Annotated in this window: 50 protein-coding genes and 4 pseudogenes (2 of these 54 cut by a window edge); 25 read left to right on the forward strand and 29 right to left on the reverse strand. The window is 73.0% G+C overall.

What is annotated here, in order from left to right; genetic code table 11:
• A protein-coding gene (gene ppk2, locus ACFWVV_RS07005) for a polyphosphate kinase 2 (RefSeq protein WP_384349095.1) crosses the window boundary here: on the forward strand, nt 1-361 show its 3' end. It extends 686 nt beyond the left edge of the window; 361 of the gene's 1,047 nt are visible here — the last part of the coding sequence; the start codon falls outside the window, past its left edge; it ends in the stop codon at nt 359-361.
• Nucleotides 362-412: 51 nt separating this feature from the next.
• Here ppk2 and ACFWVV_RS07010 read toward each other — a convergent pair whose 3' ends face one another.
• On the reverse strand, nt 413-1,261 hold the full coding sequence (locus ACFWVV_RS07010; RefSeq protein ID WP_384349092.1) for a SigB/SigF/SigG family RNA polymerase sigma factor: 849 nt from the start codon (nt 1,259-1,261) through the stop codon (nt 413-415).
• Between the two features lie 321 nt (nt 1,262-1,582).
• Between ACFWVV_RS07010 and dhaK the strand changes: the two genes are divergently transcribed.
• The 3 genes and pseudogenes from dhaK (at nt 1,583) to ACFWVV_RS07025 (ending at nt 3,908) form a co-directional block, all read left to right on the forward strand.
• Nucleotides 1,583-2,575: a dihydroxyacetone kinase subunit DhaK gene (gene dhaK, locus ACFWVV_RS07015; protein ID WP_384348962.1), complete on the forward strand. Its 993-nt coding sequence runs from the start codon at nt 1,583-1,585 to the stop codon at nt 2,573-2,575.
• Between the two features lie 32 nt (nt 2,576-2,607).
• Nucleotides 2,608-3,225 (forward strand): annotated as a pseudogene (dhaL, locus tag ACFWVV_RS07020) (dihydroxyacetone kinase subunit DhaL); the annotation flags it as partial.
• A 233-nt stretch (nt 3,226-3,458) separates the two neighbouring features.
• Complete coding sequence (locus ACFWVV_RS07025) at nt 3,459-3,908, forward strand: PTS-dependent dihydroxyacetone kinase phosphotransferase subunit DhaM (RefSeq protein WP_384348959.1); 450 nt, start codon at nt 3,459-3,461, stop codon at nt 3,906-3,908.
• 117 nt (nt 3,909-4,025) lie between these two features.
• Here the strand turns inward: ACFWVV_RS07025 and ACFWVV_RS07030 are convergent, their stop codons facing one another.
• From ACFWVV_RS07030 to ACFWVV_RS07045, 4 genes are all read right to left on the reverse strand, one after another.
• A complete protein-coding gene (locus ACFWVV_RS07030) occupies nt 4,026-4,547 on the reverse strand; it encodes an NUDIX domain-containing protein (protein WP_384348956.1) in 522 nt (173 codons plus the stop codon).
• A 9-nt stretch (nt 4,548-4,556) separates the two neighbouring features.
• Nucleotides 4,557-6,179 carry an apolipoprotein N-acyltransferase gene (lnt, locus tag ACFWVV_RS07035; protein ID WP_384348953.1) on the reverse strand — a complete coding sequence of 541 codons (1,623 nt, stop codon included), beginning with the start codon at nt 6,177-6,179 and terminating at the stop codon, nt 4,557-4,559.
• 257 nt (nt 6,180-6,436) lie between these two features.
• On the reverse strand, nt 6,437-6,997 hold the full coding sequence (locus tag ACFWVV_RS07040; RefSeq protein WP_384348950.1) for a hypothetical protein: 561 nt from the start codon (nt 6,995-6,997) through the stop codon (nt 6,437-6,439).
• Complete coding sequence (locus ACFWVV_RS07045) at nt 6,975-7,802, reverse strand: glutamate racemase (RefSeq protein ID WP_384348948.1); 828 nt, start codon at nt 7,800-7,802, stop codon at nt 6,975-6,977. Before ACFWVV_RS07045 ends, ACFWVV_RS07040 begins: the two co-directional genes overlap by 23 nt.
• A gap of 87 nt (nt 7,803-7,889) precedes the next feature.
• Between ACFWVV_RS07045 and ACFWVV_RS07050 the strand changes: the two genes are divergently transcribed.
• Nucleotides 7,890-9,068: a glycosyltransferase gene (locus ACFWVV_RS07050; protein ID WP_384348945.1), complete on the forward strand. Its 1,179-nt coding sequence runs from the start codon at nt 7,890-7,892 to the stop codon at nt 9,066-9,068.
• Between the two features lie 9 nt (nt 9,069-9,077).
• Here ACFWVV_RS07050 and ACFWVV_RS07055 read toward each other — a convergent pair whose 3' ends face one another.
• Nucleotides 9,078-10,436, reverse strand: coding sequence for a TerD family protein (locus tag ACFWVV_RS07055; protein WP_384348942.1), 1,359 nt, complete (start codon nt 10,434-10,436; stop codon nt 9,078-9,080).
• A gap of 173 nt (nt 10,437-10,609) precedes the next feature.
• On the opposite strand from ACFWVV_RS07055, the gene ACFWVV_RS07060 reads away from it, so the two are divergent.
• The 3 genes from ACFWVV_RS07060 to ACFWVV_RS07070 all read left to right on the forward strand — a co-directional run bounded on the left by ACFWVV_RS07060 (nt 10,610) and on the right by ACFWVV_RS07070 (nt 14,685).
• Nucleotides 10,610-11,176: a DUF6643 family protein gene (locus ACFWVV_RS07060; RefSeq protein WP_384348939.1), complete on the forward strand. Its 567-nt coding sequence runs from the start codon at nt 10,610-10,612 to the stop codon at nt 11,174-11,176.
• 100 nt (nt 11,177-11,276) lie between these two features.
• Nucleotides 11,277-12,113, forward strand: a complete 837-nt coding sequence (locus tag ACFWVV_RS07065; RefSeq protein ID WP_384348936.1) for an MOSC domain-containing protein — start codon at nt 11,277-11,279, stop codon at nt 12,111-12,113.
• Nucleotides 12,114-12,276: 163 nt separating this feature from the next.
• Nucleotides 12,277-14,685: a right-handed parallel beta-helix repeat-containing protein gene (locus tag ACFWVV_RS07070; RefSeq protein WP_384348933.1), complete on the forward strand. Its 2,409-nt coding sequence runs from the start codon at nt 12,277-12,279 to the stop codon at nt 14,683-14,685.
• Here ACFWVV_RS07070 and ACFWVV_RS07075 read toward each other — a convergent pair.
• Entirely contained in the window at nt 14,655-17,021 is a 2,367-nt protein-coding gene (locus tag ACFWVV_RS07075) for a hypothetical protein (RefSeq protein WP_384348930.1), read from the reverse strand. The genes ACFWVV_RS07070 and ACFWVV_RS07075 overlap by 31 nt on opposite strands.
• A 275-nt stretch (nt 17,022-17,296) precedes the next feature.
• Here ACFWVV_RS07075 and ACFWVV_RS07080 point away from each other — a divergent pair, with 275 nt between their 5' ends.
• Together ACFWVV_RS07080 and ACFWVV_RS07085 are read left to right on the forward strand one after the other, a co-directional pair.
• Complete coding sequence (locus tag ACFWVV_RS07080) at nt 17,297-18,136, forward strand: DeoR/GlpR family DNA-binding transcription regulator (protein ID WP_384348928.1); 840 nt, start codon at nt 17,297-17,299, stop codon at nt 18,134-18,136.
• Nucleotides 18,137-18,292: 156 nt separating this feature from the next.
• A complete protein-coding gene (locus ACFWVV_RS07085; protein ID WP_384348925.1) occupies nt 18,293-18,817 on the forward strand; it encodes an SRPBCC family protein in 525 nt (174 codons plus the stop codon).
• 17 nt (nt 18,818-18,834) lie between these two features.
• Here the strand turns inward: ACFWVV_RS07085 and ACFWVV_RS07090 are convergent, their stop codons facing one another.
• A complete protein-coding gene (locus ACFWVV_RS07090) occupies nt 18,835-19,989 on the reverse strand; it encodes a PLP-dependent cysteine synthase family protein (RefSeq protein WP_384348922.1) in 1,155 nt (384 codons plus the stop codon).
• 323 nt (nt 19,990-20,312) lie between these two features.
• On the opposite strand from ACFWVV_RS07090, the gene ACFWVV_RS07095 reads away from it, so the two are divergent.
• Together ACFWVV_RS07095 and ACFWVV_RS07100 are read left to right on the forward strand one after the other, a co-directional pair.
• A complete protein-coding gene (locus ACFWVV_RS07095) occupies nt 20,313-20,597 on the forward strand; it encodes a hypothetical protein (RefSeq protein WP_384348919.1) in 285 nt (94 codons plus the stop codon).
• A gap of 161 nt (nt 20,598-20,758) precedes the next feature.
• Nucleotides 20,759-21,235 (forward strand): annotated as a pseudogene (locus ACFWVV_RS07100) (ATP-binding protein); the annotation flags it as partial.
• 257 nt (nt 21,236-21,492) lie between these two features.
• Here the strand turns inward: ACFWVV_RS07100 and ACFWVV_RS07105 are convergent.
• The 3 genes from ACFWVV_RS07105 to ACFWVV_RS07115 form a co-directional block, all read right to left on the reverse strand.
• Nucleotides 21,493-21,816: an SHOCT domain-containing protein gene (locus tag ACFWVV_RS07105; RefSeq protein ID WP_384348916.1), complete on the reverse strand. Its 324-nt coding sequence runs from the start codon at nt 21,814-21,816 to the stop codon at nt 21,493-21,495.
• Between the two features lie 172 nt (nt 21,817-21,988).
• Nucleotides 21,989-22,609 (reverse strand): hypothetical protein, encoded by a 621-nt coding sequence (locus ACFWVV_RS07110; protein WP_384348914.1) that lies wholly within the window; start codon nt 22,607-22,609, stop codon nt 21,989-21,991.
• A gap of 97 nt (nt 22,610-22,706) precedes the next feature.
• On the reverse strand, nt 22,707-23,942 hold the full coding sequence (locus tag ACFWVV_RS07115; protein ID WP_384348911.1) for an ROK family protein: 1,236 nt from the start codon (nt 23,940-23,942) through the stop codon (nt 22,707-22,709).
• Between the two features lie 67 nt (nt 23,943-24,009).
• On the opposite strand from ACFWVV_RS07115, the gene ACFWVV_RS07120 reads away from it, so the two are divergent.
• Nucleotides 24,010-25,371: an MFS transporter gene (locus ACFWVV_RS07120; protein WP_384348909.1), complete on the forward strand. Its 1,362-nt coding sequence runs from the start codon at nt 24,010-24,012 to the stop codon at nt 25,369-25,371.
• 12 nt (nt 25,372-25,383) lie between these two features.
• On the opposite strand, the gene ACFWVV_RS07125 is transcribed toward ACFWVV_RS07120, so the two are convergent.
• From ACFWVV_RS07125 to ACFWVV_RS07135, 3 genes are all read right to left on the reverse strand, one after another.
• The gene (locus ACFWVV_RS07125) at nt 25,384-26,049 is read right to left on the reverse strand and encodes a response regulator (RefSeq protein ID WP_384348906.1); all 666 of its coding nucleotides are present in this window, start codon (nt 26,047-26,049) and stop codon (nt 25,384-25,386) included.
• Complete coding sequence (locus ACFWVV_RS07130) at nt 26,046-27,260, reverse strand: sensor histidine kinase (protein ID WP_384348903.1); 1,215 nt, start codon at nt 27,258-27,260, stop codon at nt 26,046-26,048. Before ACFWVV_RS07130 ends, ACFWVV_RS07125 begins: the two co-directional genes overlap by 4 nt.
• A 406-nt stretch (nt 27,261-27,666) precedes the next feature.
• Complete coding sequence (locus ACFWVV_RS07135; protein ID WP_384348900.1) at nt 27,667-28,911, reverse strand: geranylgeranyl reductase family protein; 1,245 nt, start codon at nt 28,909-28,911, stop codon at nt 27,667-27,669.
• A 201-nt stretch (nt 28,912-29,112) separates the two neighbouring features.
• On the opposite strand from ACFWVV_RS07135, the gene ACFWVV_RS07140 reads away from it, so the two are divergent.
• Both ACFWVV_RS07140 and ACFWVV_RS07145 read left to right on the forward strand, forming a co-directional pair.
• The gene (locus tag ACFWVV_RS07140) at nt 29,113-30,480 is read left to right on the forward strand and encodes a dipeptidase (RefSeq protein WP_384348897.1); all 1,368 of its coding nucleotides are present in this window, start codon (nt 29,113-29,115) and stop codon (nt 30,478-30,480) included.
• A 93-nt stretch (nt 30,481-30,573) separates the two neighbouring features.
• Nucleotides 30,574-31,287, forward strand: a complete 714-nt coding sequence (locus tag ACFWVV_RS07145) for an MBL fold metallo-hydrolase (protein ID WP_384348895.1) — start codon at nt 30,574-30,576, stop codon at nt 31,285-31,287.
• A gap of 127 nt (nt 31,288-31,414) precedes the next feature.
• Here ACFWVV_RS07145 and ACFWVV_RS07150 read toward each other — a convergent pair whose 3' ends face one another.
• Nucleotides 31,415-32,455 carry an NUDIX domain-containing protein gene (locus tag ACFWVV_RS07150; RefSeq protein ID WP_384348894.1) on the reverse strand — a complete coding sequence of 347 codons (1,041 nt, stop codon included), beginning with the start codon at nt 32,453-32,455 and terminating at the stop codon, nt 31,415-31,417.
• Between the two features lie 262 nt (nt 32,456-32,717).
• On the opposite strand from ACFWVV_RS07150, the gene ACFWVV_RS07155 reads away from it, so the two are divergent.
• Entirely contained in the window at nt 32,718-32,894 is a 177-nt protein-coding gene (locus ACFWVV_RS07155; RefSeq protein WP_384348891.1) for a hypothetical protein, read from the forward strand.
• Here the strand turns inward: ACFWVV_RS07155 and ACFWVV_RS07160 are convergent.
• Together ACFWVV_RS07160 and ACFWVV_RS07165 are read right to left on the reverse strand one after the other, a co-directional pair.
• A pseudogene (locus ACFWVV_RS07160) lies at nt 32,872-33,644 on the reverse strand (SDR family NAD(P)-dependent oxidoreductase). The gene ACFWVV_RS07155 and the pseudogene ACFWVV_RS07160 overlap by 23 nt on opposite strands.
• Nucleotides 33,637-34,176 carry a cupin domain-containing protein gene (locus ACFWVV_RS07165; RefSeq protein ID WP_384348887.1) on the reverse strand — a complete coding sequence of 180 codons (540 nt, stop codon included), beginning with the start codon at nt 34,174-34,176 and terminating at the stop codon, nt 33,637-33,639. Before ACFWVV_RS07165 ends, ACFWVV_RS07160 begins: the two are co-directional and overlap by 8 nt.
• 244 nt (nt 34,177-34,420) lie before the next feature.
• Here ACFWVV_RS07165 and ACFWVV_RS07170 point away from each other — a divergent pair.
• Nucleotides 34,421-35,818 (forward strand): annotated as a pseudogene (locus ACFWVV_RS07170) (glycoside hydrolase family 27 protein); the annotation flags it as partial.
• Between the two features lie 221 nt (nt 35,819-36,039).
• On the opposite strand, the gene ACFWVV_RS07175 reads toward ACFWVV_RS07170, so the two are convergent.
• A complete protein-coding gene (locus tag ACFWVV_RS07175; protein WP_384348884.1) occupies nt 36,040-37,068 on the reverse strand; it encodes an ROK family protein in 1,029 nt (342 codons plus the stop codon).
• A gap of 236 nt (nt 37,069-37,304) precedes the next feature.
• Between ACFWVV_RS07175 and ACFWVV_RS07180 the strand changes: the two genes are divergently transcribed.
• A complete protein-coding gene (locus ACFWVV_RS07180) occupies nt 37,305-38,291 on the forward strand; it encodes a LacI family DNA-binding transcriptional regulator (protein ID WP_384349089.1) in 987 nt (328 codons plus the stop codon).
• Between the two features lie 32 nt (nt 38,292-38,323).
• On the opposite strand, the gene ACFWVV_RS07185 is transcribed toward ACFWVV_RS07180, so the two are convergent.
• The 6 genes from ACFWVV_RS07185 to ACFWVV_RS07210 all read right to left on the reverse strand — a co-directional run bounded on the left by ACFWVV_RS07185 (nt 38,324) and on the right by ACFWVV_RS07210 (nt 44,953).
• On the reverse strand, nt 38,324-40,258 hold the full coding sequence (locus ACFWVV_RS07185) for a serine/threonine-protein kinase (protein ID WP_384348881.1): 1,935 nt from the start codon (nt 40,256-40,258) through the stop codon (nt 38,324-38,326).
• A 109-nt stretch (nt 40,259-40,367) separates the two neighbouring features.
• Nucleotides 40,368-41,663 (reverse strand): DUF6986 family protein, encoded by a 1,296-nt coding sequence (locus ACFWVV_RS07190; protein ID WP_384348878.1) that lies wholly within the window; start codon nt 41,661-41,663, stop codon nt 40,368-40,370.
• Nucleotides 41,664-41,826: 163 nt separating this feature from the next.
• A complete protein-coding gene (locus tag ACFWVV_RS07195) occupies nt 41,827-42,789 on the reverse strand; it encodes an electron transfer flavoprotein subunit alpha/FixB family protein (RefSeq protein WP_384348875.1) in 963 nt (320 codons plus the stop codon).
• A gap of 100 nt (nt 42,790-42,889) precedes the next feature.
• Complete coding sequence (locus tag ACFWVV_RS07200) at nt 42,890-43,675, reverse strand: electron transfer flavoprotein subunit beta/FixA family protein (protein WP_384348872.1); 786 nt, start codon at nt 43,673-43,675, stop codon at nt 42,890-42,892.
• A 211-nt stretch (nt 43,676-43,886) separates the two neighbouring features.
• Entirely contained in the window at nt 43,887-44,411 is a 525-nt protein-coding gene (locus ACFWVV_RS07205; protein WP_384348869.1) for a flavin reductase family protein, read from the reverse strand.
• Nucleotides 44,412-44,623: 212 nt separating this feature from the next.
• Nucleotides 44,624-44,953, reverse strand: a complete 330-nt coding sequence (locus ACFWVV_RS07210; protein WP_384348867.1) for a thioredoxin family protein — start codon at nt 44,951-44,953, stop codon at nt 44,624-44,626.
• 266 nt (nt 44,954-45,219) lie between these two features.
• Between ACFWVV_RS07210 and ACFWVV_RS07215 the strand changes: the two genes are divergently transcribed.
• Nucleotides 45,220-45,942, forward strand: a complete 723-nt coding sequence (locus ACFWVV_RS07215) for a lysophospholipid acyltransferase family protein (protein ID WP_384348865.1) — start codon at nt 45,220-45,222, stop codon at nt 45,940-45,942.
• Nucleotides 45,943-45,975: 33 nt separating this feature from the next.
• On the opposite strand, the gene ACFWVV_RS07220 is transcribed toward ACFWVV_RS07215, so the two are convergent.
• From ACFWVV_RS07220 to ACFWVV_RS07235, 4 genes are all read right to left on the reverse strand, one after another.
• Nucleotides 45,976-46,569: a transglutaminase family protein gene (locus tag ACFWVV_RS07220; RefSeq protein ID WP_384348862.1), complete on the reverse strand. Its 594-nt coding sequence runs from the start codon at nt 46,567-46,569 to the stop codon at nt 45,976-45,978.
• Between the two features lie 84 nt (nt 46,570-46,653).
• Nucleotides 46,654-47,748, reverse strand: coding sequence for a threonine aldolase family protein (locus ACFWVV_RS07225; protein ID WP_384349087.1), 1,095 nt, complete (start codon nt 47,746-47,748; stop codon nt 46,654-46,656).
• Between the two features lie 38 nt (nt 47,749-47,786).
• Entirely contained in the window at nt 47,787-48,548 is a 762-nt protein-coding gene (locus ACFWVV_RS07230) for an SDR family NAD(P)-dependent oxidoreductase (protein ID WP_384348859.1), read from the reverse strand.
• 26 nt (nt 48,549-48,574) lie between these two features.
• Nucleotides 48,575-49,972, reverse strand: coding sequence for a DUF6421 family protein (locus ACFWVV_RS07235; protein ID WP_384348856.1), 1,398 nt, complete (start codon nt 49,970-49,972; stop codon nt 48,575-48,577).
• Between the two features lie 536 nt (nt 49,973-50,508).
• Between ACFWVV_RS07235 and ACFWVV_RS07240 the strand changes: the two genes are divergently transcribed.
• On the forward strand, nt 50,509-50,634 hold the full coding sequence (locus ACFWVV_RS07240) for a hypothetical protein (RefSeq protein WP_384348853.1): 126 nt from the start codon (nt 50,509-50,511) through the stop codon (nt 50,632-50,634).
• A gap of 68 nt (nt 50,635-50,702) precedes the next feature.
• Nucleotides 50,703-51,386, forward strand: a complete 684-nt coding sequence (locus tag ACFWVV_RS07245) for a glycerophosphodiester phosphodiesterase (protein WP_384348850.1) — start codon at nt 50,703-50,705, stop codon at nt 51,384-51,386.
• 68 nt (nt 51,387-51,454) lie between these two features.
• Here ACFWVV_RS07245 and ACFWVV_RS07250 read toward each other — a convergent pair whose 3' ends face one another.
• Complete coding sequence (locus tag ACFWVV_RS07250; protein ID WP_384348847.1) at nt 51,455-52,003, reverse strand: GNAT family N-acetyltransferase; 549 nt, start codon at nt 52,001-52,003, stop codon at nt 51,455-51,457.
• A gap of 167 nt (nt 52,004-52,170) precedes the next feature.
• Between ACFWVV_RS07250 and ACFWVV_RS07255 the strand changes: the two genes are divergently transcribed.
• From ACFWVV_RS07255 to ACFWVV_RS07270, 4 genes are all read left to right on the forward strand, one after another.
• Entirely contained in the window at nt 52,171-52,794 is a 624-nt protein-coding gene (locus ACFWVV_RS07255) for a DUF5134 domain-containing protein (RefSeq protein ID WP_384348844.1), read from the forward strand.
• A gap of 146 nt (nt 52,795-52,940) precedes the next feature.
• Nucleotides 52,941-53,876, forward strand: coding sequence for a M56 family metallopeptidase (locus tag ACFWVV_RS07260; RefSeq protein WP_384348841.1), 936 nt, complete (start codon nt 52,941-52,943; stop codon nt 53,874-53,876).
• A 33-nt stretch (nt 53,877-53,909) separates the two neighbouring features.
• Nucleotides 53,910-54,575, forward strand: coding sequence for a phosphatase PAP2 family protein (locus ACFWVV_RS07265; RefSeq protein WP_384348838.1), 666 nt, complete (start codon nt 53,910-53,912; stop codon nt 54,573-54,575).
• 207 nt (nt 54,576-54,782) lie between these two features.
• On the forward strand, nt 54,783-54,962 hold the 5' end (the start) of the coding sequence (locus ACFWVV_RS07270) for a TetR/AcrR family transcriptional regulator (RefSeq protein WP_384348835.1). Its footprint extends 462 nt past the window's final position; the window shows 180 of its 642 coding nt (coding positions 1-180); it begins with the start codon at nt 54,783-54,785; its stop codon lies beyond the right edge, outside the window.

Genomic DNA, 54,962 nt, shown 5'->3' on the forward strand with positions numbered 1-54,962 from the left:
GATGTTCCGCGCGACGGACACCGGGCACGCCCCCTGGACGGTCGTGAAGAGCAACGACAAGCGCCGGGGGCGGATCGAAGCCATGCGCCACCTGCTCCTGCGCTGCGACTACGCCGCCAAGGACCCGGAGGCGATCGGCTCCGCCGACCCTCTCATCATCGGCGCGGCCGACACCTTGCTGGAACCCGGCGAGGAACCCACCGACCTCTCCCCCACGCCCCTGCTCTCCCAGGGAGAAGGCCCCGGGCGGCACCCGCAGGCTCCGGAGACGGCAAAGGCTCCGCAGATATCCGACACCCCGCAGGCCTCGGAGGGACCGCAGACCTCGAAGGCACCGAAGGCCTCGGAGACCGACGGCTAGGGCGCCGGACGGCCCCGCAGGCTCGCCTGCGGGGCCGTGTGCTCCGTCTGCTCAGCTCTGGGTGAGCATTCCGGTGCGCAGCTGGGTGAGGATCCGGGTCAGCAGACGCGACACCTGCATCTGGGAGATGCCGAGCAGCTCGCCGATCCGGGCCTGGGTGAGCTCCTGGCCGAAGCGCATGGAGAGGATCCGGCGGTCCCGGTCGGAGAGGCCGGAGAGCAACGGGGCCAGGGTGTGCAGGTCCTCGACCAGTTCCAGGCCCGGGTCGCAGGCGCCGATGAAGTCGGCGTAGCTGACGGGCGACTTGGCGTTGTTGTCGTGACCGGTCTCGGCGGGAAGGTCGAGGGACCCGGCGGTGTAGCCGTTGGAGGCGACCAAGCCGTCGGTGACCTCGGCCTCCGTCAGCTCCAGCAGCTCGGCGAGCTCGGGGACTGTGGGGTCGCGGTCGAGGACCGCGGCGAGCTGTTCCTTGGCCCGCGCCAGTTCGCCGCGCAGTTCCTGCAGCCGCCGCGGCACGTGCACGGACCAGGTCGTGTCGCGGAAGAAGCGCTTGATCTCGCCGGAGATGTACGGGATGGCGAACGAGGTGAACTCCACCTCTCGGCTCAGGTCGAACCGGTCGATGGCCTTGATCAGCCCGATCGTGCCGACCTGGATGATGTCCTCCAGGTCACCGCTGCCCCGGTTGCGGTACCGGCGGGCGGCGAACTTCACGAGGGAGAGGTTCATCTCGATGAGGGTGTTGCGCGCGTAGCTGTGCTCGTGCGTGCCCTCCTCCAGTTCCTGGAGCCGGTCGAGGAAGAGCCGGGAGAGCTGGCGCGCGTCCTTCGGGGCGACCGCGGTGGGGTCGACGATCCGGGGCAGGGGGACCTCCCGGGCCTCTGTGCTCGTCCCGACCATGGAGGTCGCCTGCTGCCCTGCGAGTGCTGTCGTCACCGTGAAGTCTCCGCTCTTCTCGCCCCCGAATAGTGTGTGTCCTTCCGGGATGCCTGCCCCCGGAAGGACACACCATCCTCGAAAAGAGCGGGCAATTCGCTCGGACGTGCGATCCCGTGGCGCGGGCCGCTCGGATCGCGGCGCGAAAGGGCCGGCCGTAGGCGCCCGGCCTGCCGGAATACCCGGCGTTCCGGGCCCGTCGGCGGCCGGGGACTACCCTCCACCCACTCGACCTGCAAAAGTGCAGGCCGGTAGCCCGCCCGCGCACCTTTGCCGGAGGTTCACATGAGGATGCTCATCAACGTGCCCGAGACCGTCGTCGACGACGCGCTGCGGGGAATGGCGGCCGCACATCCCGAACTCACCGTCGACGTGGAGAACCGGATCGTCGTGCGGCGCGACGCGCCCGTCGCAGGCAGGGTCGCCCTCGTCTCGGGCGGCGGCAGCGGCCACGAGCCCCTGCATGCCGGGTTCGTCGGGCCGGGGATGCTGTCCGCTGCCTGTCCGGGCGAGGTGTTCACCTCGCCCGTGCCCGATCAAATGGTGCGGGCCGCGGCCGCCGTCGACGCCGGAGAGGGGGTGCTGTTCGTGGTGAAGAACTACACCGGGGACGTACTCAACTTCGACATGGCGGCCGAGCTCGCCGAGGAGGAGGGCATCCGGGTCGACAAGGTACTGGTCGACGACGATGTCGCGGTGACGGACAGTCTGTACACCGCGGGGCGGCGGGGCACCGGGGCGACTCTCTTCGTGGAGAAGATCGCCGGAGCGGCGGCCGAGGCGGGCGCCCCGCTGGAACGGGTCGCCGAGGCCGCCCGGCAGGTGAACGGGTCCGCACGCAGCTTCGGGGTGGCACTGAGCCCGTGCTCCACCCCGGCGAAGGGCAGCCCGACCTTTGAACTTCCCCCCGGACAGCTGGAGTTGGGCATCGGCATTCACGGGGAGCCGGGGCGTGAGCGGCGGGCCATGATGACCTCGCGGGAGATCGCGGACTACGCCGTGGATGTCGTGCTGGAAGACCTCCGGCCGACCGGCCCCGTACTGGCGCTCGTGAACGGCATGGGCGCCACTCCCCTGCTGGAGCTGTACGGGTTCAACGCCGAGGTGCAGCGGGTGCTCACCGAGCGCGGTGTGCCGGTGGCCCGTACCCTCGTCGGCAACTACGTCACGTCCCTCGACATGGCGGGCGCTTCGGTGACGCTGTGCCAGGTCGACGAGGAGCTGCTGCGGTGGTGGGACGCGCCGGTGCAGACCGCCGCGCTGCGGTGGGGACGGTGACCGGCCGGGCGGGCGAGGGAGAAGGGGTGCTCATGCTGGACGCCGGGTTCTTTCAGCGGTGGATGACTGCCGCGGCCGCCGCTGTGGACGGGGCGGCGGACCGGTTGACGGAGCTGGATTCCGCCATCGGAGACGCCGATCACGGAAGCAACCTGCGGCGCGGCTTCGCGGCCGTCGCCGCCACGCTGGAGAAGGACCCGCCCGGCACGCCGGGTGGCGTACTGACCCTGGCGGGACGGCAGTTGATCTCCACTGTGGGCGGGGCTTCGGGGCCGCTGTACGGGACGCTGCTGCGCCGTACCGGCAAGGCGCTCGGGGACGGTGCCCAGGTGTCGGCGGCGGAGTTCGCGCAGGCCCTGCGGGCCGGGGTCGAGGCCGTGGCGAAACTGGGCGGGGCCGCTGCCGGGGACAAGACCACGTTGGACGCGCTGCTGCCCGCGGTGGACGCGCTGGAGGCCGCGGCCGGGGACGGCACGGCCGCCGCTTTCGGTGCGGCACGCGAGGCCGCGGACAGCGGTGCCGCGGCCACCGTGCCGCTCCGGGCCCGCAAGGGCCGGGCCAGTTACCTGGGCGAGCGCAGCATCGGACACCAGGACCCGGGCGCCACCTCCGCCGCACTGCTCCTTCGGACGCTCGCGGAGACCGCGGAGACCGCGGAGACCGGGACCGGTGAGGCCGGGACGCCTGGAACCGGGACCCCTGAGGCCGGGACCCCTGAGGCCGGGACCCCTGAGGCCGGGACCAGTGAGGCCGGGACCACTGGAACCGGGACCCCTGAGGCCGGGACCCCTGAGGCCGGGACCAGTGAGGCCGGGACGCCTGGAACCGGGGCCCCTGGAACCGGGACCCCTGAGGCCGGGACCGCTGAGGCCGGGGCGGCGGAATGAGCGCGGCCGGTACGCCGGACGCGGAGTCCGTCGGGATCGTTCTCGTCTCGCACAGTGCGGCGGTGGCCGCCGCCGTCGCCGAGCTCGCGCTGGGGCTGGCGGGCGGCGGTCCGGCCGCGCCCGTCGCCGCCGCGGGCGGGGACCCGGACGGCGGCCTCGGCACGGACGCCGGGCTGATCGTGCGGGCCGCCCGCTCGGTGGACCGGGGCGCGGGCGTGGCGGTGCTGGCCGACCTCGGCAGCGCCGTACTGACGGTGAAGGCGCTGCTGAGTGAGGCGGAGGAGGACGGCTACGGCGACGAGGACGGACTGCCCCGCGGCACCCGGCTGCTGGACGCACCCTTCGTCGAAGGTGCGGTCGCGGCCGTCGTCACCGCGTCGGCGGGCGCCCCGCTCGACGCGGTGGGGGCCGCCGCCTCGGAGGCGTACACCTACCGCAAGGTCTGACCGCCGCATCGGAGGCCTGCACCTGCCGCGAGGTCCGACCGCCGCGGGGAGCAGCGGCCCTGCGGGGCGCACCCGCAGACGGGGCGTACCGGGGGACATGCCCCCCGGTACGCCCCGTCAGTGCCCCTCGGGGGTGACGCCCACGCCCGCCGCGCCGGGTACGGAGTCCTCGGCGGGGGCGAACCAGGTCGGCTCGTTCGCCAGTGCCTGCTTGATCCGGAAGGTGGCGAACTCCCGCATCTCGGGCAGCGCGTCCACCGGGAACCAGCCGACCTCCAGCGACTCCTCGTCGTTGACACGGGCCTCGCCGCCGATGGCCCGGCAGGCCACCGTGATGTCCATGAACTGGCAGATGTCGCCGTTGCCGTACTGCACCGGCCGGAGCGTCTGGACCAGGACGATCCGCTCGACCTCGATCTCCACGGCCGTCTCCTCGAACACCTCGCGCACCGCCGCCTGCGCGGGCTGCTCCCCCGGCTCGGGGATGCCGCCGACGACCGACCACTCGCCGTTGTCGGAGCGGCGGCCGAGCAGTACCCGGCCCTCGTCGTCGAAGACGACGGCCGTCACGCCGGGGAGAAAAAGCAACTGGTGACCTGCGGTGGAGCGGAGTTTCGTGAGGAATTCGGGGGTAGCCATGACTCGACCCTAAAGGACGCCGGGGGCGCCTCTGCCGGCCCGCCTGGACCGCACGGACCTGGCCGCGGCCCAGCCGAGCGCGCCCATTCCGAGCAGGGCGAAGGCGATCTCCGGGGTGATGCCGGCCCGGGTCGCCGGGGTCAGCGACGACCGCAGCGGGATCTTCGCGACGAGGGCGTCGGGGACGAACATCCCGCTCTGCTGGACGACCTGCCCGTCCGGCTGGATGATCGCGCTGACACCGCTGGTGACGGGCACCAGGACCGCCCTGCCGTGCTCGGCGGCACGCACCCGGCTCATGGCGAGCTGCTGGTAGGTCATCTCGCTGCGGCCGAAGGTGGCGTTGTTGCTGGGTACGGCGATGACCTGCCCGCCGTGCACCACGGTGTCGCGCACGGCGTCGTCGAAGGCGGCCTCGTAACAGGTGACCAGACCGACCTTGGTGCCGGCCATGTCGAAGACGCCGACCTTCTTCCCCGGGCCGAAGTCGCGGCGCACCCGGTCCACGTCCGAGCTGAAGATCCGGGCGAAGTCACGCATCGGCATGTACTCACCGAACGGCTGGATGTGGCGCTTGTCGTACGTGTCGACGGGGCCGCGCTCGGGGTCCCACTGGATGAGGGTGTTGCGCAGCGGACCGGTCTCGGGGGTCAGGACGGCGCCGATGGCCACCGGGACGCCGATGGCCCGGACCGCGTGGCCGATGACGTCCCTGGCGTCGTAGTTGCGGTAGGGGTCCAGGTCGGAGGAGTTCTCCGGCCAGAGGACGAAGTCCGGCCTGGGCTCCCGGCCCGCCTTCACGTCGGCGGCGAGCTGCTCGGTGCGCCGGGCGTGGTTCTTCAGGACGGCGCTGCGCTGGGCGTTGAAGTCCAGACCCAGGCGGGGAACGTTGCCCTGGATGAGGGCGGCGGTGGCGGTGCCGTCCTCGGCGGAGTCGTCGAGCAGCGGGCGGGCGGCCAGCGAGGTGACGAGCGGGACGAGGACGCTCGCGGCGGCCACCGCGACGCCTGCCCGGGGCAGCACGCCGGTGCTGCGGTAGAGACCGTACTGGCGCACCGCCTCGTACAGCCCGAAACCGCAGAGCGCGACGGCGAACCCGAGTGCGGGCGTCCCGCCGAGCGCGGCCAGCGGGAGGAACACGCCGTCGGCCTGGCCGAACGCGATCTTCCCCCAGGAGAAGCCCTCGAACGGGTAGCGGGCCCGCAGGCCCTCCCCGACGATCCACAGCCCGGCGGCCCACACCGGCCACAGGGGCAGTCGGGAGACGGCTGCGATGCCCGCGCCGACGAGGGCGAGAAAGAGCGCCTCCAGGAAGGTGAGCGCGAGCCAGGGCACCGGGCCCACCTCCTCGCCCGTCCAGGACAGCAGCGGCAGCAGGAAGCCGAGCCCCGCGAGCAGCCCGAGCCCGAATCCGGCACGCAGCCGCCGCCCGTACAGGCACCAGCCGAGCAGCGCGAAACCGGGCAGCACCAGCCACCACAGGGGCCGGGGCGGGAAGCCGGCGTACAGCAGCAGTCCGGAGACGGCGGCAGCGGCGGGCCGCACCAGCCGTCCGAACGGTCGCCGCCCTCCCTCGCGGGGGATGTCCGGGGCCGATTCCGGCTGGTCCATGGGGGTGATGGTGGTGCTCACCCGGCGGAGTCTACGGTGGCGGGAAGGCCGGGAGCGGGGCGGTCCCCCCGACCCCGTGGCGGCCGCCCGGCAGTCAGGTCCTGGCGCCCGGTCCCCGCCGCCGGGTGGCGGCGTCAGGCACCCCGCTGTGCCGCCGCCGGGTGGAGGCGTCAGACACCCCGCTGTCCCACCGCCGGGTGGAGGCGTCAGACACCCCGCTGTCCCACCGCCGGGTGGAGGCGTCAGACACCCCGCTGTCCCACCGCCGGGTGGAGGCGTCAGGCGCCCGGCCGTCCCGCAGCCGGGTAGAGGCGGAGCCGGTCCCGGACGGCCCGTACCGCGCCCGCCGCGTCGTCGACGGTGACCGTGAACGTGCGGCCGTCGCCCAGGCGCAGCACCACGCCTTCGCCCCGGCGGACCACCACGGCCGTGCCCTGGCCGGGCCGCCACCGGTAGCCCCAGCCGCCCCACTGGCGGGGGGTGACGCGGGGGGCGAACTCCACCGCGGTCACCTGCGAGAGCGGGATGCGGCGGCGCGGCAGTCCCATGTGGCCGCAGCGCACTTCCAGGGCCTCGTCGTCGATGGTGACCGCGACGTGCACGAAGGCGAGCGTCCCGAAGATCACCAGCATGCCGACCAGGACGCAGCCGACGACGGCCATCAGGAGCGGGACGATGCCGGAGACCCACGAGGAATCGACGGCGAGCCCGATACCGAGCGCCAAGGACCCGGCACCGGCGGCGGAGAGCAGCCATTGCGCACGGTTGGTGGCGCGGCCGGTCCAGACGGTGCGAGCGGGCTCGTTCGGCAGGCCGTCAGCCCTGGGAAGGTCCCTCATGCGTAGCAGCGTACTCACGATCCGCGTTCATGGCAGCCAGGAGACGGCCCTCGGCATAGGCCAGCGCGGGGGTGGTGAGCGTGCGGGACTCCCGGCCACTGAGGAGAACGGTGAGGTGGGTACTGGGGTCGGCGGCGGGGGCGGGTACGGCACCGGCCCGCCGCAGTGCCTGTGCGGCGACCGCGTCCGCGGAGCCGAGGAGCGCCGGCGGCTGTGCGACGCCGGGCCGCGCGAGGGCGGCCCGGATCCGTTCGGCGACGAGTTCGTAATGGGTGCAGCCCAGGACGACGGTCCTTACATCCGGCGGGGTGAGAGCGGCGGCCGCCGCCACCGCCCGGTCGATGGCGTCCTCGTCCGCGCTCTCCAGGGCGTCCGCGAGCCCCGGGCAGGGCACCTCGGTGACCTCGACGCCGGCCGCGAAGTCGCGGATCAGCCCCCGCTGGTAGGGGCTGCCCGTGGTGGCCGGGGTCGCCCAGATCGCGAAGGGGCCGCCGGCGGCGGCCGCCGGCTTGATCGCGGGGACGGTGCCGATGACCGGGATCCGCGGTTCCAGTGCGGCGCGGATCGCGTCCAGGGCGTGCACCGTGGCGGTGTTGCAGCCGATGATCAGGGCGTCGGGACGGTGCGCCGCGGCCGCCCCGGCGACGGCGAGCGCGTGCGCCCTGATGTCGTCGGGTGTACGGGGCCCCCAGGGCATGCCGTCCGGGTCGGAGGCGACGACCAGGTCCGCGTCGGGCCGCAGCCGGTGTACCGCGGCCGCTGCCGCGAGCAGGCCGATTCCCGAGTCCATGAGCGCGATCTTCACCCAGTCACCTTAAGCGACGGCCGCATTTGTACCCGGGGGCCCTCCGCAACCCCCGGAAGCCCGCCCTCCTACGGCACACTGCGACAGGTGAGCGTCATCGCGTGGATCGCTGTGGGATCGCTGGCCGCCTGGCTGTGGCTGCTGCTGGGCCGGGGCTTCTTCTGGCGGACCGACCAGCGGCTGCCGCCCGGCACCGCACCGCCCGGGGGGCAGTGGCCGTACGTCGTGGTGGTCGTGCCGGCCAGGGACGAGGCCGCGATGCTGCCGTGCAGTCTGCCGTCCCTCCTCGTGCAGGACTATCCGGGCGGGGCCGAGGTGATCCTGGTGGACGACGGGAGCAGCGACGGCACCGGCAAGCTGGCCCGTGCCCTGTCCCTCCAGTACGGCGGTCTGCCGCTGGCGGTGGTCTCGCCCGGCGAGCCGGGGCCCGGCTGGACGGGCAAGCTGTGGGCCGTGCGGTACGGGATGGAGCTGGCCCGTGCGAGCAGCCCGGACTACCTCCTGCTGACGGACGCGGACATCGCCCACGAGCCGGACAGCCTGCGGGAACTGGTGGCCGCCGCGCACGGCGGCGGTTTCGACCTGGTGTCACTGATGGCGCGGCTGCGGGTGCGCAGTAACGGGGAGCGGCTGCTGGTGCCTGCCTTCGTGTACTTCTTCGCCCAGCTGTACCCGTTCCGGTGGGTGAACCGGGCCGGTGCCCGGACGGCCGCCGCCGCGGGCGGCTGTGTGCTGCTGCGCACGGAGGCGGCGATGCGGGCGCGGGTGCCGGAGTCGATCCGCGGCGCGGTGATCGACGACGTGTCCCTGGCCCGGGTGGTGCGGCGCTCCGGCGGACGGATCTGGCTGGGGCTCGCCGAGCGGGTGGACAGCGTGCGCCCCTACCCGCACCTGGGTGACCTGTGGCGGATGGTCTCGCGCAGTGCGTACGCCCAGCTGCGGCACAACCCGCTGCTGCTGCTCGGTACGGTCGTGGGCCTCGCGCTGGTGTACCTGGTGCCGCCGTGCGCGCTGGGTGCCGGGATCCTCACCGGGGACGCGGCGGCGGGCTGGGCGGGGCTCGCGGCCTGGGCGGTGATGGCGGGCACGTACCTGCCGATGCTCCGCTACTACCGGCAGTCGGCGGCGCTCGCCCCGCTGCTGCCGTTCACTGCGCTGCTGTACACGCTGATGACGGTGGACTCCGCCGTGCAGCACTACCGGGGAAGGGGCGCGGCCTGGAAGGGGCGTACGTACTCCCGTCCCGAGGCCGCGCCGGACCGCTGATCCGCGGGGTTACTTCCGGCCGGGGGTCCAGTTCATGCCCCAGCCGTAGGCCTGGTCCACGGTGCGCTGCGGGCTGACCCCGCGCTGCGGCACCAGGTACTGGGCCTCCCTGCGGACCGTGAGGTCGCCGTTCTCGTAGCTGATGAGGGCGAGGGCGGCGACGGTGGAGGGCACGGTGCACTCGTCGAGGGAGAAGTCGATGGGGGCGCCGTTCTGCGGGGTGAGGGTGACGGTGGCGTGCAGGTCGGCGAAGGAGCGGGCGCCCTCGTAGATCGTCACGAAGATGAGCACGCGGCGCAGTTGGGCCTTGTGGTCGAGGTTCACGGTGAGGTTCTCGCCGGTGGAGAGCGCTCCGGTGCGGTCGTCGCCGTCGAGCAGGATGTACGGCGGCTGGTGCATCGCGCCGAAGGCGTTGCCCAGCGCCTGCACCACTCCCTTGCGGCCGTCGGTGAGTTCGTACAGGGCGCACAGGTCGAGGTCGAGGTCGGAGTGGACGGCCATCGCCCGGCCCAGCTTGCTGCCCCAGCCCTTGAACTGCTTGCGCGACTCCCAGTTGAGGTTGACGCGCATCGCGCCGCCGGTGCCGCCCTGCTTGGCGAGGGAGACGGTCGGCGACGCCTTGGTGAGCGTGACCTTGGTCAGGCGTACGGGTTCGGGGGCGGGCGCAGCGGGAGCCGGAGGGGCCGGAGCGGGGGCGGGCGCCGGCGCCAGGGGTGCCGGGTACGGCTCCGTGGATTGCTGCGTCTGCGGGGTCCACTGGGGCTGAGTGGCCTGCTGGGGCTGCGGGACATGCGGGGGCCGCGGGGGCGAATAGCCCTGCGAGGCCGGCGGGGCCTGCTGCGGTTCGTCCACGGTGATGCCGAAGTCCGTGGCCAGTCCTTCCAGGCCGCTGCTGTACCCCTGGCCCACTGCCCGGAACTTCCAGGCGCCCTGGCGCCGGTAGAGCTCGCCGAGCACGAAGGCGGTCTCCACGGTGGCGTCCTGGCTGTCGAAGCGGGCGATCTCCGTCCCGCCTGCCGCGTCCAGCACCCGTACGTACAGCCCGGGCACCTGGCCGAAGTTGCCGCCGTCGGCCGACGCGGCGAGCACCACGGTCTCCACCGCGGCCTCCACGCGCGCGAGGTCGACGCTCAGAGTGTCCGTCACCACCCCGCCCGCGCCCGGCTGCTTGCCCTCGTACCGCACTGCGCCCGAGCCGTGGGCGGGCTGGTTGTAGAAGACGAAGTCGGCGTCGGAGCGCACCCGGCCGCCGGACAGCAGCAGCGCGGACGCGTCCACCTCCGGCACTCCGGGTCCTGAGGCACGGCCGACCTCGACCCGCACGGACTGCGCCGGCACCGGCACATTGGTTCCCTTGAGCATGGACATGCTTGCCCCCAACACGAGTCGAAATGGACCGTTCCCTACACGATCCGAACGCTACGAGACGACCGATTTTCCCAAGTTCGCTCTGATTAGTGACCCTGCGCCACTCGCCACACGGAAAACAACCCTCTTATCGGGCTCCCCAACCAGAACATCTTGGGCTTAACTTATGTGCCATGACCTCCCCCCGCGCCACCTATGGCGGCGGCTACTATTCCGCCCCGTCCTTCCCGGACACCCCGATCTACGACTCCCTGGTCGCCGAGCGGGGCACACCCCAGATCGCCCCGATCCGGGTCCCCGCCATGTACGACACCGGCAACAGCTACCTGCCGGCGCTTCCGTCGGCCCTTCCCGCGCTGCCGGCCGCACCTTCCCACCCGCAGCCCGCTTACGGCTACCCGCAGCCCGCCGCGCAGCAGCAGCAGCACGCGCCCATGCAGCAGTACCAGCAGGCGCCGCACCTCCAGCAGGCTCCCGTGCCGCAGCTCCAGCAGGCGCCGGTTCCCTACATCCCGCAGCAGGCCGGCCCGCCGCGCGGCTACCAGGGCGCCCAGCCCATGCAGCCCCAGCGGCAGCAGCCCGCGCGCCCGGCCGCCGTGTCGGGCCAGCAGCCCCAGCGGCCCGTCGCGCCGGGCGGGTACGAGGCGATGCGCCCCGTGGCCCCGCGTCCCGCGCCCGCCGGAGCTCCGTACGAGGACCCGTACAACCGGCAGTACCAGCAGGACGGCAGGGGTTACTGAGCCGCCGCGGGCGGGACGTGCGCGCGGGCGTACGGGAGGCATGAGCGGGTCCGGCTGTTGGCCGGGCCCGCCCGCAGGCCGTGCTGGCAGGATGGGGGGCATGGCGAATCCTGTTCACGCGTCGGTGCACGCGCTGCATGTCTATCCGGTGAAGGCGCTGGGGGGCTTCGCGCCGCCGGACACCGCGATCGAGCCGTGGGGCCCCGCCGGGGACCGCCGCTGGCTGGTCACCGACGCGCAGGGGAAGGCGCTCACCCAACGAGAGCAGCCACGGCTCGCGTTGGCCTCGTCACGGGCGCTGCCGGGCGGGGCGGTGCGGCTGATCGCACCGGGACTGGACCCGCTGGACGTACCGGTGCCGCAGCCAGTGGGGACGGACCCGGTCAGCCTGTTCGGCAGCAAGTACGAGGCGGTGCCCGCGGGGCAGGACGCCGACGCCTGGCTGAGCGGCCATCTGGGCGTCGCGGCCCGGCTGATGCACCTGGACGACCCCGCGCACCGGCGCCCCGTCGACCCGGAGTTCGCCCGCCCCGGCGAGACGGTCAGCTTCGCCGACGGGTTCCCGCTCCTGGTCACCACCCTCGCCTCGCTGGACGCCCTCAACACGCTGATCGCACAGGGCGGCACGCCGGGCGAGGGCCCCCTCCCGATGAACCGGTTCAGGCCCAACCTCGTCCTGGACGGCACCGCCCCCTGGGCCGAGGACCACTGGCGGCGGATCGTCGTCGGCGAGGTGTCCTTCCGGGTGGCCAAGCCGTGCGGCCGTTGCATCGTCACCACCACCGACCAGCACACCGCGGAGCGGGGCAAGGAACCGCTGCGCACGCTGGCCAGGCACCGCCGGTCCGGTACGAGCCTCCTCTTCGGCCAGAACCTCGTACCGGAGAACACCGGAGTGGTGCGGATCGGCGACCCGGTGACGCTCCACACCTCGTAGCCGCCCCGCCGCGGGCACCGGCCCCCGGCCCGCGGGGAAGCCGCGCGGGCACCGGCCGCCGGGCTGCGCGGACCGGTCAACTCCGGCTTCCCGCGCGCGCTACGGTGGTGCAGCGAGTTCGCAGCGAATCGCGGGACGTACGAGGTGGGGGCACGGCAACGCCATGGCACAGGGCACGGTCCAGGTGACGCACTCCGGAACTTCCAGGTGGCGGCGCCGCACGGGTGAGTACGACTCCCTCGCCGCAGCCCTGGAGGCCGCGGGGGACGGCGACGTCCTCACCATCGCCCCGGGCACCTACCGGGAGAACCTCGTGGTGCGGCGGGCGGTGACGCTGCGCGGCCCCGAGGGGTCGGCCGGTTCGGTGCGGATCGCGCCGGTGGACGGCGTCGCACTGACGGTGCGCGCCTCCGCCGTCGTCCAGGAACTGAGCCTGGAGGGGCAGGACTCGGCGTCGCCCGCCCTGCTGGTCGAGGACGGCACCCCGGAGCTGTCCGGGCTGCGCATCGTGACCCGGTCCGCCGTCGGCATCGAGGTGCGGGGCGCCGCCAGGCCGACGGTGCGGCGCTGCACCATCGACAATCCGGGTGGCGTCGGCATCGGCGTGCTGGACGGTGCGGGCGGCCTGTTCGAGGAGTGCGAGGTGCTCGCGGCCGGTCAGGCCGGGGTCTCGGTCAGCGGCGGGGCACATCCGCGGCTGGAACGCTGCAAGATCCATCACACCTCCGGTTCCGGACTCGCGGTGACCGGCGAGGGCAGCGGCGTCGAGGCGATCGGCTGCGAGGTGTACGAGGTCAAGGGCACCGGCGTGCAGCTGACCTCGCGCGGTACCGGCCACCTCACCGAGTGTTCCGTGCACCGGACTTCGGCGGACGGGGTGACCCTCGACACGGACGCGGTGCTGACGCTGACCGACTGCGACATCCACGACATTCCGGAGAACGCGCTGGATCTGCGCGGGCGGGCGGTGCTGACGCTGTCGCGGTCCACGGTGCGCCGCTTCGGCCGCAACGGCCTGTCGGTGTGGGACCCGGGGACCCGGGTGGACGCCAGTGGGTGCGAGATCCACGAGAGCACGGGCGACTACCCGGCGGTCTGGGTGAGCGACGGGGCCTCGGTCGTCCTCGAATCGTGCCGGGTGCACGACGTGCCGGACGCGATCTTCGTGCTGGACAGGGGCTCGCGCGCCGACCTCGTCGACAGCGATCTCACCCAGGTGCGCAACACTGCCGTCTCGGTGAGCGACGGGGCGATCGCCCAGCTCGACGACTGCCGGATCAAGGAAGCGTCCACGGGCGCCTGGTTCCGTGACCACGGCAGCGGCGGCACCCTCGCGGGCTGCACCATCGACGGGGTGCAGACGGGCGTGATCGTCACCAAGGGCGCCGATCCCCGGATCGAGCGCTGCACCGTCACCTCCCCCGCCGAGTCCGGCTTCTACGTGTCCGCCGAGGGGCGCGGCACCTTCCACAACTGCCGGGTGACCGGCAGCAGCGGTTACGGCTTCCACGTCATGGACGGCTGCCGCACGACGCTGACGCGGTGCCGCACCGAGCGGTGCGCGCGCGGGGGCTACGAGTTCGCCGAGGACGGTCCGGTGGCCGAGGACTGCACCAGCGACGAGAGCGGGGTGAAGGCGGCGACCGCGCCGGAGCCCCCGCGGGCCACCCTGACCGCCACCCAGTCCCCGGGGCTGCTCTCGCAGATTCCCGTGCAGCCGCCCACCGCCCGCAGCGCACCTGCGGCGGAGAGCGGGCCCGCGCGCGACTCCCAGGACGTGCTCGGTGAACTCGACGCACTGGTGGGCCTGGAGAGCGTGAAGAAGGAGGTGCGCGCGCTCACCGACATGATCGAGATCGGCCGCCGCCGCCTCGAGGCCGGCCTCAAGGCGGCCTCGGTCCGCCGCCACCTGGTCTTCACCGGCTCTCCCGGTACCGGCAAGACGACGGTGGCCCGGCTCTACGGCGAGATCCTCGCCTCCCTCGGGGTGCTGGAGCGCGGGCACCTGGTGGAGGTGTCCCGGGTCGACCTGGTCGGCGAGCACATCGGATCGACGGCGATCCGCACCCAGGAGGCGTTCGACAGGGCGCGCGGCGGGGTGCTGTTCATCGACGAGGCGTACGCGCTCTCGCCGGAGGACTCCGGGCGCGACTTCGGCAAGGAGGCCATCGACACGCTGGTGAAGCTGATGGAGGACCACCGGGAGGCGGTGGTGGTGATCGTCGCGGGCTACACGGCGGAGATGGAACGCTTCCTGTCGGTCAACCCCGGTGTGGCGTCCCGTTTCTCACGGACCATCACTTTCTTCGACTACGAGCCCGACGAGTTGCTGCGGATCGTGGAGCAGCAGGCCGAGGACCACGAGTACCGGCTGGGCACGGGTACTCCGGAAGCGCTGCTGAAGTACTTCACGGCGCTGCCCAAGGGGCCCGCGTTCGGCAACGGGCGCACCGCACGGCAGACCTTCGAGTCGATGGTGGAGCGGCACGCGGGCCGGGTCGCCCAGTTCACCGAGGTGTCCACGGACGACCTGACCCTGCTCTACCCGGACGATCTGCCCGAACTGCCCTGACTCGGTGGGCGGGTTGAGGCCGGCCCGGCGCCCTGACGGGGCAGTCGCGGCTGCGGCAGCCGCGCCAGGAGCCGGTCGCGCTCGACGGCGAACTCGGGGTCGGCCTGGTATTCGGAGTGGCCCAGGATCGGTGCGGGCAGCGGGTGCTCACGGGTGCGGCCGTAGGCGAGCGGGTCCAGCAGCGCGGGGTGGTCGACCGGATGGCAGCCCTCGTCGGGAGCGACGCGGACCGGGCCTCCGATCGGGTCGGTGTGCCGCCAGAGGTTGCGCCAGCAGTCGACCTCGTCGTGCAGGTGGCGCAGGCAGTCCGGGCCGAAGTAGGCGGGGAACCAGCGCCCGTACAGCCGCTCCAGCGGTGCCCCGTGGGTGAGCAGCGCGACCTGGTGCCGGGTGCGCTGCGGGAGCTGCCAGACCGCGGCGGCGGCGAGCACGCTGCCCTGGGAGTGGCCGGAGATGACGAGCCGCCCGCCGGTGCGTTCGGTCCAGGTCGCCATCCGCCAGGTCAGGTCGGGGACGGCGCGTTCCGCGTAGCAGGGCGGGGCGAAGGGGTGGGCGGCGCGCGGCCAGAACGTGCCGACGTCCCACAGGATCCCTATGGTGCGCCGCGCCTTGGGGTCGCGGTAGGCGCGCCTGCCCCAGGTGACGAACAGCAGGAAGCCGAAGCCGATCAGCCAGGAGCCAAGGGCCTGCGAGGTGTGGGTGAGTGCCTCCACGGGTGGGGGCATGTCCCTGGCGGCCCGTCCTGGCACTTCGTCGTAGAGGTGGGCACCGAGCAGGGCGACCCCGCCGAGGACCAGCGCCGGCGTGGCGAGGACGGCGGTCATGCGGGGGGCGAGGTCGGTGAGCCCAGCGGCGGCGCGGGCGAGGGCGATGCGGCCGGTGCGTACCGGGTCGGGGTCCGCGGCCGGGTAGTCGGCCTCGACGCGGCGGGCCAGCGCCTGGCGGGTGCGCCAGGTGCGGACGGCGTAGTGCGCGGCGAGCAGGAGGAGCACCAGCAGGATCGGCGGGATGACGGAGGCCTGCCAGGTCAGCAGGACGGGCGGGCCCGCCAGCGCGTCGGCGGCTCCGCCGGCCATGCCGGGGGTGCCGGGGCCGTCGAGCCAGTCGGCCACCCGCTGCGCGACGCCGCCGGACATGACCCCGCCCAGCGCGCAGGCCAGCATGGCGACGGCGGGACCGCCGAGTCCGCGCAGGGCGGTGCGGACGACGGGGGCCCGGTGGTGCAGGAGCAGCGCGACCGCGCCGAGCGCCAGGACGAGGAGCAGCTGCGCCAGGGTCAGCAGGCCGAAGCCCCGTGCGCCGCCGGTGAGCCGGCCCGCGGACTGCCATCCGGGCCGGGACCATCCCGCGTACAGCACCGCCAGTACGAGCCCGGCGAGCGCGGTGGCGGGCAGCAGGGTGGTCAGGGCGCGGTCCAGGGAACGGTCGAAGCGGGTTTCGCTGCGTCCGCGCCGGCAGATCACCCCGACGACGACGATCCCGCCGACGGCGAGCGCACCCTGCAGCGTCCAGCCGAGCACGTCCAGGAGGGAGCCGGGCGCCGAGCGGTCGTGGGCGGCGGTGGGCACGGCGAGGGCGGCGGCCACGGTGAGGAATCCGGCTCCGGTGTGCGCGCCCCGCAGCCGGGCCACCAGCCTGCGCCCGTACCAGAAGCCGGGACGGCCGAGGGCCGGGCACCGGGACGCCTCCGGGTCCTCGGCGGCGGTGGGCAAGGGCTGCTGGGACTCGTAGGCGCTCCAGGTGCGGTGCGAGAGGTACCAGAGCAGCCCGGTGAGGGCGGCGGGGACGACGGCGGCGAGGGCGATCCGGCGGCCGGGCGGGCTCCACCAGCCGCCGTCCGCGGCGGACAGGAACCCGAGCCAGGACTTCTTCTCCGCGCAGGTCCGGGAGCCCGCGCACTGCCAGGCGACGAGGTCGAGGGCGACTTCGCAGGCGGCGGCGACGAGAAGGACGGTGAGGGTGAGGGCGACGAGGCGCACGAGGACGCCGTAGAGCCTCGTGGTGCGGGCGTGGCCGGCGGTGCTGGGGCGCATCCAGTGGGCGAGGTTGATGACCATGAAGGGCAGGAGCAGCAGCCAGAGGGCCCGTATGCCGTTGCCGGAGGTGAGGTTGGACCAGACGTACGCCTCGGGAACCGGCTTCTGGCGGTAGTCGGCTGGCCGGTCCTCGGCGCCCACGTCCTCGGTGCGGCGGAACACGGCGGCGGTGCGGTCGCCGGAGACCCTGACGGTCCGCGGGTCGCCGAGCATCTCCTCGGGAGTGGCGCCGCCGACGCCGTGGACGAGCAGTTCGAGCGCGGGTGCGGGGCCGTCGGGGACGGCGGGCGGTGGGGACACTTCGGGGCTCGCTCTCGCGGACGTACGACGGGGTGCGCGGCGGGACGGGCGGGGCGGCGCCGGACGGGAGGGGCGGCACCGGAAGGAAGGGCGGGATTTCAGCATCGCGGACGCGGGCCTTCCTGCCCACCCTGCCGCACATTCTTCGCAAGTCGCCCCCACCGCACGCACACCGCCCGCCCCGCGGGGCGCCTCCCGCACCGTCCGTGGAGCCGCGGAAGCGCACGTGGAAGGATGAGCAGCCCTTACGCCCAGAAGAAGGACCGGGGTCCGCAGTGACCGAGAATCAGAACCTGCTCGCGGAGCAACGGCGTGCCCTCATCCTCGACGAGGTGCGGCGGCGCGGCGGTGTGCGGGTCAACGAGCTGACCCGGCGGCTGAACGTGTCCGACATGACGGTCCGCCGCGATCTCGACGCGCTGGCCCGTCAGGGCGTCGTCGAGAAGGTGCACGGCGGTGCGGTGCCGGTCTCCGAGGCGAGCACCCATGAGCCCGGGTTCGAGGCGAAGTCGGCACTGGAGCTGTCCGCGAAGGAGGACATCGCGCGGGCGGCCGCCGCGATGGCTGTGCCGGGCAGCGCCGTCGCCCTGTCCGGCGGTACCACGACGTACGCCCTGGCGCGGCATCTGCTGGAGGTGCCGGACCTGACGGTGGTGACCAACTCGGTACGGGTGGCCGATGTGTTCCACACCGCCCGGCAGGCGGCCGGGGACGGGGCGGGGGCTGCGACGGTGGTGCTCACCGGCGGGGTGCGGACCCCTTCGGACTCGCTGGTGGGTCCGGTCGCGGACCGGGCGATCGGCTCGCTCCACTTCGACGTGCTGTTCCTCGGGGTGCACGGGATATCCGTGGAGGCGGGGCTGTCCACGCCCAACCTCGCGGAGGCCGAGACGAATCGGCGGCTGGTGGGCTCGGCCCGCCGGGTGGTGGTGGTCGCCGACCACACCAAGTGGGGGACGGTGGGCCTGAGTTCGTTCGCCGCACTGGACCAGGTGGACACGTTCGTGACGGACCGGGGGATGCCGGCGGTGGCCCGCGAGGAGGCGGCGGAGCATCTGCCGGGGCTGGTGGTGGCCGGCGAGACGGACGACCCGGGCGATACGCACGACAACTGACGGGCAGTCAACTACCTTTGTCGGCAAGGCATTCAATGCGGCGGGTCCGTCGCCGACGCGGCACCCTGCCCACGCGGCACCCTGCCGACGTGGCGCCCCGCCGACGTGGCGCTCTGCCGGCCCCTGCCGTCCCCCAGACCCGGAGGTTCACCTCGTATGGTCCGCCAACTCCGGGGCGTCGGCCTCGATTTCGCCGAGTCCGCGCCCGTACGGCTGGTCTTCGAGGGCGAGGTCGGCGCACCGCCCGGGGACGTCTACCGGGCACTGGCCGAGGAGACCGGGGACTGGCCGCGCTGGTTCTCGGCGGTGACGTTCGCCCGGCCCACCGAGCGGGGGCGCGAGGTGCATCTGCGGGGCGGCACCAAGTTCATGGAGACGGTCGTGGCCGCCGAGCCGTCGAGCAGGTACGCGTACCGGGTCGATGTCTCCACCGCGCCGGGAGTGCGGGCCATGCTGGAGGACTGGCGGATCCGGCCCGCGGGGGCCGGGACCCGGGTGCGGTGGACGATGGCGGTCGACGGGCCCGCGCCGCTGCGGCTGGTGCTGCGGGCGGCGCGCCCCGGGGTGGGGCGCGCGTTCCGCGACGCGCTGCGGGCGCTGGAGGGGCGGCTGGGCGGCCCGAGCGGCGGACGGCCGGGCGGCCCGAACGACGGGCCACCCGGTGGTCCGCGCGCCGGGTAGGCCGCCGGACATGCCTGTCAGGGCCAGACGCCGGTCTTCAGGAACTCGTCGATGGTGGCCGCGTACGGGCCGATGTCGAGCCCCTGACCGGCCAGCCACTCGTCCGAGTAGTACTTGTCGAGGTAGCGCTCGCCCGGGTCGCAGATCAGGGTGACCACGCTGCCGGTGCGCCCCTGTTCGAGCATCTCCGCGACGATCTTCAGCGCGCTCCACAGGCCGGTGCCGGTGGAGCCGCCCGCCTTGCGCCCCATGACCGCGTCCAGGGCCCGTACGGCCGCCACGCTCGCCGCGTCCGGGACCTTCATCATCCGGTCGACGGCACCGGTCACGAACGAAGGCTCCATACGCGGCCTGCCGATGCCCTCGATGCGTGAGCCGCAGTCGCTGGTGGCCTGCGGGTCGCCCCGCGTCCAGCCGTCGAAGAAGCAGGAGTTCTCCGGGTCGGGGACGCAGATGAAGGTGTCGTACTGCATGTAGTGGACGTAGCGCGCGATGGTCGCCGAGGTGCCGCCGGTGCCGGCCGTGGCGACGATCCAGCTGGGTTCGGGATAGCGCTCCCGCTTCATCTGCTGGTAGATCGATTCGGCGATGTTGTTGTTGCCGCGCCAGTCGGTGGCCCGCTCGGCGTAGGTGAACTGGTCCATGTAGTGGCCGCCGGTCTCCGCCGCGAGGCCCGCCGACTCCTCGTACATCTTGCGTGAGTCGTCGACGAAGTGGCAGCGGCCGCCGTGGAATTCGATGAGCCGGATCTTCTCGGCGCTGGTCGTACGCGGCATCACCGCGATGAACGGCACGCCGATCAGCTTCGCGAAGTACGCCTCGGAGACGGCGGTCGAACCGCTGGACGCCTCGATGACGGGACGTCCCGGCCGGATCCAGCCGTTGCACAGCCCGTACAGGAAGAGCGAGCGGGCGAGCCGGTGCTTGAGGCTGCCGGTGGGATGCGTCGACTCGTCCTTGAGGTACAGGTCGATGCCCCACTGCTCGGGCAGCGGGAAGCGCAGCAGATGGGTGTCGGCGGACCGGTTGGCGTCGGCCTGCACCTTGCGCACGGCCTCTTTGAGCCAGGCCCGGTACTGTGCGTCGCTGCGGTCCACGTCGACGGTCGGTACGGCGTCGGTCCGGACGGCCGGAGGGGCACCGCCGGGTCCTGCCGGGTCGCTGATGCTCATCCGCGCCACTCCTCGTGCTCTTCCGTGGGTTTGCGTACGTCGGTGTGCGGATGCCGTGCCTCGCACATGGGCGCACTGCACAGCACCCCCGCACGCGCCACTGTAAGCCGCCGACCTGCACAAACGTTCACTTTGGGCAGCCATAGCACTGCCTTGTGCCACCGTGCAGGTGACATGGGGGCGCAGTCGGCGGAATGCGCCCATCCGTGCGCCGCTCCCCCTGGTGCGCGCGCTCTCCCCCCTGCAGACTGCGCATCAGGAGACGGGGGCAGCAACGGAGGAGACGAACAGCCGGGACTTCCCGGAAAGGGGGCGAACACGTCATGCTGGAGCCCGATTTCAGCGTGCTGGGCGTACGGATCGAACGGTGGCCGCGCTCGCTGACGAGGGCGGGGCAGGTCGTCGTCCAGGACGGCACACTGGCCCTGCTGAGAAGCGACGGGCAGGTGATCGACAGCGCACCGCTGGGCGCGGTCAGCGCAGGCCGGCCCTGGTTCTCCGTCGGCGACGGGCACTTGGTGGCCCGGCTGAACGGCATCCGCTACCGGCTGACCATGCCGGAGGCGGACGGCCGCCGCCTCACCTCGCTGCCGGGCACGCATGGCTGAGCCGACGCGAGTTGCGGAGCGGTACCCCCTGGGTCACGCTGGCTCTATCTCACTCAGGGTGCGTGCGCGGTAACGCTGAGATCCAGCCGGCCGTTCGTTCGTACGTACCAGAACCGGATCATCTTCGACCGTCTTCCGACCTCAATCGGGGAGTCGCAGCCGTGATCAGCCAGCCCAGCAGGCACTGCACGGTGGAGCTGCAAGCCCTGCCGTCGCGGATAGGCCAAGTCCGCAGAATCGTTTCGGCGCAGTTGCGCTATTGGCGTCTCGACCCGTTGATAGACCCGGCCGCACTCGGTGTCACCGAGTTGCTCACCAACGTGCACCTGCACGCTCAGCCGGACAAGACGTGCACCGTGGAGATCGAGTTGCTCTTCGACCGGCTCACGGTGTCCGTCCACGACCGCGATCCCCGGCTGCCCACCGTGCGTGGAGCCGAGGCCTTCGACACGGACGGGCGCGGCCTGTCTTTGATCGAGGCGGTCAGCGAGAGCTGGGGCGTACATCCCCAGGGCGCGGACGGCAAGACCGTCTGGTTCGCCCTGGCAGCCCCCTTCCTCACCCCCGCGGTGACTCCGGTGGCTCCGGTAAGTCCGGTGGCTTCGGTAAGTCCGGTGACGCCGGTCGCGCCGGTGACGTCCGTCGTCCCGGTGACGCCGGTGACGTCCGTCGTCCCCGTGACGCCGGTCGCCCCGGTGACGCCCGTCACCCCCGTGACACCGGTCGCCCCAGTGACGCCCGTCACCCCCGCGACGCCGATCGCCCCGGTGACACCCGTCGCCCCGGTGATGTCGGTGTCTCCGGCCGCGGCCGCGGGACGCGCCCGCAAGAAACGCACGGCGCCGGTCCGGTCGGCCCCGGTGGGCTGACCGGACGGCGCCCTGGCCCGACCGTCTCAGGCCATGCCGTTCTTGCCCCTGAGCGGTTCCTCCGTACTGCCGAACTGCTCGTCCAGCACGGACAGCCTGCGCCAGTACTCGTCCTCGTCGATCTCGCCGGTCGCGAAGCGCCGGCCGAGCACGGTGACCGGCGACTGCTCGCCGTGGCCGCGCGGGTGACCGCCCCGCCACGGCGGCCCGCCCTGCCACGGCCCGTGCCCCCGGCCGCGCCAACCGGTGCGGCGCAGGAGGGTGACCCCGCCGATCACCACGGCCGCCCAGAAGAGCGGGAAGAGCAGGATCCACGGGCCGGGCCCGCCGGCGTGCGCCAGGGTGTTCATCTCGGTTCAGCTCCTCGGTAGCGGTGGGGTGTGTTGCCCTGCTGCTATCGAGAGTGGCCCGGGGAGGGTTCTCCTGGCGTCGTGCGGCCGGCGGCCGTCGCCGTACCCCCCGGGGAGTACGGAAGGGGCCTGCCGCTGCTCCCCGCCGAGGGCCGGGGCGCCCGCGGAGGCGTCAGCGCGGCTCGCCGTACCAGCGCCACTTTCCGCGGCGCGGGTGGCCGGGGAGTTCACCGCGTCCGGTGGCCCACAGCAGGGTGGGCCACGGGGGGCCACCCGTGGGCACGTCGGGGAAGAGCCGGTGCAGCACGCGTGCGCACAGGTCCTCGGGTGGCTCGGGGCTGTCACCGAGGCCGAAACCGGCCGCCAGGTCATGGGTGTGGACGAGGGTCTCGACGACGCCCATCGCGGCGAACCCCTCCGGGTCCGACACCCCGAAGACGTGGTGCGCCCTGGCCTCGGGGGGTTTGACGACCGTGACGGCGTGCAGCAGCCCGGCCGCCGAGCCGAGGGCGAGCAGCAGCCCCGGGACGCCGGCCTCGCGCTCCGCGCGCACGGCGTTGTACGGGGAGCCGGGAGCCTCCTGGGTGTAACGGAAAGGCACGTCGGTGTCGGTACGCTCCGAGGCCAGTTGGACCGCGTAGGAGAAGAGGTCGTCGATCAGGTGCTCGGCGGTCTCCCAGCAGTCCCAGTCGAGCGGACCGGCCTTGACGCTCCAGTCCGCACCGGCAGCCCGGCCGAGGGTGTCGGTGGCGTAATCGGCGGCACGGAGTACGTCCGCGGGGGTGATCTTCATGGGCGGACGGTAGCAAGCGGCGCCCGCCCCGTCACCGGCCCCAGCCCCGTCACCGGCACCGTCACCGGCACCGGCACCGGCACCGGCACCGGCACGGTCAGGCGTCCGCCCGCACCGCGAGTCCGCGCAGCGGGTCGTCGAGCACCGGCTGCCAGGCCAGCTCGGCCGCGCCGACGAGAGAGTTGTGGTCCAGGGTGCAGGACAGGAGGGGTACTCCCCCGCTGCGCCCCCACAGGCTCCGGTCGGCGACCACGGCCCGCAGCCGGTCGGGTTCGGCGGCGAGCAGCGCCTGGTGCAGCCCGCCGAGGATGATCCGGTCCGGGTTGAGGATGTTGACCAGGCCGGCGAGGCCGAGGCCCAGCCGGTCGACGAGCGCCTGGGCGGCGGCCCGCACCGAGCGGTCCGCGTACTCCTCGCGGAGCAGGTCCCTGGACTGCTGGAGCAGCGAGACCTCGGGGCCCGGGGTCCGCCCTGCCTCGGCCAGGAAGGCGAGCGGGTCGGTCTCCACGTCGAGGCAGCCGCGGCTGCCGCAGTGACAGGGGCGCCCCTCGGGGTTCACGGTGAGGTGCCCCACCTCCAGGGCGAGCCCCGAACTCCCGGAGTGCAGACGGCCGTCGAGAACCAGGGCGCCGCCGACGCCGCGGTGCCCGGTGGCGACGCACAGCAGGTGCTGGGCGCCCCGGCCCGCGCCGTGCCGGTGCTCGGCCAGGGCGGCGAGGTTGACGTCGTTGCCGGTGAAGGCGGGGCCCTCGATACCGGCGGCGGCGATGCGTCCGGCGAAGATCTCGCGCACCGGTGAGCCCACGGGCCAGGCGAGGTGCAGGGGGTTGAGGGCGGTCCCCTCGGGTTCGGCGACGGCAGAGGGGACGGCGAGCCCGGCTCCGGCGCAGCGGCGGCCGCTCTCCCGCAGGAGCTGTGCGCCCGCGTCCACGACGGCACCGATGACCTGCGCGGGATCGGCGTCGACGACCGTGCAGCCGGGTGCGGTGGCGACGATCCGGCCGCCGAGTCCGACCAGCGCGGCGCGGTAGCCGTCGGCGTGCACCTGGGCGGCGAGCACCACGGGGCCGGCGTCGTCGACGGTCAGCCGGTGCGAGGGGCGGCCCTGCGATCCGGCTGCGGCGGGGCGGGAGTCGACCCGGATCAGCCCGAGGGCCTCGAGTTCGGCGGCGACCGCACCGGCGGTGGCGCGGGTGACGCCGAGTTCGGCCGTGAGGACGGCGCGGGTGGGGGCGCGGCCGGTGTGCACGAGTTCCAGTGCCGGGCCGAGCGCTCCGCGACCCCTCTCCAACTTCGTCCTGGTGCTGGCCACCCTGGTCCCCTCGCCGTTCATGAGGTGGAGTCTGCCACGACCCGCAACCGTCTTGCCCCGTTCGCGCGGCCCACCCTATGCTGAGTTTGTGCCGAACCTAAACAAAGTCCGGACGGCAGCACCGGGGGGCCCTGGCGCCGACCGCGCCGCACCCTCCCTCTCCCGTCTCCGCACCGCGCTCACCCTCTTCTTCGCCCTCGACGGCTTCATCTTCGCCGGGTGGGTGGTCAGGATCCCGGCCATCAAGGCCCAGACCGAGGCCTCGGCCAGCACGCTCGGCATGGCCCTGCTGGGGGTGTCCGCGGGCGCCGTGATCACGATGACGCTGACGGGCAGGCTGTGCAGCCGACTGGGCAGCGCCCGGGTCACTGTGTTCTGCGGGGCATTGCTTTCGCTGAGCATCGCCCTGCCACCGCTGACGCATTCCCCGCTCGCGCTCGGCCTCGTCCTGCTCGTGTTCGGAGCGCTGTACGGGGGCATCAGCGTCGCCATGAACAGCGCGGCGGTCGACCTGGTGACCGCGCTGCGCCGCCCGGTCATGCCCAGCTTCCACGCCGCGTTCAGCCTGGGCGGCATGGTCGGTGCGGGACTGGGCGGGCTGGTCGCGGGCAGCCTGTCCCCGCTCGTCCATCTGACGACGCTGACCGTGCTGGGGCTGCTGCTCACGGCGGCGGCGGGGCCGGTCCTGCTGCGGGAGTCCCGCAAGCTGCCGCAGGGGCCGGCGGCTACGGCCGCTTCGGCGACTCCGGCCACTCCGGTTGCTTCAGCCACTCCGGCCGCAGCCACTCCGAAGGCTCCGGCCGCATCGGACGCTTCACCTGCTCCGGAGGCTGCGGCCACCGCGCGCGATTTGTCGCGCGAGCGGCCGCGCACCGCGCCGGGCACCCGCCGTGCCGTCGTTCTCTTCGGTGTCATCGCCCTGTGCACCGCGTACGGCGAGGGCGCGCTGGCCGACTGGGGTCCGCTCCACCTCCAGCAGGACCTGGGCGCCCACCCGGGCGTGGCCGCCGCCGGGTACTCCCTGTTCGCACTCGCCATGACCCTCGGCAGGCTGAGCGGAACCACCCTGCTGGAGCGCCTCGGGCAGACCAGGACCCTGGTGGCGGGCGGGGCGACCGCAGCCCTCGGCATGCTGCTGGGCTCCCTCGCACCCTCGCTCTGGCTCGCACTGCTCGGCTTCGCCGTCACCGGGCTCGGTCTGGCGAACATCTTCCCCGTCGCGGTCTCCCGCGCGGGCGAGCTGGCCGGGCCGAGCGGGGTCGCCACCGCCTCCACGCTGGGCTACGGCGGAATGCTGCTCGGGCCGCCCGCCATCGGTTTCCTCGCCGACTGGTTCACTCTGCCGCTCGCGCTGACAACGGTGGTGGTGCTGGCCGCGGCGGCGTCCTGCCTCGGAGTCGTGGCCCGGGGTTCCCGGTCGACGGTGGACGGCCGGACCACCCCGGGGTAGCCGCAGCCGGCCCTAGCCCAGCCAGCCGGGGCGTACCAGGCCCGACTCGTAGGCCATCACGACGAGTTGGGCCCGGTCCCTGGCGCCCAGCTTGACCATGGTGCGGCTGACGTGGGTCTTGGCGGTGAGCGGGCTGACGACGAGCCTGCGGGCGATCTCCTCGTTGGAAAGACCGATGCCCACCAGCGCCATCACCTCCCGCTCCCGCTCGGTGAGTTCGCGCAGCATCCCCGCCTCGGCGGGTTCCTTCGACCGGGCGGCGAACTCGGCGATGAGGCGGCGCGTCACCCCGGGCGACAGCAGCGCGTCGCCGTCCACCACCGCCCTGACCGCGCGTACCAGCTCCTCCGGCTCGGTGTCCTTGACCAGGAATCCGGCGGCACCGGAGCGGATCGCCTCGAACACGTACTCGTCGAGCTCGAAGGTGGTGAGCATGACCACCTTCACCCCGTCGAGGTCCGGGTCCTCGGTGAGTCGGCGGGTGGCGGCGAGACCGTCGAGGCGGGGCATCCTGATGTCCATCAGGACGACGTCCGGGCGCAGTTCGCGCACCAGGCGCAGCGCCTCCTCACCGTCGGCGGCCTCCCCGGCGACCTCGATGTCGTCCTGGATTCCGAGCAGTGCCCGGAATCCGGCTCTGACCAGCGCCTGGTCGTCGGCGAGCAGTACCCGGATCACGGCGTCCCCTCTTCCTGTCGTGGTGCCGGCTGCTCCGGTGCCCTTGGTGGTGGTGACGGCTGTCGCTGCGGTGCGTGCTCCTGCGGGGCCTGCTGCTGCGGGGTGCCGCTCAGGGGGAGTTCCGCTTCGACCCTGAAGCCGCCGCCGGGGCGTGGCCCCGCTTCGATCGTGCCGCCCAGAGCCGCGGCCCGCTCCCGCATGCCGGCGAGCCCGTTGCCGCTGCCGCCCGCGTCGTCGCCGGTGGCCGGTCCCGCGTCGTCGATACGCAGGCGGAGGCCCGCGGGACTGTGTGCGACCTGGACGTCGGCGGTGCGGGAGCCGGAGTGGCGGACCACGTTGGTCAGGGCCTCCTGGACGATGCGGAAGGCGGCGAGGTCGGCACCGGGCGGGAGCCTGCGCACCCTGCCGGTGGTCCGCGTCGTGACCGTGAGGCCCGCCGCGGCGGCCTGCTCGACGAGTTCGGGCAGCCGGTCGAGGCCCGGGGCAGGGGCGCGGGGGGCGTCGCCCGGGGCGCGGAGGGAGTCGAGCACCTGGCGTACCTCTCCGAGGGCTTCCTTGCTGGCGGCCTTGATGGTGGTGAGCGCGGTACGGGCCTGCTCGGGGTCGCTGTCCAGCAGGGCGAGTCCCATGCTCGCCTGCACGTTGATGACGGAAATGCTGTGGGCCAGTACGTCGTGCAGTTCGCGGGCCATCCGCAGCCGCTCCTCCTCGGCCCGGCGCTGCTGGGCGGCGGCCCGTTCGGCGCGGGCGTGCGCCCACTGCTGGCGTTTGACGCGGACAAGTTCGGAACCGGCGAGGATCGCGGTCATCCAGGCAGCCGGGCCCAGGCCCTCACCCCAGGAGGCGGGCCCGTCGCCGGCGGGTGGCAGCCATCGGTACAGCCAGTGGCCGAGGAGCAGGTGCCCGGCCCACAGGAGGGCGACCGCGCTCCAGCCGGCGCCGCGGTGGCCGTGCACCACGGCGGCGAAGCACCCGAGCGCGACGGTGAGGAAGACCGGGCCGTGCGGGTACCCGGCACCGAGATAGACCAGCACCGCGCCTGTGGCGGCGAAGACGACGGGCACCGGGAACCGGTGCCGCCACAGCAGGAACGCGGGACCGGCGAGCAGCAGCGCCCGGGCGAGCGCGTCGAGCTGTTCGTGGCCGGACTGGGCGCGTTCCGCGAAGCGGGAGCCGAGCAGCACGAACACGGCGAGCACCAGGGTCGACATCCAGGGCAGCGCGGCGACGCCGGTACGGCAGGGGGCCGCACCCGGTTCCCAGTGCCTGGCCCAGCGGGGCGGACCGAACGGGGCCCTCGCAGCAGCCCCGGCACGCGGCCGGGAGAGAAAGCCGGGCCGGTCGCGCCCGCGCGGGTGCCCCTCGCTCCGGCGGCCCCGGGCACGGCTGCGGCCCCGGAAGGGACGCGGGCGCGGCCGTCCGGTGCGGGGGTCCTGTGGATCCATGCCGTTCACGCTGGCCGCGCAGGCCGGGCGGGGCGTCGCCCCGTGGGCGCGGTCCTGCGTACTCCCCGAGGAGTACGCAGGTGGCGGGCCGGGGCGCGCCACGCGGCCGTACGTACGCGCCGGGCCCGCCGGGCCCAGTGGTCCGGCGGGCCCGGCGCGGCGGGTGTGCGGGTCAGCGCTCGTCGGGGCGGTGCACCGCGTTCAGCGCGCGCTGTGCCATCGGGTGCATCCGCACCAGCTCGGCAAGCGTGGTGCGGCCGCTGGTGATCCGGGCGAAGGCCCGCCAGGCAGGCCGCAGCCCGGTGACCGCGGCGTGCAGCAGCGCGGGGTGGCGTTCGAACTGGGTGAGCATGCGCTTGCCGACGCCCATCTCGACGCCGAGCCCGGCCTTGATCGCGAAGGCGTAGTTCAGCGCCTGCCGGCGGGCGTCGACGGCGTCCTGAGCCTCGGCGATCCGGACCGCCCACTCCCCCGCGAGCCGGCCTGAGCGCAGCGCGAAGGAGATCCCCTCGCGGGTCCACGGCTCGAGGAGGCCCGCCGCGTCGCCGCACACCAGCACCCGGCCGCGCGAGAGCGGCGATCCGGCGGCCCGGCAGCGGGTCAAGTGGCCCGAGGAGATGGACGGTTCGAAGCCGGCGAGGCCGAGACGGGCGATGAAGTCCGTCAGGTACTGCTTGGTGGCGGACCCTTCGCCCTTGGCGGCGATGACCCCGACCGTCAGGGTGTCGCCCTTGGGGAACACCCAGCCGTAACTGCCGGGAAGGGGGCCCCAGTCGATGAGCACCCGGCCGGCCCAGTCCTCGGCGACCGTCGGCGGCACCGGGATCTCCGCCTCCAGGCCGAGGTCGACCTGGTCGAACTCCACACCGACGTGAGCGCTTATCCGGCTGGCACTGCCATCGGCTCCCACGACCGCCCGCGCCAGCACGGTCTCCCCGTCGGACAGCACGACCGCGGCTGTGCGCCGGTCGGGGACCGCCGAGCCGTGCTGCTCGACCCGGGCGACGGTGGCACCGGTGCGCAGCACGGCACCCGCCTTGGTCGCGGACTCCACCAGTGCCTCGTCGAATTCGGCCCTGTTGACCAGCCCGAACAGCGTCTGCCGGGAGCGCCGGGTGCGCGCCAGCTTCCCGTCGAGCGAGAAGGTCACCGCGTGCACGCGTTCGCGCAGCGGCAGCACGAAGCCCGGCGGCAGGCTGTCGCGGGAGGGGCCGATGATGCCGCCGCCGCAGGTCTTGTACCGGGGCAGCTCGGCCTTCTCCAGCACAAGCACCCGCCGCCCCGCGCTCGCCGCCGCGTGGGCCGCCGAGGCGCCGGCCGGACCGGCCCCGACCACCACGACGTCCCACACCGTCTCGCCGTCCTCGCCCGACCCGTGTCCGGTGTCTGCTGCGGCGTCTGCGTTCTCGCTGCTCACGATGTGCTTCTGCTCCTGATCCGAACCGTGGCCATGCTGTCCTGCGGCATCCTACGGCGCGGCGGGACCAAGGTCCCCTGTGGGAGGATCGGTCACGGCTTCGCCGTACGCACATCCGTCCGCGAAGCACCCCGGTGCACCCCCACCCCCGGTGCGCCGGGGCACCCGCGATCCGCCGTCACGCCCACGAGGAGTCCGCCCATGACCGCCGTCCACCCGATCGCCACGACCGTCGCCTCGCTGATGCCCCGGGCCAAGGCGGAGCTGGCCGAGCTGGTGGCCTTCCCCTCGGTGGCGGACCCCGCGCAGTTCCCGAAGAGCGGGTGCGAGGCCGCCGCGAACTGGTGCGCCGACGCGCTGCGCGCCGAAGGATTCACGGACGTGGCGCTCCTCGACACCCCCGACGGCACCCAGTCCGTCTACGGCTTCCTGCCCGGTCCCGAGGGCGCGCCGACCGTACTGCTGTACGCGCACTACGACGTACAGCCGCCGCTCGGCGTGGACGCGTGGGTGTCGCCGCCGTTCGAGCTGACGGAGCGGGACGGCCGCTGGTACGGGCGCGGGGCAGCCGACTGCAAGGGCGGGTTCATCATGCACCTGCTCGCGCTGCGGGCCCTCAAGGAGAACGGTGGCGTGCCGGTCTCCGTGAAGGTGATCGCGGAGGGTTCCGAGGAGCAGGGCACCGGCGGCCTGGAGCGGTATGCCGAGGCGCACCCGGACTTGCTGGCCGCCGACGCGGTCGTCATCGGCGACACCGGCAACTTCCGGGTCGGCCTGCCGACGGTGACGGCGACTCTGCGCGGGATGACGATGCTGCGGGTCACCCTCGACACCCTTGAGGGCAACCTGCACTCGGGCCAGTTCGGCGGGGCCGCCCCCGACGCGCTCGCCGCGATGATCCACCTGCTGGCCTCGCTGCGTGACGCGGACGGCTCGACGACCGTGGACGGGCTCGCGGCGGACGGAACCTGGGCCGGGCTGCAGTACCCGGAGGAGGAGTTCCGGGACGACGCGAAGGTCCGGGACGGTGTGCGGCTGATCGGGACGGGCACGGTCGCCGACCGCATCTGGGCGCGCCCCGCCGTCACCGTCGTCGGCATCGACTGCCCGCCGGTCGTCGGCGCGACCCCCTCGGTGCAGGCGAGCGCGCGGGCGCAGATCAGCCTGCGGGTGCCGCCGGGGCAGGACGCTGCCGAGGTGACGAAGCTGCTCACCGCGCATCTGCACGCGCACGCCCCGTGGGGTGCCCGGGTCGGCGTCGAGCAGGTCGGACAGGGCCAGCCGTTCACCGCGGACACCAGCAGCCCCGCGTACCTCGCGATGGCCGACGCGATGCGCGTCGCCTACCCGGGCGAGGAGATGCAGACCTCCGGCATGGGCGGCTCCATCCCGCTGTGCAACACGCTCGCCTCGCTCTACCCGCAGGCGGAGATCCTCCTCATCGGGCTGAGCGAGCCCGAGGCGCAGATCCACGCGGTCAACGAGAGCGTCTCCCCCCAGGAGCTGGAGCGCCTCTCGGTGGCCGAGGCCCTCTTCCTCGTCAACTACGCGGCGTCCAAGAAGGCCTGACCGGCGCTCTTGGGCCCATGATCAGCGCTGAGCGAACTATGCGCTGAGCGAAGACCGGTGCGGCGGGCGTACGGGCTCTCGTACGTTCGCCGCATGGACCTCGTCGAAGTACTTCCGCAACTGCACATGCTCCGCTTCCCGGTCGGCCAGGCCTATCTCTGGCGCGACGAGACGCCCGAGGGTACCGAGCTGACGCTGATCGACGCCGGCCACCGGGATGCCGCGCCCGGCATCGAGGACGCGATACGGAGCCTGGGCGCCGATCCGGGCGACCTGCGCCGCATCGTCCTCACCCACTGCCACGGCGATCACACGGGCGCCGCAGGGGAGTTGGCGGAGCGTCACGGCGCCGAGGTACTGGCGCACCGGCTGGACGCTCCCGTGGTGCGCGGCCTCGCCCCCACCCCCGAGCCGGTGCTGCTCGGCTGGGAAGTCCCCCTGTACGAGCACGCGTTGGCGTCGTTGCCCGAGGCTCCGGCGACCCGGGTGGACCGTGAGCTGGAGGAGGGCGAGGTGCTCGGTTTCGGCGGCGGCGCCCGCATCGTGCACGCACCGGGGCACACGGACGGTTCGCTCGCGGTCCATCTCCCGGACCACGGCGTGCTGTTCACCGGCGACTCGATCGCCGCGGTGGGCGAGGTGATGCTGGGGGTGTTCAATGTGGACCGGCAACAGGCGCTGGCCACCATGCGGCGTCTCGCCTCGCTGGCCCCGTCCGTCGCCTGCTTCGGTCACGGCGACCCGCTGACGGAGGACACCGCCACGCTGCTGCTCACTGCGGCGGAGGAGGCCTCCGCCGCGGGCTGAGCCACCCTTGCGGGCCGGCGCACACCCCGGCGGGAGGCCGAGTCGCGCCCGCCGGGGCGGACCAGGGCCGGACCGCGCCCGCCCGGCGGCCGGTTGTTCCGCGTTCCCGGCGGGGTCATGCTTACGCTCACCCGACCGGTACGCCCGCCTCCAGATTGAGCACCGTCCCCCGCTCCCGCGCCCGCAGCGCCCAGCGCAGCCGTTCGTACCGCTCGGGCGGCAGCAGTCCGGCCGCCTCCCGCTCCGAGACGAACCGCCACTCCCTCAACTCGGGTCCGGGAAGCATCACTTGACCGGCCGTCTCGTTGCCGAGCCGCCCTCCGTCGAACAGCATCCGCAGCCCGCCGAACCCAGGTGGGCGGGGCGGCTCCCAGTCGACGACCAGCAGCCGGGGCACGCGGGCGAGCCGTATCCCCGTTTCTTCGGCGACCTCCCGCACCCCCGCGCGGGCGGGCGCCTCGCCGCTCTCCACCACACCACCCGGGAACTCCCAGCCCGGCTTGTACGTCGGGTCCACGAGCAGCACCCGGTCGTCCTCGTCGAAGAGCAGCACCCCCGCGGCCACGGTCTCGGCGGTGGGCGGCGGGGTCTGCACGATGTCGCACGGACTCGCCGCCCCGGAGCGCACCGCCTCCGCTATCGCCTCCGCGGCCTCGTACGGAGAGATCCGGCCGTAGTCGACGACATGCGCGTCCGCGGTGATCCACTCCAGGGCGGTCAGATACGGCTGGATGTGGTCGTAGGCCCACTGCCGCACCCGCACCTCGGCGTCCGCCGCCGTCATGCCGGGCACCTCGCGCGCGGCGATCCGCTCCCGCAGGATCGTTTCCTCCGTGTGCAGCAGCACATGCCGTACGGGAATGCGGCGCGCGGCGAATCCGCCGAAGATCTCGTCCCGGTACTCCTGCCGCAGCAGCGTCATCGGCACCACCAGCACCCCGCCCACCTCCGCCAGCAGTGCGGCGGCGGTGTCCACGACCATCCGCCGCCACATCGGGAGGTCCTGGAAGTCGGTCACCTCGGCAAGCCGTTTGGCGGGCAGCAGCTGCCCGAGTTCCGCTCCGGTCAGCTCCGGGTCGTAGAAGGTGCTGTTGGGGATCAGGTCGATCAGCTCGCGCGCGGTACTGGTCTTGCCCGCCCCGAACGCCCCGTTGATCCATACGAGCACAGTTCCCCCTCTGCCGTAGCCCCCAGTGGACTGCCCGCAACACCCTGCCACGAACAGGGGGCCCGGCGGCATGGTGCCTGCGACGGTCCGGGCACACAACCGTGTCCGTGCTGTGGCCCGGTCCGGGCAACGCGACACGGGCCGCACGGCGTCGATGCAGATAACGGGGGCGCCCGGGGGACGACCGCGGCCGTGACCCGTCGTCACGGAGTCTCGTTGGGCGCACAGAGGTACAGCAGGAGCACAGAGAGAGGGGTGCGGCATGAACCGCACGATTTTGCAGCACTTTCCGGCCGGTGGTCCGCGGGGCAGCTGGCCCGCCGAGGAGTACGCCCTCGCACGCCGCGCGGAGGGGTGCCCGGCGGAGGTCGTGATGGACCTGGACGCGGACGCCTTCCTGGTGGTGGTCGCCGGGGCTACCAGGTGGGACGCGCGCTGACACCGCCGTCCACCACCAGATTCGTACCCGTGATCCAGCCGGCGGCGTCCGAGGCGAGGAAGACGCAGGCATTGCCGATGTCCTCGGGACTGCCGAGGCGGGCGAGGGGCGCGGCCGCCTGCCAGCGGCGTACACCGTCCGGCCAGTCGCCGGCGAGGCCCGGGCGGTCGATCAGTCCCGGGGAGACGGTGTTGACGCGCACCCCGCGGGGGCCGTGCTCGAGGGCGGCCGAGCGGGCGAACATGATCAGGGCGGCCTTGGAGCGCAGTAGTGCGCATGGCCGGGGGTCGCCATGGTGCCTTCGATCGAGGCGATGTGGGTGATGCTGCCGCCACCGCGCGCCGCGAGCAGGGGGACGGCGGCGCGGGTGCAGGAGAAGGCGCTGGTCGTGTTGGTGTCGTAGACCTCGCGCCAGTCGTCGGCGGTCATGTCGTCCAGGTTCCGCACGGGCTGGATCCCCGCGTTGTTGACGAGGGCGTCCAGTCCGCCGCGCCAGTCGGCCGCCGACTCCAGCAGCCGCCGGCACTCCGCTTCTCGCGTCAGGTCTGCCTGCACGGCCAGGGCCCTGCCGCCCGCACCGGTGATGCGTGCGACGAGGTCCCCGACCGCCTTCTCGTCGCGCCGGTAGTGGGTGACGACTTCGGCACCGGCGGCGGCGAACCGGCGGGCGACACCTCCTCCGAGCAGGCCACCGGCGCCGGTGACCAGCACCACGCGTCCGCCGAGGTCGGGCAGGGCCGCTTCACGCATCGGTGTCGCCTCCGGTCGTGTGCGGGGGTGCGCCCTCGCGGCACAGCCGGCGTATGCGGGCGGCCTGACGGGGATACTGGGCGGCGAGCTCGGCGGGGTCCGCCCCTTCGTAGTCCGCGGGCAGGAAGCCGGGCGCCATCGTCGTGCCGAACAGGGACCACACCCCGCCGTCGGCGACCCGTGCCGCCATCCACGTACCCGCCGGCACGACGTGCTGCACGGGTCCGCCGCGCTCGAAGTCGCCGAGCGGGACGAGGTGGTCGGTGCCGTCGGGGGCGAGCAGCAGCAGCTCCAGCGGGTCGCCCCGGTAGAAGTGCCACACCTCGTCGGCGGGGAGCCGGTGCAGGGCGGAGAAGTCGCCGGGGTCCGAGGTCAGCAGCACCATGATGGCGGTGCCGGCCGGGCGGCCCGTGGCATCGGCCGGGCCGGCCCACGTCCGGCGGAACAGACCGCCCTCCACGGGCAGCGGTTCGAGCCGGTGGTTCTCGGCGATGCGGCGGGCCTCGGCGCGTGCGCGCGCGTACTCGGTCACCGGGCGAACCTACCGGCCCGCCGGGCCCGCCGCAGCACCCCGCGCGAGCGGGCTGACGGACGGGCCCCGTCACCGGCTCCGGTTGGCGCAAAACGCTCTGATGGCCCATCGGCCAACCGGTTCCGTTTCCCTTCCCGGCGGGTCGGACACTCCCTACCGTAAGCGCGCACCGGCGACGCGCACATGTCGTCGCGCTCCCGTCCGTGAATACTGATGAATCGTCACGAGTACGGAGGAAAAACCCATGCATCGTCCGACCGCACGCACCCGCCCCCCTGGCCCGCCGCGCAGCCGAAGAGCCGCGGGGGTTCTCACCTCGGCCCTGCTGCTGGGAGGCATGGGGCTCACCGGGCAGGGCCAGGCGGCGCCGGCCGCACCCGCCCCGCCGGCTGCACCCGCCCCGCCGGCTGCACCCGCCCCGCCGGCCGCGGCTCCCGCACCCGGCCCGGCACCCGCCCCGGCACGCTCACGGCTCCCCGACGGACTCGCCCTCACTCCGCCCATGGGGTTCAACAACTGGAACTCCACCTACTGCCGGGCCGAGTTCAACGAGGCCATGATCAAGGGCATCGCGGACATCTTCGTCGAGAAGGGGCTCAAGCAGGCGGGCTACCGCTACGTCAACCTGGACGACTGCTGGGCGAAGCCGGAGCGGGACGCGGCGGGCAGGCTGGTGCCGGATCCGGTGCGGTTCCCGCGCGGCATCAAGGCGGTGGCCGACTATGTCCACTCCAAGGGCCTGAAGTTCGGTCTCTACAGCAGCGCGGGCACCAGGACCTGCGATCCGGTCGGCATGCCGGGCTCACTCGGCCACGAGTACAGCGACGCCGAGCAGTTCGCCGAGTGGGGCGTCGACTTCCTCAAGTACGACAACTGCAACAACCAGGGCGTGGACCACATGCTCCGGTACACCACCATGCGTGACGCCCTGAAGGCCGCGTCCGCCAGGACCGGCCGCCCCATTCTCTACAGCCTCTGCGAGTGGGGTTCGTACAAGCCGTGGGAGTGGGGCAGGGACGTCGGGCACATGTGGCGGACCACCTTCGACATCAAGGACAACTGGGCCTCGATGTTGTCGATCATGAAGCAGAACCTGCCGCTGGCCCGGTACGCGGGCCCGGGGCACTGGAACGACCCGGACATGCTGGAGGTCGGCAACGGCGGCATGACCGCGACCGAGTACCGCAGTCACTTCTCCATGTGGTCGATCATGGCGGCGCCGTTGCTCATCGGTTCCGACCTGCGCCGGGCGACCCCGGAGACCTTCGCCATCCTCTCCAACCGGGAGGTCATCGCCGTCGACCAGGACAGGCTCGGCAAGCAGGGCGTCGTGGTCACCTCGCAGGGCGGCCGGTGGGTGGTCGCCAAGGAGATGGCCGACGGCAGCCGCGCGGTCGCGCTCTTCAACGAGACCGGCAGCACGCAGCGCATCGCGACCACCGCGAAGGCGGTCGGCCTGCCCGCCGCCCGCCGGTACCGGGTGCGCGACCTGTGGCGGAAGACCACCGGCCACACGGCGGGGACGCTCGCCGCGACGGTGCCCGCGCACGGCACCGTGATGCTGCGGGTGTCGGCAGGCGGAGGCAGGACGCAGCTGTTGCCGGAGCTCGCCGCCGATCCGGCCGAGGCCAGGAAGGCCGGGACGGTGCGCTCGCCCGGGCGGGGCACGGACTGACCGCCGAGGGGCCCGGTGAGGGCGGGCCGGAGTTCGCCCGCCGGTGAGCCGTTGTCGCCCGCCGCGGTGAGCCGTGGTCGCCCACCGTTGAGACGGTGAGTTCACCGAGAGGCCGCGGCCCCCTCTCCGGCGGGCTGTGGCTGCATCAAGGGGCCGTGGCCCGGGCCCGCTCCCCGGCGGGCTGTCGCTCAGCCGCCCGTGGGCTGTGGCTGTCCGCGTGGGGCCCCGCGTCGTGACGCGGGGCCCCGGAGGGCCGCGGCCGCCGCGCCCACCAGACCCGCTTCGGTGCCCATCCGGGCGGGCACGACCTGGATGCCCCGGACGAAGGAGAGCGCGGCGTACTCCGTGAGGGCGCGGCGCAGGGGGTCGAAGAGCAGAGCGCCCGCGCCCGCCACTCCCCCGCCGATCACCGCGATGTCCACCTCGACGAGGGTCGCGGTGGCCGCGATGCCGGCGGCCAGGGCCTGGGCGGCGCGCGCGAAGGAGGCGACCGCCACGGGGTCCCCGGCCCTGGCCGCGCGCGCCACGGCGGCGGCCGTGGTGTCGCCGTCGGGGCCGGGGGTCCAGCCCTGTTCGGCGGCGCGGCGGGCGATGTTGGGTCCGCTGGCGATGCGTTCGACGCAGCCGCGCGATCCGCAGGGGCAGAGATCGCCGTTCAGTTCCACGCTGATGTGGCCGATGTGGCCCGCGTTGCCGGTGGGGCCGGGGTGGAGCTGTCCGTTCAGTACGAGTCCGCCGCCCACTCCCGTCGAGACGACGAGGCACAGGGCGTTGTCGTGGCCCCGGGCCGCACCCTGCCAGTGTTCGGCCGCGGTCATCGCGACGCCGTCGCCGACGAGCCGTACCGGAAGGTCGCCTGCCGTCGCCCGCACCCGCGCCACCAGCGGGAAGTCACGCCAGCCGGGAACGTTGACCGGGCTGACGGTGCCCGCCGAGGCGTCGACGGGGCCCGCGCTGCCGATCCCGGCCGCCGACACCCGGGACCAGAGCGGGGACGCCATCAGCTCGGCGAGCACCGTGTCGACCGCGTCCATCACCCGCTCGCCGCCCTCCTGGGCGGGGGTCGGCTGCTGGGTCTTGAGGTGTATCCGGCCGGTGTCGTCCACCAACGCCCCTGCGATCTTGGTACCGCCGATGTCCAGCGCGGCGACGAGGTCGGTGAACTCGGTGTGCATCGGGGTCGCGTCTCCAGGAGGAAGGGTGGGGATCATGGGCATGGAGCAGGAAGGATCAGTGGCTGAGGCCAGTCTCTCTACTGCTGACAACGTTGTCCAGATCTCGGCACCCTATGCTCGGTGCGGCACCGCACTCGCCCCACCGCACGCGTTCCGATAACTCACGCCGACGACCGACAGGACAGCGCACCGTGGCCGACAACGCCTCCAGCCCTCCCACCGCGGGCAGGTCCCAGCGTCCCGTGCCCTCCCCGCACCGTTACGGCAACCGCCCGACCATGAAGGACGTCGCCGCCCGCGCGGGCGTCGGCCTCAAGACGGTGTCCCGGGTCGTCAACGCGGAGGCCGGAGTGACGCCCGACACCGAACGCCGTGTCAAGGAGGCCATCGACGCACTGGGCTTCCGGCGCAACGACAGCGCCCGGGTGCTCCGCAAGGGCCGCACCGCCAGCATCGGCCTCGTCCTGGAGGACCTGGCCGACCCCTTCTACGGGCCGCTGAACCGCGCCGTGGAGGAGGTCGCCCGCGCCCACGGCGCCCTGCTCATCAACGGTTCGAGCGCCGAGGACCCGGACCGCGAGCGGGAGTTGGTGCTCGCGCTGTGCGCCCGCCGGGTGGACGGGCTGATCGTCATCCCCGCCGGGGACGACCACCGCTATCTGGACCAGGAGATGGCCGCGGGCGTGGCGACCGTCTTCGTGGACCGCCCGGCGGGAAGGGTCGACGCGGACACGGTCCTCTCGGACAGTTTCGGCGGGGCGCGCGACGGGGTGGCCCATCTGATCGCCCACGGCCACCGGCGGATCGGCTTCATCGGTGACCAGCCCCGCATCCACACCGCCTCGGAGCGGCTGCGCGGCTACCACGCGGCGATGGAGGACGCGGGGCTCGCCGTCGACCCGTCCTGGGTGGCGCTGGGCAGCACGGATCCGGAGCGGGTGGCACGCGCGGCCCGGGACATGCTCGCAGGACCGGCCCCCGTGACCGCGCTGTTCGCGGGCAACAACCGGGTGACGGTCACGGTGGTACGGGTCCTGGCGGGCTGGGAACGGCCCACGGCCCTGGTCGGGTTCGACGACTTCGAGCTGGCGGACCTGCTGGTTCCCGCGGTGACGGTGGTCGCCCAGGACGCCGCCGCCCTGGGACGCACCGCGGCCCGTCTGCTGTTCCGGCGGCTCGAGGACGCCTCGTGCGCACCGGAGCGGGTGGTGCTGCCGACCCGGCTGATCGCCCGGGGCTCGGGCGAACTCCCTCCCGCCGGCTGACCGGTGGGGCCGAGCGCGGTGAGGCGGCCGGCTCAGCAGGCGGGCAGTCCCGGCAGGGGCTTGTCGTTGTCGCCGCCCTTGAGGTAGACGACGCTGACGTACACATTCGTGTTGCCGCTGTCGTCGTCCGTCTTTGCCCACCAGACGTTCGTCCAGTTTCCGTAGGTGACGCGGCGGCCCAGGTTCGCCTGGCAGTAGAAGTAGTTGGTGCCCGCGTTGAGCGTGCCCGCGCGCTCGCCGCTCGCGCGGATCGAGTCGGACGAACGCCAGACGTCGCAGTTGTACTTGCCGCCGCCGCTGCCGTGGCAGACGGGTGCCGGGGGTGCGGGCGGCGGGGCCGGGTTGCCGCCTCCCGCGGCCGCACCGCCACCGGCTGCGGCGCCGCCTCCGGCCCCCGCCCCACCGGCCGCCCCGCCCTTGCCGGCGGATCCGCCGGCCGCGCCGGTGCCCTTGCTGCCGGAGGCCGCGCTGCCCGCGGCGGCCGCATCGGTGGTCCTGCCTCCCGCGGTCGGCAGGGGCTTCTTCCGCGCGGTGTCCTCGGCCTTGCCCCTGTCCTTGGCGCCACCCGTGGGGGCGGGCCCCTGGGTCTTCTTCGCGGCGTCGCCCGGCAGGACTCCGGGGGTCAGCGGCCCTTCGTCGGCCGAGGGTCCGGCCGCCCCGGATCGTTCGGCCACGGGACTGCCCGCCACGGACTTGTCCCCGTCCCTGCCGCCGAGCGCGTACGTCACTCCCGCGCCGGTCAGCAGCACGGCGGCGACTCCGGCCGCCACCACGGTCCTCCGCCGGCCGCCGGACGCCCGCTCGCGCGCCCGCGGCCGCCCCGGCGACGTACCGGCGGCCGTCGGGGCGGCGGGGTGCGCGGCCGGGACAGCGGCACTCTGTCCCGCGCCGTACCCGGGTCCCGTGCCGTACCCGGATCCTGTGCCGTACCCGGCCGGGTCGTGCGGGCCGAAGCCCGGCGTGGACCGGACGTGAGGGGCCGCAGCGGGTGCGGGCGCCGGGGCGGGCCCGTACCCCTCCTGCGAGGCGGGCCCGAATCCGGGCTGTACGGGCGGCCCGTACCCGTCCGGCACGCGGGGTCCGTATGCCTCCGGCACCGACGGCCGCTGCTCCTGCTGCCCGGTGGGGTGCGGGGCTGCGGCCACCGCCGTCAGCAGCTTCGCCGCCTCGGCCGCGTCGGGCCGCTCCGCCGGGTCCTTGGCCATGAGCCTGCGCAGTACGGGACCCAGCGGGCCGGACCGTACGGGGTCGGGCAGCGGCTCCGCCACGATCGCGGTGAGCGTGGACCAGGTCGACGTACGGCGGAAGGGCGAGCCGCCCTCGACGGCCGCGTACAGCGTGGCTCCCAGCGCCCAGATGTCGGACGCCGGTCCCGGCTGCTGCCCCTGGGCGCGTTCGGGCGCCAAGTAGTCGAGGGAGCCGACCAGTTCGCCGCTGCGGGTGAGGTGGGTGGTGGAGCCGTCGCCCGGGTCTTCGATGGCGGCGATGCCGAAATCGGTGAGGACGACGCGACCGCCGGTGTCCAGCAGGATGTTGCCCGGCTTGACGTCCCGGTGCAGTACGCCGACCCGGTGCGCGGCGCCCAGCGCCTCCAGCACCCGGGCGCCCATGGCGGCGGCCTCGCGCGGGTCGAGCAGCCCCTTGTCCGTCAGTACGTCGTCCAGGGAGGGCCCGTCGACGAGCTCCATCACGATGAGCGGCCGCCCCTCGTGGTCGGCGACGTCGTGGACGGCGATGACCCCGGGGTGGCGGATGCGGGCGGCGGCACGGGCCTCGCGCTGCATCCGCACCCGCAGATCGGCCAGCTCCGGCCCGGACGCGTCGTTGTACGTCCGCAGTTCCTTGACGGCGACCTCGCGGCCCAGCACCTCGTCCACGGCGCGCCAGACGACACCCATGCCGCCCTTGCCGAGCTGCTCGATCACCCGGTAGCGGCCGGCCAGCCGCTCGTTCTCCCCCGTAGCCACCACTGCCCCGATCCGTTACGCCCAATGTGCTCGCGAACAGACTAGGGCCTGCCCGGCGGAGCACGCCGGACAGGCCCCCGGGGGCTGCGGTGCGAGCCCGCGGACGGTTCTACGAAGCGCTGGCCGTGAGGTCGCCGCGGCGCGGTGAGGCGAATCCGTCCAGGTCCGCCCGGGTCAGGCCGGTCAGCCTGGCGACCTCCGCGGTGTCCAGGGCGCCGCAGTCGATGCCGCGCAGCAGGTAGCCGGCGAGGGCCTTGGCGGACGCGGGCTCGTCCGCGATGTCGCCGTCGATCTGGTTGGCGTAGGCGGCCAGGCGGGCGGCGGCCTGCTCGAATCCCTCGCGGTAGAAGGCGAAGACGGCCGCGTACCGGGTCGGCAGGTGGCCCGGGTGCATGTCCCAGCCCTGGTAGTACGCGCGGGCCAGGGCGCGCCTGGTGAGGCCGAAGTGCAGCCGCCAGGCGTCGTGCACCTTCGCGGTGGTGCCGACCGGCAGGACGTTGGTGGAGCCGTCGGAGACGCGGACCCCGGTGCCCGCGGCGGCGACCTGCATGACCGCCTTGGCGTGGTCGGCGGCCGGGTGGTCGCTGGCCTGGTAGGCGGCGCTGACGCCGACGCAGGCGCTGTAGTCGAAGGTGCCGTAGTGGAGGCCCGTGGCGCGGCCCTCGGCGGCCTCGATCATGCGGGCGACGGTGGCGGTGCCGTCGCCGCCGACGATGGACTGGCTGGTCTCGATCTGGATCTCGAAGCCGATCCGGCCCTTGTCCAGGCCGTGCGCCTTCTCGAACTCCTCCAGCAGGCGCACCATCGCGGTGACCTGTTCGGGGTAGGTCACCTTCGGCAGGGTCAGCACCAGTCCGTCGGGCAGGCCGCCGGCCGCCATCAGACCGGAGAGGAAGACGTCGAGAGTACGGATGCCGCGGTCGCGGACGGCGGCCTCGAAGCACTTCATGCGGATGCCCATGTACGGGGCGGCGGTGCCGTTCGCGTACGCCTCGGCCACCAGGCGGGCGGCGCGGGCCGCGTACTGGTCCTCCTCGTCGGCGGGGCCGGTGTAGCCGTCCTCGAAGTCGATGCGCAGGTCCTCGACCGGCTCGCGCTCCAGCTTGGCGCGCACCCGGTCGTAGACGGCGTCGGCGAGCGAGGGGTCGAGGCCCAGCACGGCCGCGAAGGAGGCGGCGTCGGGGGCGTGTTCGTCGAGCATCTTCAGTGCCGTCCCGCCCCAGGAGCGGATGGTGCCCGGCTCGTAGACGTTGCCGGGGACGTAGACGGTGTGGACGGGCTGCCGGGTTCCGGGGTCTCCGGGGTAGCGGCGCGCGAGCTCCTCGTCCACGGGTACGAGGGAAGCGCTGATCCCCTCGCTCACCGCGCCGGCGAGGCTCGTTGCCACCTTCTCCTGCTGACCCATTCCAACCCTCCAGGTTTCCGCTTCACGGAATCAACAATCCGCATAGTGAAGTTAATGGTCGGGGGTGATCCGCGTCAATGGGTGCCCGCGACACGCGCTCAAACGGCTCGGGGCCGCCCGGCGAAAAACGCCGTGCGGCCCCGAGTCGTACAGAAAGCGCAGGTCAGCCCTTGCGGGACTCGACCTCGCCGGTCAGCTGCGGGACAACCGTGAACAGGTCGCCGACCACGCCGTAGTCGACCAGGTCGAAGATCGGAGCCTCGGCGTCCTTGTTGATGGCGACGATGGTCTTCGAGGTCTGCATACCGGCGCGGTGCTGGATCGCGCCGGAGATGCCGGAGGCGATGTACAGCTGCGGCGAGACCGACTTGCCGGTCTGGCCGACCTGGTTGGAGTGCGGGTACCAGCCGGCGTCGACGGCGGCGCGCGAGGCGCCGACGGCGGCACCGAGCGAGTCGGCCAGCTTCTCGATAAGTCCGAAGTTCTCGGCGCCGTTGACGCCGCGGCCGCCGGAGACCACGATCGCGGCCTCGGTCAGCTCGGGGCGGCCGGTGGCCTCGCGCGGGGTGCGCGAGACGACCTTGGTGCCCTTGGCGGCGTCGGAGAAGGTGACGGACAGCGCCTCGACGGCGCCGGCGGCGGGAGCGGCCTCGACCGGGGCCGAGTTCGGCTTCACGGTGATGACCGGGACGCCCTGCGAGACGCGCGACTTGGTGGTGAACGACGCGGCGAACACGGCCTGCGTGGCGATGGGACCCTCGTCGCCGGCCTCCAGGTCGACGGCGTCGGTGATGATGCCGGACTTGATGCGGACCGCGAGGCGGGCCGCGATCTCCTTGCCCTCGGCGGAGGACGGGACGAGCACGGCGGCCGGGGAGACGGCGTCGTACGCGGCCTGCAGCGCGTCCACCTTCGGGACGACGAGGTAGTCGCCGAACTCCGGGGCGTCCGCGGTCAGTACGCGGGTGGCGCCGTGCTCGCCGAGCACGGTGGCGGCGGCGTCGCCACCGGCGCCGAGGAAGACCGCGACGGGCTCGCCGATGCGGCGGGCGAGCGTCAGCAGCTCCAGGGTGGGCTTGCGGACGGCACCGTCCACGTGGTCGACGTAGACGAGAACTTCAGCCATGGGATTGCTCTCCTGCGAGTGCGAAGAAACGGGGGCGGTTGGAGGGGCGGGTCTCACCCGCTGTGCCGGTCCGCGGGGTGAGCCCCGGACCCGCCGGCCACTAGATGAACTTCTGGCCCGCGAGGAACTCGGCCAGCTGCTTGCCGCCCTCGCCCTCGTCCTTGACGATCGTGCCCGCGGTGCGCTCCGGGCGCTTGTCCGCGGCCTTGACCTCGGTCCAGGAGCCCTCCAGGCCGACCTCTTCGGCCTCCAGGGCCAGGTCGTCCAGGTCCAGGGACTCCACCGGCTTCTTCTTGGCGGCCATGATGCCCTTGAAGGACGGGTAGCGGGCCTCGCCCGACTGGTCCGTCACCGACACGACGGCCGGCAGGGACGCCTCCAGCTGCTCGCTGGCGGCGTCGCCGTCGCGGCGGCCCTTGACGGTGCCGTCCTCGACCTTGACCTCGGAGAGCAGCGTGACCTGCGGGACGCCCAGGCGCTCGGCCAGGATCGCCGGCAGCACACCCATGGTGCCGTCGGTGGAGGCCATACCGGTGATGACCAGGTCGTAACCGGTCTTCTCGATGGCCTTCGCGAGCACCAGCGAGGTCGCCATGACGTCACTGCCGTGCAGGTCGTCGTCCTCGACGTGGACGGCCTTGTCGGCGCCCATCGACAGCGCCTTGCGCAGCGCGTCCTTGGCGTCCTCGGGACCGACCGTCAGGACGGTGATCTCCGCGTCGTCGGCCTCGTCGGCGATCTGGAGCGCCTGCTCGACCGCGTACTCGTCGAGCTCCGACAGCAGACCGTCGACATCGTCGCGGTCGACCGTCAGGTCATCGGCGAAGTGCCGGTCGCCGGTGGCGTCGGGCACGTACTTCACACAGACAACGATCCTCAAGCTCACGCCGGCTCTCCTACTGCATCGTCTATTTGTCGGCTGCCTCGTTGCAGGCAGCATAGGCGCCTGAAGGGGCGGTTTCCGGTCGGGGCGGCTTGCGCTCCGACACGAATATTACTCGTCAGTACATCCAGAGCGTTCCCCGTAAGCAAGCGCTTTGAACTGTGACCTTGCCAACGCTGTGTAATCGCCGACATGCGCCGCTTTCCGGGAACTCTCAGTCGCGCAGGGCGTTGAAGCGCCCCTGGTGGTAGAGCAGTGGCCGCCCCTGCCCCGATGGGTCTCCGGCTACGGCCTGGGCGAGCACGATCCGATGGTCCCCGGCGGGGACCCTGGCCACCACTCGGCACACCAGCCACGCCAGCACACCGTCCAGGACGGGCACCCCCTCGGGACCCGGATGCCACCGCGTGGGCGCGCCGAAACGGTCCGCCCCGCTGCGCGCGAAGGTCGCGGCCAGCTCCTCCTGGTGTTCCCCGAGGATGTGCACGCCGACGTACCCGGCCTCCGCGACCACGGGCCAGCTGGAGGAACCGGTGCCCACCCCGAAGGACACCAGCGGGGGCTCGGCGGCCACGGAGGTGAGCGAGGTGGCGGTGAAGCCGACCGGGCGGCCCTCGCGGCCCGCGGCGGTGATCACGGCCACCCCGGCGGCGTGCCTGCGGAAGACCGAGCGGAGCAGTTCGGGGGTGGCGTCCCGGGGAACGGCGCGGTCCGGGGCGAGGGCGGGCTGGAACGTCATGGAATGGCCCTTCGGCGGGGGCGGAGGGGGCGGCTGGGGTGTCCGTGGCTGCTCAGACACCGGGACGGTGCGCGCTCGCGTCGCGGACCGGGTCGAGGTGGGCCCGCCCGTGCAGAAGGAGTTCCGGGGGCATGACGTCACCCTGGCGAGCGGGGGCGCGCACCGTCAAGGACGTACCGGACCGCGGGCACTGGGAGATTGATCACGTGCTGTCACCCGACGGCGTGCCCCAGGGCCGCGATGACGTCCACGCGGCGCGGCTGCCCGGCCGCCCTGCGCACGACGCGGCCACCGGCGTCCAGTACGAGCACGGTCGGCGTCTGCCTGATGTCCAGTTCCCGTACGAGGGCGAGGTGGTCCTCGGCGTCCACTTCGACATGGGTGACGCCGTCGACCATGGCGGCCACCTCGGCCAGGGTCCTGCGGGTGGCCCGGCAGGGCTGACAGAACGCGCTGGAGAACTGGACCAGCGTGGCCCGCTCCCCCGGCCGCACTCCGAGTTCGGCCGCGCCCAGCCTGCGGGCACCTTCCTGTTCCGTCATATTTCACCCTCTCCTTACACTCCGGCCGTCACAGTGTGCAGCGTGGCCCGGCGTGCCACGATTCCCGGCCCCGCGACCGGCGGTGCGAACACCGCAGCAGGTCAGGGCATGAGCGGACATCACATGACGTGACGAGAATCTCGCGTATTGGGCACTCGGGGACTGGCTACTCGGCCGTACATGGGGCACGATCTGGCAGACGCCGAAAACCTACGGCAGCGTAACTTCACCGGGAGAACCCTCCCCGGGCAGAGAAGGGTCCCGTCATGGCAGAACTCGTCTATCGGCCGGTCGTCGGCGCCGCACGCACGCTCTTCAAGGCGCTCGACCTCAAGATCGACACTCAGGGTTCTGAGAACATCCCCCGCACCGGCGGGGCCGTGCTGGTCAGCAACCACATCAGTTACCTGGACTTCGTGTTCAACGGTCTCGCCGCGCTGCCGCAGAAGCGCCTGGTGCGGTTCATGGCCAAGGAGTCGGTGTTCCGGCACAAGCTGTCGGGGCCGCTGATGCGCGGCATGAAGCACATCCCGGTGGACCGCAAGCAGGGTGAGAACGCCTACCAGCACGCTCTGGACTCGCTGCGTTCGGGCGAGATCATCGGCGTCTTCCCGGAGGCCACCATCTCCGAGTCGTTCACGCTGAAGAGCTTCAAGTCGGGTGCGGCCCGGCTCGCCCAGGAGGCCGGCGTTCCGCTGATCCCGATGGCCGTCTGGGGCACCCAGCGGATCTGGACCAAGGGCAGGCCGCGCAACTTCGGCCGCAACCACTTCCCCGTCACCATCCGGGTGGGCAAGCCGGTGGAGCCCATGACGGGCGAGTACGCGGGCGCCCTCACCAGGCGGCTGCGCGAGCGCGTGCAGGAGCTCCTGGAGGCCGCCCAGCGCGCCTACCCGGTGCGCCCGAAGGACGACAAGGACACCTGGTGGATCCCGGCTCACCTCGGTGGCACCGCACCCACCCCGGCACAGCTGCGCGAGGCCGGCTGAGCCTGCCGGACGGCCTCGCGGGCGGGGCCGGTCTCACAGGGAGGGCGGCAGCGCGTCCCAGAGGCCCCGGCGGTCCGTGGCGGTCCTGAGGGCCTCCAGCACGCCGGGGTGGGGCGCGGCGTACAGGAGCGGGTAGTCCACCTCGCCCCGCTCCGGCCGCGGCACCCAGGCCAGCCGCTCCCCGGTGAGCGAGAACTGCGCGTCCACCCCCGCCTTGTTGCCCCGGCAGTCCTGCCGGTGCCACCCGCCGCGAAACCGTACGGCCACCAGCCCGTGCACGCAGTGGCCCGCCGCTCCGTCGTACTCCAGCCGCTGGTAGCAGAGCGCGGCCGGGATGTCCTCGGCGCGCAGCAGGGCGGTCAGGGCGTGGGCCTTGGCGTGGCAGATCCCGGTGCCCTGCGCGAGGACGTCCGAGGCGCGCCAGGTGACGCGCGGGTCGCCGGAGTCGGCGGAGTGCGGGACGGCGTCGCGGACGAACTCGAAGGCGGCGCGCGCGTACGCGAAGGAGTCCGCGGCGTCGGCGGCGAGGCGGGCCGCGGTTTCCCTCACCACCGGGTGGTGGTGGTCGACGGCCTCGTCGGCGGCCAGGTACGCGGACAGGTCCGGGGTGTGCTGGATCAGCTCCATGGCCCGGGAGCATAGGAATGCGACCGACCGTGAGTCAATGACTTTACGGTCGGTCGCATATTTATGCAGTCTGGGAGGTGGCGGTCAGCGCGCCATCTCCTCCTTGAGCGCCTGTACGAACGCGTCCACGTCGTCCTCGGTCGTGTCGTACGCGCACATCCAGCGCACGTCGCCGGCCGCCTCGTCCCAGAAGTAGAACCGGAAACGCTTCTGGAGCCGCTCGCTGACCTCGTGCGGAAGGCGCGCGAACACGGCGTTCGCCTGCACCTGGTAGAGGATCTCGACGCCGTCGACGCCGCGGACCCCCGCCGCGAGGCGCTGGGCCATCTCGTTGGCGTGCCGGGCGTTGCGCAGCCACAGGTCACGGGAGAGGAGCGCCTCCAGCTGCACCGAGACGAAACGCATCTTGGAGGCGAGCTGCATCGACGTCTTGCGCAGCCGCTTCATCGCCATGGGCCGCACCGCGTCCGGGTTCAGGACGACGACGGCCTCACCGAAGAGCATGCCGTTCTTGGTGCCGCCGTAGGACAGCATGTCGACGCCGACGGCGTTGGTGAAGGTGCGCATGGGGACGTCGAGGGAGGCCGCGGCGTTGGCGATACGGGCCCCGTCGAGATGGACCTTCATGCCGCGCTCGTGGGCGTGGTCGCAGATCGCGCGTATCTCGTCGGGCGTGTACACGGTGCCGAGCTCGGTGTTCTGCGTGATCGAGACGACCTGCGGCATGGCACGGTGCTCGTCGTCCCAGCCCCACGCCTGCCGGTCGATCAGCTCGGGGGTGAGCTTGCCGTCCGGTGTCGGCACGGTGAGCAGCTTGAGCCCGCCCATCCGCTCGGGCGCGCCGCCCTCGTCGACGTTGATGTGCGCGCTCTCGGCGGCGACCACCGCTCCCCAGCGGTCGGTCAGCGCCTGGAGGGCCACCACGTTGGCGCCGGTGCCGTTGAAGACCGGGCAGCCCTCGGCGGACGGGCCGAAGTGGCTCCTGATCACGTGCTGGAGGTGTGCGGTGTAGTCGTCCTCGCCGTAGGCGACCTGGTGGCCCCCGTTGGCGAGTGCCAGCGCGGCCAGGATCTCGGGGTGGGCGCCCGCGTAGTTGTCGCTGGCGAAGCCGCGCACCGAGGGGTCGTGGTGACGGCGCGCGTCGGTCTTCGGCGGGTCCGCGGGGCCCTGCGTGGTCACGGAGGTGGTGGTCGTGGTCGTCACCGTGGTCGTCGTGGTCACGGCTTGGGGGTCAGCCACAGGCGCTGTCCATTCACTTCGGATGCGGGCTTCTCCCAGACCCCGGCGATGGCGTCGGCCAGTTCCGTGACGTCGGTGAATCCCGCGAACTTCGCATTCGGGCGCTCGGCGCGCATCGCGTCGTGCACCAGTGCCTTGATCACCAGGATCGCAGCAGCGGTACGGGGCCCCTCCTCGCCCCCGTCCTTGCGGAAGGCGTCGGCGAGAGCGAGCGTCCAGGCCTCCGCGGCGGCCTTGGAGGCGGCGTAGGCCGCGTTCCCGGCGGTCGGCTTCGAGGCGCCGGCCGCGCTGATCAGCAGATAGCGGCCCTTGTCGCTGCGCTGCAGCCCGTCCTGGAAGGCGAGCGAGGTGTGCTGCACGGTGCGGATCAGCAGCTTCTCCAGCAGGTCCCAGTCCGCGAGGTCGGTCTCGGCGAAGGTCGCCGAGCCGCGCCAGCCGCCGACGAGGTGCACCATGCCGTCGATGCGGCCGAACTCCTTCTCGGTCTTGTCCGCCCACGCGCGGGTGGCTTCGAGGTCGAGCAGGTCGACGGTCTCGCCGATGACGGTGGCCCCGCCGTGCGCGTAGCGGGCGGCGTCGACGGCCTCGGCGAGGCGGGCCACGTCGGCGTCCGCGCCGACGACCGTGGCACCGGCCTCCGCGAGCCGCAGCAAGGTGGCGCGCCCCGCGGGCCCCGCCGCTCCTGCCACCGCGATGACGGCACCGTCCAGAGGACCCTCGGGGGGGTTGGCTGCGTTCATGTCGGTCGCCTCCTCGGCGCGGGGGCTCACGCGGCCACCCGCTCGGCGCCCGCCGCGGTGATGCCCTTGGTCGAGGCGATCACGGTCTTGAGCTTCTTGGAAAGCGCCTCATAGAACATGCTCAGCGGAAACTCGTCCGGAAGCACGTCGTCGACCAGTTTCCGCGGCGGCAGCGACAGGTCCAGGGCGTCGGGGCCCTTGGCCCAGCGGGAGCCGGGGTGCGGCGCGAGATACGTCGCGACCAGGTTGTACGCGGCGAACCAGTGCACCAGCTTCGGCCGGTCGATGCCCGCCCGGTACAGGTCCTCGATCTCGCCGCAGAGCTGGTTGGTGATCTGCGGGGCCCGCTCCCAGTCGATCCTGAGGGTGTTGTCGGTCCAGCGCAGCACGTCGTGCTTGTGGAGGTAGGCGAAGAGCAGCTGGCCGCCGAGCCCGTCGTAGTTGCGGACCCGCTCACCGGTGACCGGGAAGCGGAACATCCGGTCGAAGAGCACCGCGTACTGCACGTCGCGGCCCTGCTCGACGCCGTCGGCCTCCAGCTTCACGGCCTCCTTGAAGGCGGTGAGGTCGCAGCGCAGCTCCTCGAGCCCGTACATCCAGAACGGCTGGCGCTGCTTGATCATGAAGGGGTCGAAGGGCAGGTCGCCGTGGCTGTGCGTGCGGTCGTGGACCATGTCCCACAGCACGAAGGCCTGCTCGCAGCGGTCCTGGTCGGCGACCATCGCGCGGATGTCCTGGGGAAGGTCCACCCCGAGGATGTCCACCGCCGCCTCGGTGACGGCGCGGAAGCGGGCCGCTTCGCGGTCGCAGAAGATGCCGCCCCAGGTGAATCGTTCCGGCGCCTGGCGCACGGCGATGGTCTCCGGGAAGAGCACGGCGGAGTTGGTGTCGTAGCCCGCCGTGAAGTCCTCGAAGGTGATGCCGCAGAACAGCGGGTTGTCGTAGCGGGTGCGCTCCAGCTCCGCCAGCCACTCGGGCCACACCATGCGCAGCACGACGGCTTCGAAGTTGCGGTCCGGGTTGCCGTTCTGGGTGTACATCGGGAAGACGACGAGGTGCTGGAGGCCGTCCGCGCGCGACTGGGCGGGCTGGAAGGCGAGCAGCGAGTCGAGGAAGTCGGGGACGCCGAATCCGGTGTCGGCCCAGCGGCGGAGGTCGTCCGCGAGCGCCCGGTGGTAGGCCGCGTCGTGCGGCAGCAGCGGGGAGAGCTCCTCGACTGCGGCGACCACCTGGTCCACCGCTGCCCGGACGGTACTGCGGGCCGGGGCGTCCTCGGCGTCGAAGTCGATGGAGCCGTCGGCGGACTGCCAGGGCCGGATCTCCTCGACGGAGCCCTTGAGGGCGCTCCAGGCCGGGTGGTCGACCACCCGCGAGGCCTCGGTTATGCCCCCACCGGCAATGTCCTGCACCAGATTTTGCGTCATGTCACTTCCTCCACAGGAGAACCTCGCGTCAAGGAACCGTATCCGTGCACGGTTCTTCCGCACAAGAGGGGCCAGGAGAAATTATCCTGCCGCACCCCCCGGATCGCCGTAAGTCTTCCTGTCGGACCCCCCGGAGGCGGCGATGGCTCCGGCGACGACGGCCAAGACGGTACGGGAGTGCACCGGCGACCCCGTCATTCCCGGGGACCCATGGCACGCGGCGGCGAGATGTCCGGAGGATGTGCGGCCGGGCTACCGGAACCCTCCGCTCCGAGACACTGCCCGCGGAGTCGGCACATATGAGCGCCGGACGCAGCCCGGAGTGCCCCGCACCGGCTCCGGCGCCGGACGCCGCCGGGAGTACCCGCGCGCCCCCGCACACGCCGGTTCCCCCGCACACCGCCGCGCGTCAACTCCCCCCGTACACACCCACGGACGGGTGACGGTGCGCCAACCGGCCGCCGCGCGGCGGTAGGACGGTCCCACCCTGTCGTACGTACCGACGTACTCCCCCTTTTGTGCCTGGAGCTGTCCCCATGAGCATGCGCACCCTCCTTCTCGCCGCCGTCGTCACCGCCCTGATCCTCGGCATCGCGAACATCCAGGCGTCGGATTCCCCTTCCGCACGCGGGCCGGGTTCCGTCGCGGAAGCGGGCCGCTAGGCTTTCAGGAGTCCACGCGTGTGAGTGCCGAGTCGCCTTGAGCCGCCGTCGACGGAAGCGAGATCGCCTTGTCTTTCCTCACCATCGGTCATCGCGGAGTCATGGGTGTCGAGCCCGAGAACACCCTGAGCTCCTTCGTCCACGCCCAGCAGGCGGGCATGGACGTCATCGAACTCGATCTGCACCTGAGCAAGGACGGCGCGCTCGTCGTGATGCACGACGCCGACGTCGACCGCACCACCGACGGGCACGGAGCGATCCGCGGCATGACCCTCGCCGAGCTGCGCACCCTCGACGCCGGCGGCGGTCAGCGGATTCCGCTCTTCGAGGAGGTGCTGGACGCCGTCTCGGCACCGCTGCAGGCCGAGATCAAGGACGTGGCCGCCGCGCGGGCACTGGCCGAGGTCGTGCACCGGCGTGATCTGATGGGCCGCGTCGAGGTGCTGTCGTTCCACGACGAGGCCCTGACGCTCATGTCGTCCCTGGTACCCGGGGTGCGGACCGCCCTGGTCGCCCAGTTCTACGGCCCCGAGGTCGTCGACCGGGCCCTGGCGGCCGGGGCGGGTGCCGTCGTCCTCGACATCCAGCGGCTCACCCTGGAGACGGTCCGCCGCGCGCACGCGGAGAAGCTGCGGGTGATCGGCTGGGTGGTGAACACCCTGGACGAACTGCGGCTGGCCCGCGCGCTGGAGCTGGACGGGGTGACGACGGACTCCCCGGAGATCCGCAGGACCGGCCGGTTCATGGCCTGACCGGCCAACTCACGACCTCCACCGGCCGGTTCATGACCTGATGACCGGCCGGAACACGACCCTGCTGCTCAGATCTCCTTGAGCAGCAGTTCGAACTGGAGGTCGTCGCGCTGCGGGACTCCGAAGCGCTCGTCGCCGTACGGGAAGGGGGTCATCCGTCCCGTACGGCGGTAGCCGCGGCGTTCGTACCAGGCGATGAGGTCGTTCCGTACGGAGATCACCTGCATGTGCATCTCCCGCACCCCCCAGGTCTCCTTCGCCAGCCGCTCCGCCTCGCCGAGGACGGCCTTGCCGACGCCGCCGCCCTGGAGCCCGGGGCGTACCGCGAACATGCCGAAGTAGGCGGCGTCGCCGCGGTGTTCGAGCTGACAGCAGGCGACGGTTCCGCCGTCGCGCTCGACGACGAGCAGCCGGCTGCCGGGGGCGGTGATGACGGCGAGCACGCCTTCGGGATCGGTGCGCTGCCCCTCGAGGATGTCCGCCTCGGTGGTCCAGCCGGCCCGGCTGGCGTCGCCCCGGTAGGCCGATTCGACCAGGGCGGTGAGCGCGGGGGCGTCGGCCTCGGCGGCGTCGCGGAAGACCAGTTCCCCGGGGGCCGGGCGCGCGGTGGTACTCATGACTGCGGTTCCCCTTGGACAGGTGGTGCGGAGGATTTCCCAGTGAGCTTAGCGCCGCCCCGCGCTCCCCCTGTGTGCCTTTGCGCATGCGTGTGCCCCGGCGATCGGGGGCATCGACTCCTCGACCTGTCGACACGTCGTGGAGTACCCGATCGGGGAGGGACGCCGTGCACGGACCGGCGATGTCCGGCTGGCTGCTGGTGGCACTGTGCGGGCTGACGAGCGCCTACTGCCTGCTGCGGATGCGCAGCGGACCGAGGGAGGAGCGCGGAGTGGCCCGCGGCGAGGCGCTGATGGGGTTCGCGATGGCCGTGATGGCGGTGCCCGCCGCCGTGTTCGCCCCGCCGGAGTGGAGCTGGGCGGTGTACGCGGTGGTGTTCGGAGCGGCCGCGCTGCGGGCCCTGTGGTGGCACGGCCTCCCGCACGGACGCACCTACAACCCTGCTCCGGGCCCGGGGGGACACCTGGAGGACGCGGCGCCCGCCGCCGCGCACCGGCTGCACCATCTCGTCGGTTCCGTGGCGATGGTGTACATGGCGATGGCCATGGCGCCGGGCAGCGGCGGCGGGCACACCGGGCACGGGGCTGCGGGCGGGATGCCGTTGCTGACCGGGGCACTGCTGGTCTATTACACGGTGTACGTACTGCGGGCGGGGGCGCGGCTGCTGCCCGCCCCGGCCGCGGCCACCCCGGGCGGCGCGACGGTGGCCTGGGGCGCCCGCCCCGAACTGGCGCTCGCATGCCGCCTGTCGATGTCCCTGGCCATGCTCACCATGCTGCTCTCGCTCTGAAGCACCGCGCCCGGGGCTCTGGCGGTCCTCCTCCGGGCCCGGCGTCCGGCCGCCCTGGGGCCGATGAGCCGTGGGGCCGATGAGTCGTACGTCACTCCCCGCTCTGGCCCGTACCGCGCCCGGGGCCGCCCTCATAGGCTGGGCCCATGACGGTCTCCCTGGCGCTGCTGGTACTCGGCCTGCTGACCGCCGTCGTCGCTCCGCGCCTCCTCGCGGCGACCGACTGGCGCGAGCGGGAGCCCGTGGTCGCGCTGTGGATGTGGCAGTGCGTGGTGGGCGGTGTCCTGCTGTGCTTCGCGCTCGCGATGACGTTCAGTGCGGCAGCCGCCTGGCAGTTGGTACGCGGCCACGTCTTCGCCTCAGCGCCGCACGGAGTCGTCGAGGCGTACGCGCTGGGCGCGGGCGGCCCCTGGGCTGCCGTGCTCGCGGTCGTCCTGGCGGGCTGCGGGGTGTGGACGGCCGCGATGCTGACCCGGGAGATCCACCGGGCGCGCACCCGGCGCAGGCAGCACCGGGCCGAACTCCTCGTGCGCGCCCCGGCGCTGCCCGGTGAGGAGCCCGGCGAGGACCGGCTCGTGGTGCTGGAGGGCGAGCAGCCGGACGCCCGCTGGCTGCCCGGGACCGAGCCCCGGCTCGTCGTCACCACGGCGGCGCTGCGCCGGCTCAAGGGACGTCAGCTGGACGCGGTGGTCGCCCACGAGCAGGGGCACGCGCGGGCCAGGCACGACTGGCTGCTGCACTGCTCGGGTGCGCTGGCGGAGGGTTTTCCGCGGATCCCGGTGTTCGCCGCGTTCCGCGACGAGATGCACCACCTGGTCGAACTGGCCGCCGACGACATGGCGTCGAAGCGGGTCGGGAGGCTGACGACGGCGCTCGCCCTGGTCGAACTGAACGAGCACCGCGGGGTGTTCGGCCCTTCGTCGGCGCCCGGCACCGGGCTTCCGCAGCGGGTGAACCGGCTGCTGTCCCCCGTGCCGCGGCTCAGCCCCGCCCGTCGGCTGCGGCTGACGGCGGCGTGTGCGCTGGTACCCGCCGTACCGCTGGTGGTGGCATTCGTGCCCGGGCTCAGCGCGCTGGGGTAGCTTGATCCGCCGCAGGGCGGCAAGGATCCCCCCATGCACTCCCCCGGTCCTGGTCCGTCCCCCCGTCCGCCGGCTCTCCTCGCGGGCGCCCTGTTCAGCGGCCTCTTCGCCGTACTGCTCGTGCTGGTCGCCGCACGGTGGGGTCCGCTGCTCACCCTGGACGGTGAGATCGCAAACGGACTGCACCGCCGGGCGGTGGACGATCCGGGCACGACCCAGGTCAACCGGATCCTGTCCGACTGGGTCTGGGACCCCTGGGCCATGCGTCTGGTGATGGCCGTGGTCTTCGTGTGGCTGCTGCTGCGCGGCGAGCGGCTGATGGCGGTGTGGATCGCTGTCACCAGCTTGATGGGCGCCCTCGCGCAGCAGTTCTGCAAGTGGCTGGTGGGGCGTGAGCGCCCGCAGTGGCCCGACCCGGTCGACTCCGCCCACTACGCCGCCTTCCCTTCCGGCCACGCGATGACGGCAGCGGTCACCTTCGGTCTCCTGCTGTGGCTGCTGCGGCTGCACGGTGCGCGGCGCGCGGCCACGGCGGCGCTGCTTTTCGTGGGTGCGGTCTCGGTCCTGGGCGTGGGCTTCACCCGTCTGTACCTGGGGGTGCACTGGGGCACCGACGTCCTGGGCGGCTGGCTGCTCGCAGCGGCGCTGGTCCTGCTGTCCACGGCCCTCTACGCCCGGCGGACCGAACCCCGGGAATGATCCCCCGGTGCGCGGCGGAGGGCGGGAGAGCAGCACGCGGGCCCCGGGAGGAAGCCTCCCGGGGCCCGCTGTGTGCCTCTGCCGCCTTGGGCGATCCCCCGCGTCGCCCAAGGCGGAACAGCACACTCGCCCGGTCTCCGCGGAACGCGGGAACCGGCACCGCGCTGAGTATATTGGCTCGGAGCCAGTCAACGCAGGAGTTACAGGATGTCCCCGCGCAGCGCATCGGTCAATGAAGAATTGCGGCGTCGTTCCCGCGAGCGGATCCTGCGGGCGACGGTGGAGCTGGTCGGCGAGCGCGGTTACGAGGCGACGACGCTGGGCGACATCGCGGACCGGGCCGGTGCCGCGCGGGGGCTGGTCTCGTACTACTTCCCCGGCAAGCGG

The sequence above is a fragment of the Streptomyces sp. NPDC058663 genome (assembly GCF_042716745.1).
In the GTDB taxonomy this organism is placed as follows: domain Bacteria; phylum Actinomycetota; class Actinomycetes; order Streptomycetales; family Streptomycetaceae; genus Streptomyces.

What these genes read in the sequence shown, in the direction of transcription:
- ACFWVV_RS07010 (WP_384349092.1), bottom strand. Translation starts at nt 1,261, where the DNA reads ATGGTCGGGACGAGCACAGAGGCCCGGGAGGTCCCCCTGCCCCGGATC.
- dhaK (WP_384348962.1), top strand. Translation starts at nt 1,583, where the DNA reads ATGAGGATGCTCATCAACGTGCCCGAGACCGTCGTCGACGACGCGCTG.
- ACFWVV_RS07025 (WP_384348959.1), top strand. Translation starts at nt 3,459, where the DNA reads ATGAGCGCGGCCGGTACGCCGGACGCGGAGTCCGTCGGGATCGTTCTC.
- ACFWVV_RS07030 (WP_384348956.1), bottom strand. Translation starts at nt 4,547, where the DNA reads ATGGCTACCCCCGAATTCCTCACGAAACTCCGCTCCACCGCAGGTCAC.
- ACFWVV_RS07040 (WP_384348950.1), bottom strand. Translation starts at nt 6,997, where the DNA reads ATGAGGGACCTTCCCAGGGCTGACGGCCTGCCGAACGAGCCCGCTCGC.
- ACFWVV_RS07055 (WP_384348942.1), bottom strand. Translation starts at nt 10,436, where the DNA reads ATGTCCATGCTCAAGGGAACCAATGTGCCGGTGCCGGCGCAGTCCGTG.
- ACFWVV_RS07060 (WP_384348939.1), top strand. Translation starts at nt 10,610, where the DNA reads ATGACCTCCCCCCGCGCCACCTATGGCGGCGGCTACTATTCCGCCCCG.
- ACFWVV_RS07065 (WP_384348936.1), top strand. Translation starts at nt 11,277, where the DNA reads ATGGCGAATCCTGTTCACGCGTCGGTGCACGCGCTGCATGTCTATCCG.
- ACFWVV_RS07070 (WP_384348933.1), top strand. Translation starts at nt 12,277, where the DNA reads ATGGCACAGGGCACGGTCCAGGTGACGCACTCCGGAACTTCCAGGTGG.
- ACFWVV_RS07085 (WP_384348925.1), top strand. Translation starts at nt 18,293, where the DNA reads ATGGTCCGCCAACTCCGGGGCGTCGGCCTCGATTTCGCCGAGTCCGCG.
- ACFWVV_RS07090 (WP_384348922.1), bottom strand. Translation starts at nt 19,989, where the DNA reads ATGAGCATCAGCGACCCGGCAGGACCCGGCGGTGCCCCTCCGGCCGTC.
- ACFWVV_RS07095 (WP_384348919.1), top strand. Translation starts at nt 20,313, where the DNA reads ATGCTGGAGCCCGATTTCAGCGTGCTGGGCGTACGGATCGAACGGTGG.
- ACFWVV_RS07105 (WP_384348916.1), bottom strand. Translation starts at nt 21,816, where the DNA reads ATGAACACCCTGGCGCACGCCGGCGGGCCCGGCCCGTGGATCCTGCTC.
- ACFWVV_RS07110 (WP_384348914.1), bottom strand. Translation starts at nt 22,609, where the DNA reads ATGAAGATCACCCCCGCGGACGTACTCCGTGCCGCCGATTACGCCACC.
- ACFWVV_RS07115 (WP_384348911.1), bottom strand. Translation starts at nt 23,942, where the DNA reads ATGAACGGCGAGGGGACCAGGGTGGCCAGCACCAGGACGAAGTTGGAG.
- ACFWVV_RS07130 (WP_384348903.1), bottom strand. Translation starts at nt 27,260, where the DNA reads ATGTCGACCCTGGTGCTCGCCGTGTTCGTGCTGCTCGGCTCCCGCTTC.
- ACFWVV_RS07140 (WP_384348897.1), top strand. Translation starts at nt 29,113, where the DNA reads ATGACCGCCGTCCACCCGATCGCCACGACCGTCGCCTCGCTGATGCCC.
- ACFWVV_RS07145 (WP_384348895.1), top strand. Translation starts at nt 30,574, where the DNA reads ATGGACCTCGTCGAAGTACTTCCGCAACTGCACATGCTCCGCTTCCCG.
- ACFWVV_RS07155 (WP_384348891.1), top strand. Translation starts at nt 32,718, where the DNA reads ATGAACCGCACGATTTTGCAGCACTTTCCGGCCGGTGGTCCGCGGGGC.
- ACFWVV_RS07175 (WP_384348884.1), bottom strand. Translation starts at nt 37,068, where the DNA reads ATGCCCATGATCCCCACCCTTCCTCCTGGAGACGCGACCCCGATGCAC.
- ACFWVV_RS07180 (WP_384349089.1), top strand. Translation starts at nt 37,305, where the DNA reads ATGAAGGACGTCGCCGCCCGCGCGGGCGTCGGCCTCAAGACGGTGTCC.
- ACFWVV_RS07190 (WP_384348878.1), bottom strand. Translation starts at nt 41,663, where the DNA reads ATGGGTCAGCAGGAGAAGGTGGCAACGAGCCTCGCCGGCGCGGTGAGC.
- ACFWVV_RS07195 (WP_384348875.1), bottom strand. Translation starts at nt 42,789, where the DNA reads ATGGCTGAAGTTCTCGTCTACGTCGACCACGTGGACGGTGCCGTCCGC.
- ACFWVV_RS07205 (WP_384348869.1), bottom strand. Translation starts at nt 44,411, where the DNA reads ATGACGTTCCAGCCCGCCCTCGCCCCGGACCGCGCCGTTCCCCGGGAC.
- ACFWVV_RS07210 (WP_384348867.1), bottom strand. Translation starts at nt 44,953, where the DNA reads ATGACGGAACAGGAAGGTGCCCGCAGGCTGGGCGCGGCCGAACTCGGA.
- ACFWVV_RS07215 (WP_384348865.1), top strand. Translation starts at nt 45,220, where the DNA reads ATGGCAGAACTCGTCTATCGGCCGGTCGTCGGCGCCGCACGCACGCTC.
- ACFWVV_RS07220 (WP_384348862.1), bottom strand. Translation starts at nt 46,569, where the DNA reads ATGGAGCTGATCCAGCACACCCCGGACCTGTCCGCGTACCTGGCCGCC.
- ACFWVV_RS07230 (WP_384348859.1), bottom strand. Translation starts at nt 48,548, where the DNA reads ATGAACGCAGCCAACCCCCCCGAGGGTCCTCTGGACGGTGCCGTCATC.
- ACFWVV_RS07235 (WP_384348856.1), bottom strand. Translation starts at nt 49,972, where the DNA reads ATGACGCAAAATCTGGTGCAGGACATTGCCGGTGGGGGCATAACCGAG.
- ACFWVV_RS07240 (WP_384348853.1), top strand. Translation starts at nt 50,509, where the DNA reads ATGAGCATGCGCACCCTCCTTCTCGCCGCCGTCGTCACCGCCCTGATC.
- ACFWVV_RS07250 (WP_384348847.1), bottom strand. Translation starts at nt 52,003, where the DNA reads ATGAGTACCACCGCGCGCCCGGCCCCCGGGGAACTGGTCTTCCGCGAC.
- ACFWVV_RS07260 (WP_384348841.1), top strand. Translation starts at nt 52,941, where the DNA reads ATGACGGTCTCCCTGGCGCTGCTGGTACTCGGCCTGCTGACCGCCGTC.
- ACFWVV_RS07265 (WP_384348838.1), top strand. Translation starts at nt 53,910, where the DNA reads ATGCACTCCCCCGGTCCTGGTCCGTCCCCCCGTCCGCCGGCTCTCCTC.